The 57,671-nt window shown below is 60.9% G+C and carries 50 protein-coding genes (1 of these 50 running past the window's edge); 22 read left to right on the top strand and 28 right to left on the bottom strand.

Annotated features, from left to right (window positions below):
* Together NW851_RS05310 and NW851_RS05305 are read right to left on the bottom strand one after the other, a co-directional pair.
* Positions 1-270: the start of a caspase family protein gene (locus tag NW851_RS05310; protein ID WP_414337222.1), read on the bottom strand. The gene continues 1,827 nt to the left of window position 1, outside the view; the window shows 270 of its 2,097 coding nt (coding positions 1-270); its start codon is at positions 268-270; its stop codon lies off the left edge, out of view.
* Between the two features lie 262 nt (positions 271-532).
* Positions 533-1,411 carry a lysostaphin resistance A-like protein gene (locus tag NW851_RS05305; RefSeq protein ID WP_414335634.1) on the bottom strand — a complete coding sequence of 293 codons (879 nt, stop codon included), beginning with the start codon at positions 1,409-1,411 and terminating at the stop codon, positions 533-535.
* A 243-nt stretch (positions 1,412-1,654) separates the two neighbouring features.
* Between NW851_RS05305 and NW851_RS05300 the strand changes: the two genes are divergently transcribed.
* Positions 1,655-3,565 carry an ABC1 kinase family protein gene (locus NW851_RS05300; protein ID WP_414335636.1) on the top strand — a complete coding sequence of 637 codons (1,911 nt, stop codon included), beginning with the start codon at positions 1,655-1,657 and terminating at the stop codon, positions 3,563-3,565.
* Between the two features lie 11 nt (positions 3,566-3,576).
* Here the strand turns inward: NW851_RS05300 and NW851_RS05295 are convergent, their stop codons facing one another.
* Positions 3,577-3,960: a hypothetical protein gene (locus NW851_RS05295; RefSeq protein ID WP_414335638.1), complete on the bottom strand. Its 384-nt coding sequence runs from the start codon at positions 3,958-3,960 to the stop codon at positions 3,577-3,579.
* 364 nt (positions 3,961-4,324) lie between these two features.
* Positions 4,325-4,927, bottom strand: a complete 603-nt coding sequence (locus NW851_RS05290) for a hypothetical protein (RefSeq protein ID WP_414335640.1) — start codon at positions 4,925-4,927, stop codon at positions 4,325-4,327.
* 243 nt (positions 4,928-5,170) lie between these two features.
* Between NW851_RS05290 and NW851_RS05285 the strand changes: the two genes are divergently transcribed.
* The 4 genes from NW851_RS05285 to NW851_RS05270 all read left to right on the top strand — a co-directional run bounded on the left by NW851_RS05285 (position 5,171) and on the right by NW851_RS05270 (position 9,095).
* Entirely contained in the window at positions 5,171-5,443 is a 273-nt protein-coding gene (locus tag NW851_RS05285; RefSeq protein WP_414337221.1) for a DUF751 family protein, read from the top strand.
* Between the two features lie 11 nt (positions 5,444-5,454).
* Positions 5,455-5,625: a PCP reductase family protein gene (locus NW851_RS05280; RefSeq protein ID WP_414335643.1), complete on the top strand. Its 171-nt coding sequence runs from the start codon at positions 5,455-5,457 to the stop codon at positions 5,623-5,625.
* Positions 5,626-5,708: 83 nt separating this feature from the next.
* Positions 5,709-7,226, top strand: a complete 1,518-nt coding sequence (locus tag NW851_RS05275) for a site-2 protease family protein (RefSeq protein ID WP_414337220.1) — start codon at positions 5,709-5,711, stop codon at positions 7,224-7,226.
* Between the two features lie 45 nt (positions 7,227-7,271).
* Positions 7,272-9,095: an aspartate kinase gene (locus NW851_RS05270; RefSeq protein WP_414337219.1), complete on the top strand. Its 1,824-nt coding sequence runs from the start codon at positions 7,272-7,274 to the stop codon at positions 9,093-9,095.
* Here NW851_RS05270 and NW851_RS05265 read toward each other — a convergent pair.
* From NW851_RS05265 to NW851_RS05235, 7 genes are all read right to left on the bottom strand, one after another.
* Positions 9,092-10,150 (bottom strand): Photosystem Q(B) protein 1, encoded by a 1,059-nt coding sequence (locus NW851_RS05265; RefSeq protein WP_414337218.1) that lies wholly within the window; start codon positions 10,148-10,150, stop codon positions 9,092-9,094. The two genes, NW851_RS05270 and NW851_RS05265, sit on opposite strands and share 4 nt — an antisense overlap.
* 335 nt (positions 10,151-10,485) lie before the next feature.
* Positions 10,486-13,710: a carbamoyl-phosphate synthase large subunit gene (carB, locus tag NW851_RS05260; RefSeq protein ID WP_414337217.1), complete on the bottom strand. Its 3,225-nt coding sequence runs from the start codon at positions 13,708-13,710 to the stop codon at positions 10,486-10,488.
* A gap of 139 nt (positions 13,711-13,849) precedes the next feature.
* Positions 13,850-16,456 (bottom strand): DUF3536 domain-containing protein, encoded by a 2,607-nt coding sequence (locus tag NW851_RS05255; RefSeq protein WP_414337216.1) that lies wholly within the window; start codon positions 16,454-16,456, stop codon positions 13,850-13,852.
* A gap of 228 nt (positions 16,457-16,684) precedes the next feature.
* Positions 16,685-17,698 (bottom strand): phospho-N-acetylmuramoyl-pentapeptide-transferase, encoded by a 1,014-nt coding sequence (gene mraY, locus NW851_RS05250; protein ID WP_414337227.1) that lies wholly within the window; start codon positions 17,696-17,698, stop codon positions 16,685-16,687.
* 170 nt (positions 17,699-17,868) lie between these two features.
* A complete protein-coding gene (locus NW851_RS05245; RefSeq protein WP_414337215.1) occupies positions 17,869-20,244 on the bottom strand; it encodes a phosphoketolase in 2,376 nt (791 codons plus the stop codon).
* A gap of 371 nt (positions 20,245-20,615) precedes the next feature.
* Positions 20,616-21,713, bottom strand: a complete 1,098-nt coding sequence (locus tag NW851_RS05240; protein WP_414337214.1) for a pentapeptide repeat-containing protein — start codon at positions 21,711-21,713, stop codon at positions 20,616-20,618.
* 8 nt (positions 21,714-21,721) lie between these two features.
* Positions 21,722-22,096, bottom strand: a complete 375-nt coding sequence (locus NW851_RS05235; RefSeq protein WP_414333509.1) for a DUF1257 domain-containing protein — start codon at positions 22,094-22,096, stop codon at positions 21,722-21,724.
* A 221-nt stretch (positions 22,097-22,317) separates the two neighbouring features.
* Here NW851_RS05235 and NW851_RS05230 point away from each other — a divergent pair, with 221 nt between their 5' ends.
* The 5 genes from NW851_RS05230 (at position 22,318) to chlP (ending at position 27,677) form a co-directional block, all read left to right on the top strand.
* Complete coding sequence (locus NW851_RS05230) at positions 22,318-23,298, top strand: alpha-ketoacid dehydrogenase subunit beta (RefSeq protein WP_414333511.1); 981 nt, start codon at positions 22,318-22,320, stop codon at positions 23,296-23,298.
* Between the two features lie 103 nt (positions 23,299-23,401).
* Positions 23,402-24,772, top strand: coding sequence for a DUF3084 domain-containing protein (locus NW851_RS05225; RefSeq protein WP_414337213.1), 1,371 nt, complete (start codon positions 23,402-23,404; stop codon positions 24,770-24,772).
* A complete protein-coding gene (locus NW851_RS05220) occupies positions 24,769-25,218 on the top strand; it encodes a resolvase (RefSeq protein ID WP_414337212.1) in 450 nt (149 codons plus the stop codon). The genes NW851_RS05225 and NW851_RS05220 overlap by 4 nt, the downstream gene beginning before the upstream one ends.
* Complete coding sequence (locus NW851_RS05215; protein WP_414337211.1) at positions 25,199-26,296, top strand: extracellular solute-binding protein; 1,098 nt, start codon at positions 25,199-25,201, stop codon at positions 26,294-26,296. Before NW851_RS05220 ends, NW851_RS05215 begins: the two co-directional genes overlap by 20 nt.
* Before the next feature lie 160 nt (positions 26,297-26,456).
* Entirely contained in the window at positions 26,457-27,677 is a 1,221-nt protein-coding gene (gene chlP / locus NW851_RS05210; RefSeq protein WP_414333518.1) for a geranylgeranyl reductase, read from the top strand.
* 6 nt (positions 27,678-27,683) lie between these two features.
* On the opposite strand, the gene NW851_RS05205 is transcribed toward chlP, so the two are convergent.
* A complete protein-coding gene (locus NW851_RS05205) occupies positions 27,684-28,481 on the bottom strand; it encodes a hypothetical protein (RefSeq protein ID WP_414337210.1) in 798 nt (265 codons plus the stop codon).
* 323 nt (positions 28,482-28,804) lie between these two features.
* Here NW851_RS05205 and NW851_RS05200 point away from each other — a divergent pair, with 323 nt between their 5' ends.
* Entirely contained in the window at positions 28,805-30,175 is a 1,371-nt protein-coding gene (locus NW851_RS05200; RefSeq protein ID WP_414333522.1) for an MFS transporter, read from the top strand.
* Positions 30,176-30,195: 20 nt separating this feature from the next.
* Here NW851_RS05200 and NW851_RS05195 read toward each other — a convergent pair whose 3' ends face one another.
* The 4 genes from NW851_RS05195 to trpE form a co-directional block, all read right to left on the bottom strand.
* Complete coding sequence (locus NW851_RS05195; protein ID WP_414333524.1) at positions 30,196-30,651, bottom strand: hypothetical protein; 456 nt, start codon at positions 30,649-30,651, stop codon at positions 30,196-30,198.
* Between the two features lie 156 nt (positions 30,652-30,807).
* Positions 30,808-31,872 (bottom strand): chlorophyll synthase ChlG, encoded by a 1,065-nt coding sequence (chlG, locus tag NW851_RS05190; RefSeq protein ID WP_414337209.1) that lies wholly within the window; start codon positions 31,870-31,872, stop codon positions 30,808-30,810.
* An 83-nt stretch (positions 31,873-31,955) separates the two neighbouring features.
* Entirely contained in the window at positions 31,956-32,753 is a 798-nt protein-coding gene (locus NW851_RS05185; RefSeq protein WP_414333527.1) for a phytanoyl-CoA dioxygenase family protein, read from the bottom strand.
* Positions 32,754-32,759: 6 nt separating this feature from the next.
* Positions 32,760-34,256 carry an anthranilate synthase component I gene (gene trpE / locus NW851_RS05180; RefSeq protein ID WP_414333546.1) on the bottom strand — a complete coding sequence of 499 codons (1,497 nt, stop codon included), beginning with the start codon at positions 34,254-34,256 and terminating at the stop codon, positions 32,760-32,762.
* A 91-nt stretch (positions 34,257-34,347) separates the two neighbouring features.
* Here trpE and NW851_RS05175 point away from each other — a divergent pair, with 91 nt between their 5' ends.
* A complete protein-coding gene (locus NW851_RS05175) occupies positions 34,348-34,923 on the top strand; it encodes an NUDIX hydrolase (protein ID WP_414333529.1) in 576 nt (191 codons plus the stop codon).
* Positions 34,924-35,233: 310 nt separating this feature from the next.
* Entirely contained in the window at positions 35,234-35,899 is a 666-nt protein-coding gene (locus NW851_RS05170; protein ID WP_414333531.1) for a hypothetical protein, read from the top strand.
* Between the two features lie 165 nt (positions 35,900-36,064).
* Here the strand turns inward: NW851_RS05170 and NW851_RS05165 are convergent, their stop codons facing one another.
* On the bottom strand, positions 36,065-36,955 hold the full coding sequence (locus NW851_RS05165) for a M23 family metallopeptidase (RefSeq protein WP_414337208.1): 891 nt from the start codon (positions 36,953-36,955) through the stop codon (positions 36,065-36,067).
* 205 nt (positions 36,956-37,160) lie between these two features.
* Here NW851_RS05165 and NW851_RS05160 point away from each other — a divergent pair, with 205 nt between their 5' ends.
* A complete protein-coding gene (locus NW851_RS05160) occupies positions 37,161-38,156 on the top strand; it encodes a carotenoid biosynthesis protein (protein ID WP_414337207.1) in 996 nt (331 codons plus the stop codon).
* 156 nt (positions 38,157-38,312) lie between these two features.
* Here the strand turns inward: NW851_RS05160 and lspA are convergent, their stop codons facing one another.
* The 3 genes from lspA to cysC all read right to left on the bottom strand — a co-directional run bounded on the left by lspA (position 38,313) and on the right by cysC (position 39,888).
* On the bottom strand, positions 38,313-38,828 hold the full coding sequence (gene lspA / locus NW851_RS05155) for a signal peptidase II (RefSeq protein WP_414333548.1): 516 nt from the start codon (positions 38,826-38,828) through the stop codon (positions 38,313-38,315).
* Between the two features lie 209 nt (positions 38,829-39,037).
* Positions 39,038-39,262, bottom strand: coding sequence for a hypothetical protein (locus tag NW851_RS05150; RefSeq protein WP_414333537.1), 225 nt, complete (start codon positions 39,260-39,262; stop codon positions 39,038-39,040).
* Between the two features lie 86 nt (positions 39,263-39,348).
* Positions 39,349-39,888 carry an adenylyl-sulfate kinase gene (gene cysC, locus NW851_RS05145; protein ID WP_414333538.1) on the bottom strand — a complete coding sequence of 180 codons (540 nt, stop codon included), beginning with the start codon at positions 39,886-39,888 and terminating at the stop codon, positions 39,349-39,351.
* 103 nt (positions 39,889-39,991) lie between these two features.
* On the opposite strand from cysC, the gene NW851_RS05140 reads away from it, so the two are divergent.
* Positions 39,992-41,263, top strand: a complete 1,272-nt coding sequence (locus NW851_RS05140; RefSeq protein ID WP_414333539.1) for an aspartate aminotransferase family protein — start codon at positions 39,992-39,994, stop codon at positions 41,261-41,263.
* On the opposite strand, the gene NW851_RS05135 is transcribed toward NW851_RS05140, so the two are convergent.
* A complete protein-coding gene (locus NW851_RS05135) occupies positions 41,260-41,670 on the bottom strand; it encodes a hypothetical protein (RefSeq protein WP_414333541.1) in 411 nt (136 codons plus the stop codon). The two genes, NW851_RS05140 and NW851_RS05135, sit on opposite strands and share 4 nt — an antisense overlap.
* Before the next feature lie 166 nt (positions 41,671-41,836).
* On the opposite strand from NW851_RS05135, the gene NW851_RS05130 reads away from it, so the two are divergent.
* On the top strand, positions 41,837-42,661 hold the full coding sequence (locus NW851_RS05130) for a creatininase family protein (protein WP_414333550.1): 825 nt from the start codon (positions 41,837-41,839) through the stop codon (positions 42,659-42,661).
* Between the two features lie 135 nt (positions 42,662-42,796).
* The gene (locus NW851_RS05125) at positions 42,797-43,459 is read left to right on the top strand and encodes a Uma2 family endonuclease (RefSeq protein ID WP_414337206.1); all 663 of its coding nucleotides are present in this window, start codon (positions 42,797-42,799) and stop codon (positions 43,457-43,459) included.
* 30 nt (positions 43,460-43,489) lie between these two features.
* Here NW851_RS05125 and NW851_RS05120 read toward each other — a convergent pair whose 3' ends face one another.
* Both NW851_RS05120 and argC read right to left on the bottom strand, forming a co-directional pair.
* The gene (locus NW851_RS05120) at positions 43,490-44,899 is read right to left on the bottom strand and encodes a hypothetical protein (protein WP_414335954.1); all 1,410 of its coding nucleotides are present in this window, start codon (positions 44,897-44,899) and stop codon (positions 43,490-43,492) included.
* Positions 44,900-44,937: 38 nt separating this feature from the next.
* The gene (argC, locus tag NW851_RS05115; protein ID WP_414335956.1) at positions 44,938-46,044 is read right to left on the bottom strand and encodes an N-acetyl-gamma-glutamyl-phosphate reductase; all 1,107 of its coding nucleotides are present in this window, start codon (positions 46,042-46,044) and stop codon (positions 44,938-44,940) included.
* Between the two features lie 217 nt (positions 46,045-46,261).
* On the opposite strand from argC, the gene NW851_RS05110 reads away from it, so the two are divergent.
* Positions 46,262-46,546, top strand: a complete 285-nt coding sequence (locus NW851_RS05110) for a hypothetical protein (protein WP_414335958.1) — start codon at positions 46,262-46,264, stop codon at positions 46,544-46,546.
* A 53-nt stretch (positions 46,547-46,599) separates the two neighbouring features.
* Here NW851_RS05110 and NW851_RS05105 read toward each other — a convergent pair whose 3' ends face one another.
* Positions 46,600-47,328: a 2-phosphosulfolactate phosphatase family protein gene (locus NW851_RS05105; RefSeq protein WP_414337205.1), complete on the bottom strand. Its 729-nt coding sequence runs from the start codon at positions 47,326-47,328 to the stop codon at positions 46,600-46,602.
* Positions 47,329-47,353: 25 nt separating this feature from the next.
* Entirely contained in the window at positions 47,354-48,127 is a 774-nt protein-coding gene (locus NW851_RS05100) for an ABC transporter permease (protein ID WP_414335959.1), read from the bottom strand.
* Positions 48,128-48,189: 62 nt separating this feature from the next.
* On the opposite strand from NW851_RS05100, the gene purS reads away from it, so the two are divergent.
* Entirely contained in the window at positions 48,190-48,447 is a 258-nt protein-coding gene (gene purS / locus NW851_RS05095; RefSeq protein ID WP_414335961.1) for a phosphoribosylformylglycinamidine synthase subunit PurS, read from the top strand.
* Positions 48,448-48,934: 487 nt separating this feature from the next.
* On the opposite strand, the gene NW851_RS05090 is transcribed toward purS, so the two are convergent.
* From NW851_RS05090 to NW851_RS05080, 3 genes are all read right to left on the bottom strand, one after another.
* On the bottom strand, positions 48,935-50,533 hold the full coding sequence (locus NW851_RS05090; RefSeq protein WP_414337204.1) for a protein kinase domain-containing protein: 1,599 nt from the start codon (positions 50,531-50,533) through the stop codon (positions 48,935-48,937).
* A gap of 44 nt (positions 50,534-50,577) precedes the next feature.
* Positions 50,578-51,387: a polyphosphate kinase 2 gene (ppk2, locus tag NW851_RS05085; protein ID WP_414334955.1), complete on the bottom strand. Its 810-nt coding sequence runs from the start codon at positions 51,385-51,387 to the stop codon at positions 50,578-50,580.
* Between the two features lie 150 nt (positions 51,388-51,537).
* Positions 51,538-52,752, bottom strand: a complete 1,215-nt coding sequence (locus NW851_RS05080; protein WP_414334947.1) for an HhoA/HhoB/HtrA family serine endopeptidase — start codon at positions 52,750-52,752, stop codon at positions 51,538-51,540.
* Between the two features lie 199 nt (positions 52,753-52,951).
* On the opposite strand from NW851_RS05080, the gene NW851_RS05075 reads away from it, so the two are divergent.
* The 3 genes from NW851_RS05075 (at position 52,952) to glgP (ending at position 57,558) form a co-directional block, all read left to right on the top strand.
* On the top strand, positions 52,952-53,479 hold the full coding sequence (locus NW851_RS05075; protein ID WP_414334948.1) for a nucleoside deaminase: 528 nt from the start codon (positions 52,952-52,954) through the stop codon (positions 53,477-53,479).
* A 269-nt stretch (positions 53,480-53,748) separates the two neighbouring features.
* A complete protein-coding gene (locus NW851_RS05070) occupies positions 53,749-54,945 on the top strand; it encodes a SpoIID/LytB domain-containing protein (protein ID WP_414337203.1) in 1,197 nt (398 codons plus the stop codon).
* Between the two features lie 411 nt (positions 54,946-55,356).
* Entirely contained in the window at positions 55,357-57,558 is a 2,202-nt protein-coding gene (gene glgP, locus NW851_RS05065; protein WP_414334950.1) for an alpha-glucan family phosphorylase, read from the top strand.
* Positions 57,559-57,671 lie beyond the last annotated feature (113 nt).

Raw genomic sequence — 57,671 nt, 5'->3', positions numbered from 1 at the left:
GGCCCCATCGGTGAGGGTGAGAATCTCTGCCGGGTCAAAGCCAAAGCGATTCAGGAGCAGCTCCCGCTGCAGCTCCAAATCGGTCACACAGCCCTGTAGCGCGGATCCCTCGCCGGGGTAGCGGTTGATGCCAATCAGAACAGCCAGCTTGCGGGAGCCAGCCGCCAAAGCTTGGCCATAGCGCTCAGCTTGACCCGCCAACCAGCCAGGGGAGAGGCCAAGGCTGGCAGCAACCAGGATCAATGTTTGCAGAAAAGACCGCCTTTCCATGTTGCCCCTCTGGGTTGACCCACTGGCCCAACGGCCACCCAATCGGCGAGCGAGCCACAGCTAAACTTTGCACGGGAATCTATTGCTGCCTATTTCAGGATATCCCTATCCCCGTGGCTTTTTCGCGGGATCGAGTAACAGTTTTCGGCGTTTTTTTTGCATTCCTTATCAAAGTCTCCGCCATTCTCACAGGAGACTCCACAGCAGCGCTCACCTGTCAGGCAAGGGGGAAATCAAGGTAGAAATGCACGGAGATCCACACTCAGCAGTTCAGGAAATAGGGCAAGCGAGCCCCACGCTTTGGCCAATGAAAGCGAACGAAAGGAACCAAAATGAACCCAGACACAACCAGACAAACCAGGCCGGAGTAGAGGTGAAAAACCCCGATCGGATCGGCTTGCTCCATTCCCTCGCCTGCCCAGGATCCCAGGGCCAAGGCTAGGAGATTGTTCAAGGCATGAGCCAGGACAGGCAAGCTGAGGGAGCGAGTTTGCAGGTAGAACAGGCCCATCACCAAGCCGAATACCGTCAGCCCGATCGGGTTGGGGTGCAGCAGGCCAAAGACAATGGAGGAAGCCAGCAGCCCCCTGGAGAGACCCCACTTGAGGCCCCAGCGGTGGAGCAAAATGCCGCGAAATAGCCACTCCTCCGTTATGGGGGCCACCACCACAATCGAGAGCCAGCGTAACCCTTGATACACCTGCGGCCAGGGCATTTCCCTATCCTTTTCCCCCAGCGAGTGGAGCATTGACTCCGCCAGCTCCGGTGCAGGCAGCGACACCAGGTAGAGCATCAACAAAGTTGTGCCCGTGGAGAGCACCACCAAAGCCAACACCACCCGCAGCAGGGATCCCCAGGGAACAGCAGCCCGCCAGTTGCCCCACAGCCGCCTCATCTGCAAATGGGCCTGCTGCCCCCGTCGCCAGCTCCAAATACAGGTGATGACGAAGGTAGAGCAATAGATAAGGTAGGCCAGCAGCGGGTCGTCCGAGGGGAGATGCAACAGTTTGGCCAAAGCGATAGCTCCCAAACCTACACCCAGGTTGATCAACACGAAGGCCAACAGCAGATGCCGCGCCTTGAGGGCTGCAAACCCAGTTAAACTCGGCTCAGCAGGCGGTAGCGTGCGGGATCCAGACACAAAGGCAGCTGTTGCAATTTTCCCATTCTAGTGACAGCTCACCCCCAGGTGAGCCGCTGTCAACTCCCCTCTCCCTTTTGGGGAGGAGCCGGGGGTGAGGGAAGCGGCGCAAAGCGCTTGGGGAGTGTCTTAACCTGATTTGCAATAACCATCCATCTGATGCAGCGAGCCGGTGGCTGCCTCCAAGAGTCGCTAGGTTGAGTCAGCAAGTTAAGATGTGTTACGGGATCCGTTGGGGTTTCTATGGGCGTAACACTGTCAACACCAGCAGCGAGACAGCATAACTTGGGTTCCGCGGCGGCAGGTTCTCCGGCTTTGCCCATCCCGCCAGGGTCGGTTTCGCAGTCAAGCCTGCGCTACGACCCAGAGCAATTGGCCAGGCAATATCGGGGGCGCTGGGATCTGGTGCTGGGGCGTCTCTTTCAGTTGATCACCCCCTTTTTGGGCTTGTTGGCCTGGGTGTTTTGGGATCGCTGGCGAGGAGTGGAGCAGAAGCATCGCCCCCAACACGCGATTCGACTGCGGGAGATCCTCACGCAATTGGGGCCGACGGCCATCAAAATCGGCCAAGCCCTCTCCACCCGTCCCGATCTGGTTTCGCCCCTGTTTTTAGAGGAACTGGCCAAGCTTCAGGATGAGCTGCCCCCCTTCGAGAATGCCGTTGCTTTTGCCCTCATCGAGTCGGAGATCGGCCAACCCACAGACAAAATCTTTCGAGAAATCAGCCCCGAGCCGATTGCCGCCGCCAGCCTGGGGCAGGTTTACCAAGCCTATCTGCACACGGGCGAGAAAGTTGCCGTCAAGGTGCAGCGGCCCGATTTGATCGGGCGCATCTCCCTCGACATGTACATCATCCGCAGCCTGGCCGCCTGGGCCAAGCGCACCTTCCGCCGCATCCGCAGCGACTTGGTGGGCATTGTCGATGAATTCGCCGGGCGGCTGTACGAAGAGATGGACTACACCCAGGAAGGCCGCAACGCCGAGCGCTTCCTGGAGCTGTACCGCCACCCCTCCATCTACGCCCCCAAAATTTACTGGGAGTACACCCGCACCAAAGTGCTGACGATGGAGTGGATCGACGGCATCAAGCTGACCCAGCTCGACAAAATCACTGCCGCAGGGCTGGACGGGCGGCACCTGATCGAGATCGGGGTCAACTGCTCCCTTAAGCAGCTTTTGGAGCATGGCTTTTTCCACGCTGACCCCCACCCAGGCAACCTCTTGGCCATGTACGACGGGCGGCTGGCCTACATCGATTTCGGCATGATGAGCACCATCCAGCCCCACCAGCGCTACGGCCTGATCAAGGCCATTGTCCATTTGGTGAACCGGGATTTTGTCGCCTTGGCCCAGGACTACGTGGATCTGGAGTTTCTGGATCCCGACACAGATCTCACCCCCATCATCCCCGCTTTGGAGGCTGTCTTTGCCGAGGCCCTGGGCAGCTCCGTGGCCGAGCTGAATTTTAAAAGCATCACGGATAGGCTCTCGGGGGTGATGTACGATTTTCCCTTCCGCGTGCCCGCCTACTACGCCCTGATCATCCGCTCTTTGCTTACCCTGGAGGGGATCGCCATCGGCTTGGATCCCAACTTCAAAGTGTTGAGTGTGGCCTATCCCTATGTGGCCCAGCGCCTGCTCACCGACCCGGCCCCAGAGCTGCGCACCTCCCTGCGGGAGCTGCTGTTTAACCAAGGGCAATTTCGCTGGAACCGCCTGGAGAACCTGCTGCGCAACGCCGCCAACAGCGAAGATTTTGACCTGCAGGGATCCCTAGAAAAAGCCGTCGAGTTTATCTTTTCTGAGCGGGGGGCTTTCCTGCGGGAGCGCCTGGTGGATGTGCTGTTCTCCAGCTCAGGGAACGGCACCTCAGACGGCTTGGCTCATTTGCAGCGTCTGTGGGAACTCCTCAGCCGCAACCCGACCTTTCAGCCGCTGCAGCTTCTGCCCATCGTCGCCAAAGTGGCCGCCAAGCCGGAAGCCCAACAGCTGGGCCGGCAATTGGCCTCCCGCTGGTTGCAACGCTCGGCAGCCCGCCTCATTCGGGACCTGCTGCTGCCGGATGTAGAAAAGCCCAGTTCACCCTCTTCCCGCAACGGGATCCCTGGGCCGTCAGCCTCTGAACGTACTGCTCAACTTCCCCTCACGGCCTAGCTCGGCTGCCTTCAGGGGGCAGTATCGCCTTGAGGGTTCACAGAGGTTAGAGCCAGCGCAATCCACTCGCGAAATTCATCGCGGCGGAAAACCTGGGGGCGAGAGCGGGGGCCAAAACGCATCAGGCTGGGCATGCCGTGCTCCTTAAGCCGAGACTGTAGCCAGGTGCCCACACCGGTTTTGCCATCGTTGGGCATTTCGGTTTGGAAGTCACTGTACATCAACAACAACTGGCTGCGAGATTGGAGCACGGCATTTTCTTGGATTAACTTCGGCAGAGAGAGGGCGGTGGCTGAACCTGCCTCTTTGCTGCCTTTGGCAGCTTCACGGCGACGGTCGCGCGGGCGTGGGTTGACACTTTCACGGCTCTTACGGGTTTTGGGTTCACTAGGCATAGAATCTCCTAAACGACAGAGTGGCTTCCCAACAAGGGTCAAAGCCGGAACTCGCAGGCCAAAGGCCGAGCCCGCTGTGAAAGTGGCCCGATGGGTACAGTTCTGGAGCAATCGCTGAAAAGAGTGCCACGTGCTCTTGGGTAAGCGAAGAAGAACTGCTCTGAGCCGGCGCAAAGGGTCAGGATCCCTTCAGCGCAACAGCAGTCTGCAGCGGGTCGAGTTCCTGCCAGCACATCCAAGACTTATCGTCGTCTTTCCTGTCGGAGGCCAGTTTGGCTACCACGAATCCGCAGGGCAGGCAAGCTTGGATGCTACCCCTATATTGACTTAAAAATGGACAAGTGGACAGTCCCCAGCCAAGAACTCAGGCCTGAAGATTTTGCCGCCCGTTGCGGATCACTCGCAACGATTCCAACAACCGCAACTCCAGGTCTTGCAAAACCTGATCCACGTAACGGTGGGCTTCCCGCTGCAGGCGCTCTGATTCCTGCAGTGTCTGCCGCCGCACTTCCTCGCTCTGTTGATAGGTTTGTTGCAACAACTGCTCCGCCTGGGCTTGGGCTTGCCGCAGGATGGTCGATTCGTTGAGAAGCTGCTCGGCTCTGCGTTGGGCCATGGCTACGATTTCTTGGGCATAGCGATTGGCCTCGGCCAAAATCCGATCCCGCTGGCGCAGCAATTCTTCCGCTTCCTCTAGGGCTGTTGGCAAGTTGAGGCGGATAAAGTCCAACTGCTCCAAAATGCTTTCTTCTTCAATGAGCGTGCGAGACCAGAACAGGCGAGGGCTGCTGAGAATGGCCGCTTCCAGTTGATCCAAGGCTTCCTGGACACGCATCAACGCCAGGGTCTGATCCCCAAACGGTACGCCGGCACGATTGGAAGCATCAGAGGGCAATTCTCGCATCAGTCCAGAAGAGGGTGGCCGCGCTGAGCAAAAGGGCAAAGCAGGCAGGATAACGCCTACCATATCAGGTTCTCGGTTTCCTGAATCTACGCGGTCTCCCCTAGGCTCCAACCACTCCCTGTCAAATGGATGTTCTTTCTGATATGCGGAAATGATAGGCTTTCCCCTTGCGGAGGGGGTGAACCAAACGGCGTGGGTGGGTGGTTAACCGCTCAAAAAACCCAGTAGTCTGGCGACTGAGACCCAAGCTTCAGGCGAGGGAGTGTGTCAACGACAGCTATCTGTGGCACACTGAGGAAAAAGGAGTTGGGCTTCGAGCCGCTCATGCCACAACCGCAGCCTCCCCGCAGACTGGAAGACCAATTTGTGGAGAATGTCTCCCGTTACCCCACTTACTTCGTTACCGTTTTGCTGGGGGGGATCTGGGCTGGCCTCCAGCCTTTTGTTGGTTTGTATCGCAAAAGTCCGGCGGCGGCGGCCCTGGTTACACTGGGATCCCTGCTGTTGCTGCTGTTTGTCTATTTCACCCTGCGAGGCATGACAGGGCACACTCTCCTGCCGGCGTGGATGTTGCGTTGAGGGCATGGGGGATGGACGAAGCGATAGAGTGGACGCCAGAAGCAGAGGCGCGCCTTAAAGAAATCCCCTTCTTTGTGCGTCCGGCTGCCCGTAGGAAGATTGAACAGTTTGCCCGCGAAGCCGGGATCCAGAAGATCACGGTGGCAGTTTACGAGCAGGCCAAGCAAAAGTTTGGCTCCTGAGGGATCCCTCCTGCTGGCCATAGCAGGGAGATTGGGTTTGCCGCTAGCTTGGTAGAGGCGTTCTCCTCTGTTTTTTGCAACTCATGGCAGATTGGATCCTGTTGGCACTGGTGGGTTCTGCAACCTACCTGCTGCTGCAAAAAAGTGTGGCCCGCCTCTCCAAGGTGCCGTGGCGGATCCTGTGGCTGGTGATGATGCTGCCCCCCTTGGTTTGGGTGCTGGGGCGGCAGGTGCTTCAGTACGAAGTGCCCCCGTTGCTGATGTTGGTGCTCTTTCTCACCTCTTACTTTATCAGCATGACCTTGGTGCGGCGAGGGGGCATTCGACCCACAGACCCCCGGCCTGAGGCGCCAGAAGGGGATCCTTCTCTGGCTGCAGAATCTGAGCCGGAGGAAGAGGAAGAAGACAGCGCCGCCGATCCGGTCTCGCTGGCTCTTGCCCACACCCCCATTTCCGAAGTGCCGCGGGAAAAGCTCAACCACTGCTTCCCCTGGAACGTTTTTTATTTGCAAAACGTGGAGTACCGTCCCCAGGCGATTATCTGCCGGGGCAATTTGCGGGCGGATCCCACCGAAGCCTATGAGCGGGTACAGCGCAATGTAGAAAACACTTTTGGCAAACGCTTCTTGGTGGTGCTGCAGGAGGGGTTTGCCGGCAAGCCTTTTTTTGCCCTGGTGCCCAACCCGGCGGCGCGGCGCTCTCTGGCGGATGGTCGAGAGTTGCCTGTGCTGGCTCTGGGGCTATTGCTGTTCACCTTCTGGACCACCCTGAGTGCTGGGGCCCAGGCGGCTGGGGTCAGCCCTGACCAGCTGCTGCATCTGCCCTCGCTGATGAAGGGGCTGCCCTATGCGGTGGGGATCCTGGCCATTCTGGGATCCCATGAGTGGATGCGCTATTGGGTGGCCCGCCGCCATGGCATCAAAACCTCGCTGCCCTACTTCATCCCGGTGCCCTTTGTGTTGGGGACTTTTGGGGCGTTTATCCAGTTGAAAGAGCCGGTGCCCAACCGCAAGGTGCTGTTTGACATTGCCGTTGCCGGGCCGCTGGCAGGCAGCCTCGTTGCTTTGGCAATGTTGCTCCTGGGGCTAGTCTTTTCGACGCCTGCGGAGCCTCCGCCAGTGCCAGAGGGGCAGCCGACCCCGATTAGCTTCCATCGCATCGATCCACGCCTATCGGTGCTGCTGGCAATCCTGGCGCGTATGGTGCTGGGGGATCAATTGCAGCCGGGCCAGGTGATCGATCTGCACCCGCTGGCCTTTGCCGGCTGGCTGGGTCTGGTGGTGGTTGCCTTTAACCTGGTGCCGGTGGGCCAACTGGATGGGGGCCATCTTGTCCACGCTGTCTATGGCCAGCAGATGGGGGCCAATGTGGGGCGAGTAACTCGCTGGCTGGTGCTGCTGCTGGCCTTGACGGTGCAGCCCTGGCTGTTATTGTGGGCGCTGCTGCTGTTTGTCATCTCCAGTGCCGACGAGCCGGCCCTCAACGACGTCACTGAGCTGGATGAGGGGCGGGAGCTGCTGGGGCTGGGGATGCTGACGTTGCTGGTGTTGATCCTGCTGCCGGTGCCACCCTTTTTGCAAACTTGGTTGGGCTTGGCCTAGTTCGGGGTAGGATCCAAACCACGCCTAACCAGCTCAGCCCTAGCCATGCCAGCAGGTTTAATTGTCCAGAAGTACGGCGGCACCTCCGTCGGCTCCATCGAGCGCATCCAAGCTGTGGCCCAGCGGGTGGCCCACACGGTGGATCAGGGCCAGCGGGTGGTGGTGGTGGTCTCAGCGATGGGGGAGGAAACCGATCGCCTGGTGGAACTGGGGGAACAGATCCTCCAGGGATCCCCGACCACGCCGGCCCAATGGCGGGAGTGGGACATGCTCCTTTCCACGGGCGAGCAGGTAAGCATTGCCCTGCTGGCCCTGGCGCTGCAGCGCTTGGGCTATCCTGCCCTCTCCCTGACGGCGGCCCAGGTAGGGATTGTTACCACCCGGGATCACGGGCGGGCCCGCATCCTGCACATCCACACCGACCGCCTCTGGCAGCACTTGGAGCGGGGAGAGGTGGTGGTGGTGGCCGGCTTTCAGGGCATCACCAGCCCGGCGGAGCTGGAAATTACCACCCTGGGGCGGGGGGGATCCGACACTACGGCGGTGGCTTTGGCGGTGGCTTTGGGAGCAGAGCTGTGTGAGATCTACACCGATGTGCCGGGGATCTTCACCACCGACCCGCGCAAGGTACCCGAGGCCAGGCTGTTGCCAGAGATTACTGCTGACGAGATGCTGGAGCTGGCCAGCCTGGGAGCGCAGGTGCTCCACCCCCGCTCGGTGGAGATTGCCCGCAACTACGGCGTCAAGCTGCGGGTGCGCTCCAGCCTGGAGCCCTTGCAGGCGGGATCCGAGGGCACCCTCATTCTTTCTCCTCCTCCCCGCCCTCGCCCCGCCGATAGCAGCATTGAGCTGGGCCGGGCAGTGGATACGGTGGAGCTGGATTGGGATCAGGCCAAGGTGGTGTTGGTGGGAGTGCCGGATCGTCCGGGCATTGCCGCCCAACTGTTCCAGGAAATTGCGGCAGCCAGGATCAACGTCGATTTAATCCTGCAGTCGCTCCACCTCAGTGCAGCCGAGGGATCCCCTACCAACGACATTGCCTTTACCGTCAGCCGGGCGCAGGCAGCCCAGGCGGCAGCCGTGGCGCGGCAGGTGGGCCAGGAGCTGGGGTGTAGGGAAGTCCTCGTCGAGGAGGCGGTGGCCAAGGTCAGCATTGCCGGGGTGGGGATGATGGGTCGCCCGGGCATTGCCGCCGAGATGTTTCGAGTGCTGGCGGAAGCCGGGATCAATCTCCAGATGATCTCCATGTCGGAGATCAAGGTAAGCTGTGTGGTGGCTGCCGAGCGGGCTGGGGAGGCCGCCCTGGCGCTGGGGGAGGCGTTTCAGGTGATTCCCCATTTGCATCGGGTCACGGCAGCCCTTGGCCGGGATCCCCTCCCCAGCGACCACCCGGTGCGGGGCGTTGCCTTGGATCTGAAGCAGTCGCGGCTGGGCATCCGCAAGGTGCCGGATCGTCCGGGGACGGCTGCCCATCTGTTCGGACGCCTGGCCGAGGCCGGGATTATCGTGGACACCATCATCCAAAGCCAGCGGGGCTACCACAACGGCATCCCCAGTAACGACATCGCCTTTACGGTGCCTCAGGATCAGGCCAGGGCGGCTGAGGCCGTGTGTCGGCAGGTGGCCGAGGAACTGCAGGCGGCGGGGGTCGAAGCCGACCACGACATCGCTAAGGTGAGCATCGTCGGTGCCGGGATGGAAATTTATCCCGGCGTGGCGGCGCACTTTTTTGCTGCCTTGGCCGACGCCGGGATCAACATCGAGATGATCGCCACCTCGGAGATCAAGGTAAGCTGCGTGGTGCGACAGGAGCAGGGAATCCACGCTCTGCAAGCTGCCCACCGCGCCTTTGAACTCGACCGAGCCTAGTCGGCTTTGGCTGCCAACAGCAGGGGGAAGTGGTGGGCGTTGGGGGCGTGCATGGCCTGGATCCCCAGGTTGGCGCGGTTGACCAGGTCGGCGTAGGTGGGGATGAACCGGCCCTGGCCGTCCAGGATGGACTGGTTGAAGTTAAAGCCGTTGAGGTTAAAGGCCATCATCCCAATGCCAATGGCTGCCGCCCAAATCCCTACGGTCGGCAGGGCCGCCATCCAGAAGTGAACGGAGCGGCTGTTGCGCCAGCCAAGGCCGGGGATCCCCAGCCGCCCCAAGAAGGTGTAGTGGCCGGCCAGGAAGTTGTAGGTGACTTCTTCTTGGCCGAAGCGGTAGCCGGCATTGGCCGACTCCTCTTCCGAAGTCTCCCGAATCAGGCTAGACATCACTAGGGAGCCGTGTAGAGACGCCAGCAGGGCGCCGCCAAACACCCCGGCTACCCCCAGCCAACTGGTGGGGTGCATCAAGATGTTGTGTTCCGCCTGGAAGGCCAGCATGAAGTGGAAGGTGCCGGCAATCCCCAGCGGCAGCCCTTCCGAGAAGCTGCCCTGGCCAATGGGGTAGACCAAGAGCACCGCTGTAGCGGCGGCCGCCGGCGCAGAAAAGGCCACCGCAATCCAGGGGCGCATGCCCAGCCGGTAGCTCAACTCCCACTGCCGGCCAAGGTAGCACCACACCCCAGTGAGAAAGTGGAGCACGATGAGCTGGTAGGGGCCGCCGTTGTAGAGCCACTCATCCAAAGAGGCGGCTTCCCAGATGGGGTAAAAGTGCAGGGCAATGGCGGCTGAGGTGGGCACCACCGCTGCAGAAATGAGGTTGTTGCCCCCCAACAAAGAGCCAATCACCGGCTCGCGGATCCCGTCCATATCCACCGGCGGCGCGGCAATGAAGGCAATTACAAAACAAAAGGCTGCCGCCAACAACGTTGGGATCATCAATACGCCAAACCAGCCAATGTAAAGCCGGTTTTCGGTGCTGGTGATCCACTGACAAAAACTTTCCCAACTCCACAGCCGCCTCGCAGCAGCGGAGCGACGAATGACCGTACTCATAGGCCAACTCCTAGAAAATTTCAGCAAAGCCCCCTCTCTCTTGGGTTTGCCGAACCGACGTCAGGAGAGCGCTCGACAAGGCCTGGCCTGAGGGAGCTTTCTTCCAAACTAGACAGTTTTCGGGATGCCGACAGGGATCTCTAACGTGTGCAGCCAGAATGTGAAACAAGTTGATGTATCGATACAAATAGGCAAATCAGTGTTGCAATTTTGATGCCTTGGTCTCGGCTTTTCCTGGGCAGCCAAGGCCACTTTCTCTAGCCGAGAACTTCAGAATTTCTTAAGGTGAAGGTTTTAAGAATTTCTTCAGAAAGGTAACCCAAGAAGACTGAGATCTATCGTCCAATTTCGGCGTGAAACTCCTGCAGGGACTTCACCTGCAGGGATCCCGACTGCAGGGCCCGGATGGCAGCCGCGGTGGCTTTGGCCCCGGCCAGGGTAGTAACCAAAGGGATCTTGTAGGCCAGGGCAGTGCGCCGGATCTTCCGCCCATCCTGTTGGGCCTCGCTGCCGGAAGGGGTATTGACGATAAGCTGAATCTGGTGATTTTTGATGGCGTCGATGACGTGGGGCCGGCCCTCGTGCAGCTTGAGCACCTTCTCGACAGGGATCCCGTGTTGGGCCAGAACTTTTTGCGTGCCGGCAGTGGCCAGCAGACGAAAGCCCAGCTTGACAAACTCTTGGGCCACCGGGATCACGGCCTGCTTGTCGCGATCGTTAACGCTGATGAACACCGTGCCCCCTAGGGGCAGGTTTTGGCCAGCAGCCAGTTGCGCCTTGGCAAAGGCACGGCCAAAGTCGGTGTCAATCCCCATCACCTCACCGGTAGAGCGCATCTCCGGCCCCAGCAGCGTGTCGGTACCAGGAAACTTGTGAAACGGCAGCACCGCCTCCTTGACAGCCACGTAGGGTGGGATCACCTCCTGGGTAAAGCCCAGCTCCGCCAGGGTTTTGCCGCTCATCACCTGGGCGGCATAATCGGCCAGGGGATGGCCAATGGCCTTGCTGACGAACGGCACGGTGCGGGAAGCGCGCGGGTTGGCCTCCAGGACGTAGACCTGCTCCTTCTGGACGGCGTATTGCACGTTAATAAGCCCCACCACCTTGAGAGCTTGGGCCAGCTTCACCGTCCAGTCGCGAATCACCTGCAGCACCTCGGGGCTGAGGGTGCGGCTGGGCAAGACGCAGGCGGAATCCCCCGAGTGGATCCCGGCCTGCTCGATGTGCTCTAGGATCCCGCCAATGGTTACAGCCCCGGTGCGGTCGGCAATGGCATCTACGTCCACCTCCACCGCGTCCTCCAAAAACTGATCCACCAGCACGGGACGGTCGGGATCCACCGCCACCGCCAGTTGCATGTAGCGCTGCAGGTCTTGATCCGAATAGACAATCTCCATGGCCCGTCCCCCCAGCACATAGCTGGGCCGCACCACCACCGGGTAGCCGATGCGGCGGGCAATTTCCAGGCTTTCTTCCACGCTGCGGGCAATGCCGTTGGCCGGTTGGCGAATATCCAGCTCCCGCAAGATGTGCTCGAAGCGCCCGCGATCCTCGGCTATGTCGATGGAGTCGGGGGAAGTGCCCCAGATGGGCGCCTGGGCTGCTGCCAGCCCCTGGGCCAGTTTCAGGGGGGTTTGGCCGCCAAACTGCACGATCAGGCCCACCGGCTGCTCAGCTTCGACCAGGTTCATCACCTCTTCGTGAGTGAGCGGCTCAAAGTAGAGGCGATCGGCGGTGTCGTAGTCGGTGGAAACCGTCTCGGGGTTGGAGTTGACCATGATGGTCTCATATCCGAGGCGGCTGAGGGCAAAGGCAGCATGGCAGCAGCAGTAGTCGAACTCGATCCCTTGGCCGATGCGGTTGGGGCCGCCCCCCAGGATCATCACCTTCGGCTTGGCGGTGGGGAAGGTCTCGGATTCGCTCTCGTAGGTGGAGTACTGGTAGGGGGTGGTCGCCTCGAACTCGGCAGCGCAGGTGTCCACCGTCTTGTAGGTGGGGATCACCCCCAGTTGCTTACGGCGATCCCGCACCTGGGCTTCGCTGGAGCCGGTCAGGTGGGCGATCTGCCGGTCGCTGAAGCCCATTTGCTTAAGGTGCCGCAGATCCTCAGCACTCAGGGATCCCAGTTCTCGCCCCTTGAGGGCTTGTTCCACTTCCACCAGCTCCTGCAGCTTGTCGATGAACCAGGGATCAATATGGGTGAGCTGGGCAATTTCCTGGGCCGAAAAACCCATGAGCAGGGCGGTGCGAATGGTCAAGAGGCGAAAGGGGTTGGGGGTGCGCAGGTTGGCCCGCACTTCCTCCGGCTTGGGGAAGACTTCTGGCCGGTCGCTGCCAAAGCCGGGGCGGTCGATCTCCAAAGAGCGCAGCGCCTTCTGGATGGACTCCTGGAAGGTGCGGCCAATGGCCATCGCCTCCCCCACCGACTTCATCTGGGTGGTCAAGACCGGCTCTGAACCGGGGAACTTCTCAAAGGCAAAGCGAGGGATCTTGGTGACCACGTAGTCGAGGGTGGGCTCGAAGCTGGCCGGAGTTTTGCGGGTGATGTCGTTGGGGAGCTCCGGCAGCGTGTAGCCCACAGCCAGCTTGGCGGCAATCTTGGCGATGGGGAAGCCGGTGGCCTTGCTGGCCAAAGCAGAAGAGCGGGAAACCCGCGGGTTCATCTCGATCACCCGCACTTCACCGTTGGCGGGGTTGACGGCAAACTGCACGTTGGATCCCCCCGTTTCCACCCCGATCTCGCGCATGATGGCGATGGCATAGTCCCGCAGCCGCTGGTACTCCTTGTCGGTAAGGGTCTGGGCCGGGGCCACGGTGATGGAGTCGCCGGTGTGTACCCCCATGGGGTCGATGTTTTCAATCGAGCAGATGATCACCACGTTGTCCGCCAGATCCCGCATCACCTCCAGCTCAAACTCCTTCCAGCCAATCACCGACTCTTCCACCAGGATCTGGGAGACCGGGCTGGCCTCGAGGCCGGCGGCGCAGATCTCTTCAAATTCTTCTTGGTTGTAGGCCACGCCGCCGCCCGTGCCCCCTAGGGTATAGGCGGGGCGGATGATGAGGGGATAGCCGATCTCGTGGGCGATTTGCTTGGCTTCGGCCAGGCTGCGGGCCAACCCTGAGCGGGGCACGGCCAGGCCAAGCCGCTGCATTGCCTGCTTAAACAGCTCCCGATCCTCCGCCTTTTCGATGGCCTCCCGCTTGGCCCCGATTAGCTCCACGCCGTAGCGATCTAGGATCCCGCGCCGGGCCAGTTCCACGGCCACATTTAAGGCCGTTTGTCCCCCCATGGTGGGGAGCAGGGCATCGGGGCGCTCCCGCTCGATGATCTGGGCCACGAAGTCCGCCGTCACCGGCTCGATGTAGACGCGATCCGCCATACTGGGATCCGTCATGATGGTGGCCGGGTTGGAGTTGACCAGGATCACCTCGTAGCCCTCCTCTCGCAAGGCTTTGCAGGCTTGGGTGCCCGAGTAGTCGAACTCGCAGGCTTGGCCAATGACGATCGGCCCCGCTCCAATGAGCAAGATCTTGTGAATGTCGGTACGGCGCGGCATGGGATCCCAGGGGTGGCAGAGTCAGCCTTCTATTGTAGGAGGTCACCTGCAGGTCAAGTTGCTCGTCGGGATCCCTCTTTTTTGGGATTGGCCCGGCTGGCTGCGCTCGCCAACAAAACAGGCAAGGCCGCTGTGCAACTCACTTGGCTCTGAACTCTTGGGGTTGTAGGTGCCGCAGCCAAGCGTTGACGTTGACCCGAATCCGTTGCCCAACCTGTAAGAGGCGGTGCAGATTTTCGGCGGAAATGTCGCGGCACTCTTCTGGGGGCCAAGCCGGGCAGCGGGGGCCGACCTGACGTTCCAGGGTCGCCAGGTAGAGCTCTTGGAGACGATCCAGATTAATGGGCAGGCGCAGATCCGCGGCCAATTGCAACCACTCTTCCAGGTTGTGGAGCTGTTCGCCAACAGTCTCCAGCTCAAAAGCGTGGGCAAGCTGCCACATCCCCCGCTGCAAGAGCCGCTCCAGAACACGGGCTGCTTCTTCCCGCCGCAACTGACACCCCAACTGCTCCGCCTCACGGGCGATCGCCCGCAACTCCATCAGGTGATCCCGCTTGCCCTCTTCTATTTCCATCGCCCGCAAACTGTTCAACAGGCGCTGGTTGAGGGTAATCTGAGCTGCGGCCAACAATTCTTCCGGGATCGGCAGGCCATCGGCACGAAAAGCCATCAGGATCCCGTAATTGTCGAGGTAGGTTTGGCGATAGAGTTGGGCCAGGCGGTCTAGGGTATCTTGGGTAAGCCAGCGCATCATCTGCTGCCGGTCTTCGTCGTTCAGGGCGTTGAGGTCAAAGGTTTCCGGCCCAAACAGATCTTGCAGAGCCAGGATCATCTCCACCCGACTGGGGGATCCGGCCAGCAAGCGGGTTTTCAACTGTTCATAGCTGCGCCGCCCGGCAAACGGCCTAACGCCACATTGAAAGTCCCAGCCGCCGATGTGGAGCATGGCGTAGATCAGATCGTGCTCTTCGCGGGTGCTGGGAAAGGTAAGCTTCACCCGCCCGATGGCCAGTGTGGATCCCCCTATCGTCAGGCGCTCCTGATCCACTGGATCCAACCCATACCCTTGGGAGCGGGGGATGCCGTTAAAGAGAGACAGCATGGCGTGCTGGGCCACCAGCCGCTGTGGGCTGACCAGGGTGGGACGCACCAAGGCGCAGTAGACCCCCTTGCCGTCTTTGTAGAGGTCGAGGTTGCTGGGAGCCTTGCTCAGGCGGTTGAGGAACTCCTCTTCTAGGCTCACATCCGTCACGGCTGCCGCCAACTGGATAGCCCGTGCCGCATAGCGCAGGATCTGCACCCCTTCAGGACGGGATAGCTCCTCAAAAAACCAGCCACAACTGGTAAACATCAACTGGCTGTAGCGCTGCATCTCCAACAGGCGCAGCACCTGCACCTGATCTTCAGCCCTGAGGCGGTGGCTCTGATGCTCCCGCAAAAACGAATCGCAGCGCTCCCGATCCAAGATCACCTCAATGTAGTGATCCCGCGCCAGCCAGGGATCCCGCAGGTAGGCTCTGGCTTCCGTCTCGTAGATCTCGGCAAGCTGATCCCGCAGCCAGTTGAGGGCCTCCCGCAACGGTTGCCGCCAGCGTTGGTGCCACCCACCCACCGCTCCACAGCCACAGTCGCGCGACCAACGTCCTACCCCGTGGGCGCAGCTCCAGGCGGTGACCGGTTTCAGTTGCACCTCCCAAGTGGGGGGATGTTGGCTGAGAAAATGGCTGTAGTTGCCCACCTGCCAGCCCCGGCGAGGAAATTCCTCGCAAAAGGCATAGGCCAGCGTGCGCTCCACTCCGCGCTTGTGGTGGCCAAAAGTCTCGCCATCGGTGGCACAGTTGACCAGATAGGCTTCCCCCTCGGTGTCCGGCCGCAGAGCGGAACGGATCCGCTCCGCCAGCGACTGGGTGCTGTAAACGATATCCCCAAAGCCCAAGTCACGGGAAATGGGGCCGTCGAAAAAGAAAATATCCAAGTACCCCTCTCGGTCGGGGGTAAAGCAGCGGTAGGGCCGCCGGGGATCGATCTGGTTCTGGCTGACATCCATCCATTCCGTTTGCCCCAAAGGGCGAACGCGCTGCGCCTGGCTGGGGGCCAAAATGACGAAGCGGATCCCACAGTCGACCAAGGCTGTAACCGTCGCCGCGTCGATGGCGGTTTCCGCCAGCCACATACCTTGAGGATGGCGCCCAAAACGGTGTTGGAAATCGGCAATCCCCCAGCGAATCTGGGTGTACTTGTCGCGCTCGTTGGCCAGCGGCAGGATGACGTGGTTGTAGACTTGGGCGATGGCATTGCCATGCCCCTCCAGCCGCTCGGCGCTGAGACGGTCGCCGGCCAAAATGCGCTGGTAAACCTCAACGTCGTGCTCCTCCAGCCAAGAGAGGAGGGTGGGGCCGAAGTTAAAGCTCAGGAATTCATAGTTATTGACAATGCGCACCACCCGTCCCTGGTCATCCAGAACGCGGGCAAAGGCATTGGGCCGATAACACTCCGCCAGAATGCGCTCGTTCCAGTCGTGAAAGGGGCTGGCGCTGGGCTGACGCTGAATGCGGTTAAGCCAGGGATCCTCCCGCGGCGGCTGATAGAAATGGCCGTGTAACACCACGTAGGGAGCAGTTGCCCTTGGCCGCGCCGAGGCCCGATCGCCAGCCCCCGCCGAGAAGGGAGCTATCTGGGTCGGCGAGTCTCCATAGCCTGACTGTGCCGCTGGCCTGTCGGAATTCTTGGAGCCACTCGGCATCATAAGATCACACTCCTTAAGCTCCCCCCAACTTGGGTTACAGGGGGACGAGCTGTTAACTTAAATTCATATTCATACGTTACAGCGATCCCCGATCTGCGGCGGTGAATGTAAAAGATTCAGTTAGAAATTTGACAGGCAACAAACATCGGTCAGTAATCTTTGCGTTTTTCTCACAACAGAAGGGATCGCGGCTGGATCCCTTCCCTGAGCAGACCCAAGCTCGCCAACTTACATTGCCCAGTGCCACCAGCCCAGACCCACCAGCACCGCCGTGATGCCGTAGAGGCATCCCACCACCTGCACCTCTGACCAGCCGCCCAGCTCCAGATGGTGGTGCAAGGGCGACATGCGCAGCAGCCGTTTGCCTTGTCCGGTTTTGCGTTTGGTGTACTGGAAGTAGCCCACCTGCAGGATCACCGACAGGGCTTCTGCCACCAGCACTGCGCCCATCCAGGCCAGGGCCCAGAGCTGATCCCCCAACAGCGCCAGCCCTGCCAGAGCGCCCCCCAAGCCCAGGGAGCCGGTATCGCCCATAAATAGCCGCGCCCGGTGGTGGTTGTGCACCAGAAAGCCCAGACAGGCGCCGCTGAGAGCAAAGGCCAGCCCTGCCAACTCCGAATCCGCTGCTGTCAACCCAAGCCCCGCCAGGACAAGGGCCACCACCCCTGCCGCCAAGCCGTCCATGCCGTCGGCAAGGTTGACAGCGTTGTTGGTTCCCACCAACACAAACAAAGCCAGCGGCCAGAACAGCCAGCCCAGGGAGAGGGTGCCTATTCCCGGCAGGGTTAGAACGGTAGGGATCCCTTGCCAGGCCAGGTAGCCGCAAAAAACCAGCCCGATCCCCACCTGGAGCAAAAGCTTCGCTTTGGGGGACAACCCCTTGTTGGAGCGCTGCCGGATAACCAGCCAATCGTCCAGCCAGCCGACCAAGCCATAGGCCAGAGTCAGCAGCGCCACCGCCAGCCACTGGGGATCCCAGCCGCTCCAGCTCCCGGCCACCAGCAGCCCCACAGGCAAAAAGCTGATCCCACCCATCGTCGGCGTGCCTGCTTTCTTATGGTGGGACGGGGGCCCCTCTTGGCGGATGACCTGCCCTGCCTTCCAGCGCCGCAAGGCAGGGAGGAGCAGGGATCCCAGCATAGCCGATCCCAGTACGCTCAATCCAAAGGGGACGATCACCTGGGGCCGGATCCCGATCACCAGGGCCGAGAGGGCCAAGCCCAGAGTCAGGGAGAGCGCCATCCCACCCCAGTCCGCCTCTTCCAGATCGGGAAGCGTATCCGCATCCGTCCTTTCTGAACCCCTCACACCTTCAACCTCCAACACGCCACAACCGCTCAAAAAACTCCGGCAGGGGAGCCCAAGAAAACTCTATCCTGCCGGAAGCTCAGAGGTGAAGGGCCGGTGGGCGCCTAGTAGGGCCACTTCCAGTTGCGCACCTCCGGCAGATCCTCCCCATGTTCGCGGATGTACTGCTTGTGCTCGACGAGCTTATCCTGAATGATCTGCTTGATGTGGGCCCGTTCGTATTTGAAGCGCTCCACCCGGTCTAACACGTCATCCGCCAAGCTGAAGCGATCCACCTCGTTGAGGACGCACATGTCGAAGGGGGTGGTGGTGGTGCCTTCCTCCTTGTAGCCGCGCACGTGCAGGTTGTGGTGGTTGGGACGGCGGTAGGTGAGGCGGTGGATCAGCCAGGGGTAGCCGTGGAAGGCAAACACGATGGGCTTATCGGGCGTGAAGATACTGACGTAATCCACATCGCTGAGGCCGTGGGGGTGTTCGCTGGGCGGCTGCAACTTCATCAGGTTCACCACGTTCACCACCCGGATCTTGATGTCCGGCAGGTGCTGCCGCAAAAAGTCCGCCGCCGCTAGGGTTTCCATCGTCGGCACATCGCCGCAGCAGGCCATCACCACATCCGGCTCGGAGCCCTGGTCGTTGCTGGCCCACTCCCAGATCCCCAGGCCCTGGGTGCAGTGCTTGATGGCGGCATCCATGTCCAGATACTGCAGGGCCGGCTGTTTCCCTGCCACGATCACGTTGACGTAGTGGCGGCTGCGCAGGCAGTGGTCGGCCACCGAGAGCAGGGTGTTGGCATCCGGGGGCAGATAGACGCGGATGATTTCGGCTTTTTTGTTGACCACGTGATCCAAAAAGCCGGGATCCTGGTGGCTGAAGCCGTTGTGATCCTGCCGCCACACGTGGGAGGTGAGCAGGTAGTTGAGGGAGGGGATGGGCCGCCGCCAAGGGATGTGCCGGGTGGTTTTCAGCCACTTGGCGTGCTGGTTGAACATGGAGTCCACCAGGTGGATGAAGGCTTCGTAGCAGGAGAAGAAGCCGTGGCGGCCTGTCAACAGGTAGCCCTCCAGCCAGCCCTGACAGACGTGCTCGCTCAAGATCTCCATCACCCGTCCATTGGGGGAGAGGTGCTCGTCGTAGTCGTAGATAGGCGCCACCCAGGTGCGGTCGCTGGCCTCAAACACGGCGTTTAGGCGGTTGGATGCAGTTTCGTCGGGGCCAAAGAGGCGGAAGTTGTGGGGGTTGAGCTTCATCACATCTCGCAAAAACTGTCCCAGCACCTTGGTGGCCTCGGCCTCCGTGGTGCCAGGGCGCGGGACGTCTACGGCGTAGCGGCGGAAGTCCGGCATTTTCAGCTCCCGCGTCAGCAGGCCGCCGTTGGCGTGGGGCAGGGCACCCATGCGTTTTTCCCCTTTGGGGGCCAGCTCTTGCAGCTCGGGCCGCAAACGGCCGTTTTCGTCGAAGAGCTCTTCTGGCTTGTAGCTGCGCATCCACTCTTCCAGGAGCTTGAGGTGCTCCGGGTTCTTGGCCAGATCCGCCAGTGGCACCTGGTGGGAGCGCCAGAAATCCTCTACTTTTTTGCCGTCCACCTCTTTGGGGCCCGTCCAGCCTTTGGGGGTGCGCAGGATGATCATCGGCCACTGCGGACGGGTAGGATCCCCTTTGCTGCGGGCGTGGTGCTGGATTTCTTGAATCTCGTGGATCACCGTGTCCAAAGTGGCGGCCATCAACTGGTGCATCTGGGCTGGCTCAGAGCCCTCGACAAAGTAGGGTTTGTAGCCATAGCCCACAAACAGGCTTTGCAGCTCTTCACGGCTGAGGCGGGCCAAAACAGTGGGATTGGCGATCTTGTAGCCGTTGAGGTGCAGAATCGGCAGCACCGCCCCGTCGTGGATGGGGTTGAGGAACTTGTTGGAGTGCCAAGAGGCAGCCAGAGGGCCGGTCTCGGCTTCTCCATCCCCGACTACACAGGCCACCAACAGATCGGGGTTGTCGAAGGCCGCTCCAAAGGCGTGGGCCAGGGCATAGCCCAGCTCTCCCCCCTCATGGATGGAGCCGGGGGTTTCCGGGGCCACGTGGCTGGGCACGCCGCCGGGGAAGGAGAACTGCTTGAAGAGCTTGCGCATGCCCTCGGCGTCTTGGCTGATGTTGGGGTACACCTCGCTGTAGGTGCCCTCCAGGTACGTGTTGGCCACCAGAGCGGGGCCGCCGTGGCCGGGGCCGGTGATGTAGAGGATGTTGAGGTTTTCCCGCTTGATGATGCGGTTGAGATGCACGTAAATAAAATTCAGCCCCGGCGTGGTGCCCCAGTGCCCCAGCAGGCGCGGCTTCACATGCTCCAGCTTGAGGGGTTCCCGCAGCAGCGGGTTGTCCATCAGGTAAATCTGCCCCACCGACAGGTAGTTGGCGGCCCGCCAGTAGGCGTCCATTTTGCGCAGTTCGTCGTCGGTCAGCGGTTTTGTCGAGAGCTGTTCTGCCAAAACCATAGCCGTACCCCCCAGGTATCTCTACTCCCATGGTGAGCCAGGTTGGGGCGTAGGCTTGGGGATCTTGGGATTCCTTTGGATTTGGGAGATGGGGTGAGGGTTGACAAGGGCGGGCCTAGGTAGAGCTGCAGCATTTTGCCCATGACCATTAGATACTCTCCCTGAGGGGCACCCCTCACCCCCAACCCCTCTCCCTGAGGGACACCCCTCACCCCCAACCCCTCTCCCTGAGGGAGAGGGGAGTTAGGGATCGATGTGGCAAACCTATTGTTGAATAAGGCCATGGAGATTACCCAGCAGCGAGGAAGCGTTGAGCAAAAGTTGGCATCATCCGGCGTTGGGTTAGTCTTGCTCAAGCGGCAGGTATCTTGTTACCACCACCAGGGCTTGAGGGGGGTGCCGTCGGGGAAGATCAGGCCGGCAATCCGGGATCCGCTGTGCTTGAGGCCCTCGATCTGGGCGCCTTCCAGGTTGGCCTGGGCGAGGTTGGCGCGGCTGACATCGGCCCGGCGTAGGTTGGCCCCCTGGAACTGGGCCTGGCGCAGCTCGGCGCCGCTGAGATCGGCTCCTTCCAGGTCGGCATTTTGCAAGTTGGCCCCCCGCAGATCCGCCCGCTGCAGGTTGGCCCCCCGCAAGTCTGCTCCCTCTAGGTTGGATCCGCGCAGATCCACGCGGCTGAGGTCGGCCCCCCGCAGCCGGATCTGGCGCAGCACCAGCCCCCTCAAGTCGGCCTTGCTCAGGTCTTGGCCACAGAGATCCTGCCCCTCTCCTCCCCAGTTCTGCAACTGCCAAATGTGGCGCAGCCGCTCCTCCAGGTGGGTCTCTTGGGAAAGCCGGGATCCCCGCAGGCTGGTGCCGCTGACTTTGGCCCCTCTCAAGTCGGCTCCCTCCAGATCGGCCCCCTGTAAGTCGGCTCCGCTCAGCTTGGCCCCTTGCAAATTGGCCTGGCGCAGATCCGCTTGCTGCAGTTGGGCGCCGTTGAAGTTGCAAAAGCGCAGGTTGGCCTTTCTCAAGTTAGCTTCGTAGAAGTTAGCACCCCCCAGCCGCGCCTCTTGCAGATCCACTCCCTCCAAGTCGGCGTAGGTGAAGTCCCGCTCGCCGCGCCGATAGGCCACGATCACCCCTTGCGCTCCCCCCACCGGGCGAAAGGGGCTGTAGGCGCGACAGGCCCGCTCCGCCTCCGGCTGCCCTAGCTGCGACAACAAGCGCCAAGCCGCCAGGCGCACCGCCCAAGAGCTGTTGCCGGCCAGGGCCGCAATCAGCTCGGCCAGGCCCGCCGATCCGTACTCCAGCAACTGGGGCAACGTAGCCAGGCGCACCGCTTCGTCGCTGTGGGCAAGGCGCCGCCGCGCCCCCTCGATGCCTCCCAACACCAAAGCCTGGGCCGGGGCGGTCGCCGTTTGACCCCCCAACACCAGATCCCAAAGTCGTGGCCGGGTGCCACCGGAGAGCTGGGAGTTGCCGATCATGGGCCCGGCTATACCCAACGTCCCACCACGACGCGGATGGTGCCATCCTCCAACACTTCTTCGGCCTCAATGGCATAGCCCTGTTCCCGGGCCGAGCGCAGCAAGCTTTTGTGGGCGTAGCGCTGCAAAATCGGCTCCAAGAAGGTCTGGGGATCGATACCTGCTCCCCACAGATCGGTCACCAGCTCGTAGTGATCCCCGTTGCGGCGAAAGCCGATGTCGAAGCCATTTTGCTGACGGATCACCAAGTCGGCGCGGGTGCGATTCCACAGGTAGCCGCGCAAGCTGGCATCCCGCTGCACGGCGTAGCCCAGTTCCTTTAGGGTCTCTTCCAAGAGCTCGGCGTCCTTGATTTGCACTTGCAGAGTGGTGAAGTGAGACATGGCGGTTACAATCCTTTGCGGGATGGAGACGGGATCCTCCACTATAAAGTGCCCTTGCGGTTGTGGAAAAAATGTGAAAAAGCATCACGTGGATCCCTAACTCCTCCCCTGGACAAAGGAGTCGCGGAAGTGTCTCAATCGGGTTTGCAATGAGCCTATCTGTGGGCGGATCCCTGCCGGCAAAATGGTTTAATGGGAGTTTAGCCCTTCACTTGACCCCTATGGCTGAGACCTTTCTTTACAACGCCTTGCGTGCCGCCCTCGACGAAGAAATGGCCCGCGATTCCAATGTATTCGTGCTGGGAGAGGATGTCGGCCATTACGGCGGCTCCTACAAAGTCACCAAAGACCTGTATCGCAAGTATGGGGAGATGCGCCTGCTGGATACCCCCATTTGCGAGAACAGCTTCACCGGCCTGGCCATCGGGGCAGCCATGACCGGCTTGCGCCCGGTGGTGGAAGGGATGAACATGGGTTTTTTGCTCCTGGCCTTCAACCAAATCGCCAACAACGCCGGCATGCTGCGCTACACTTCCGGCGGCAACTTTAAGATCCCACTGGTCATCCGCGGGCCGGGCGGGGTGGGCCGCCAGTTGGGAGCCGAGCACTCGCAGCGGCTGGAGGCTTACTTTCAAGCGGTGCCCGGCCTCAAGATCGTGGCCTGTTCAACCCCTTACAATGCCAAGGGTTTGCTCAAGTCGGCCATCCGCGACGACAACCCCGTTCTCTTTTTCGAGCATGTGCTCCTGTACAACTTAAAAGAAGATCTGCCGGAGGAAGAGTATCTTTTGCCTCTGGATAAAGCCGAAATTGTCCGATCCGGGTCGGACGTTACCCTGCTCACCTACTCGCGCATGCGCCACCACGTGCTCAAGGCTGTGGATACTTTGGTGTTACAGGAGATCGATCCCGAGGTGATCGATTTGATTTCCCTCAAACCTCTGGATATGGAGACCATTGCTGCTTCGGTGCGCAAAACCCACCGGGTGGTCATCGTTGAAGAAGACATGAAAACAGGCGGCATTGGGGCGGAGCTGACCGCCCGCATCATGGAAGAATTGTTTGACGAGCTGGACGCGCCGGTGGTGCGGTTGGCCTCCCAGGACATTCCCACCCCCTACAACGGCACGCTGGAGGCAGCCACGATCGTGCAGCCGGCAGATATTGTGGCGGCGGTGGAGCGGCTCCTCTACGCTGATTAGAGCCCCTGGCATCAGACGTCGAAATCCTACTCCCAGCTCCGCAATCACCTGCAAAGTTCTCAGGGCAACCTTGCTAAGATTTCCATGGCAGGGATCCCAGGCTATGCAAGGCGTACTGCTGATCCTCTACATGTTGTTTGTCAGTGGCCTGATTGCCGTGGTTGGGGATCGGGTTGGCTATCGGATTGGCAAAAAGCGCCTCACCTGGTTTAACCTGCGCCCCCGCCACACGGCCGTTTTGGTAGCCGTGATTACCGGGGTGAGCATCTCGGCGCTGACCTTGGGCACACTGCTGCTCCTCAACCGCTCCCTGTCGGAGGCCCTGTTCAGCTACACCAACCAAATTGCCCAGGCGGAGCAGGAGCTGCGGGCCCTCAACCGCCAAAAGGCCCTGCTGGAAGCCGAAAATGCCGCTCTCAGGGTTGAGCGAGACCGCCTCAAGCTGGATCTCGACCAGTTTCGCAGCCAGCAATCGGCAGCCCAGACCCGCCTGAGCGAAGTCCGGGATCAACTGACCTTGGCGCTGCAGGAGCGGCAAGAGGCAGAAGCCAAGCTGGCGGCAGCCAATGAGCAACTGGCCCAGGTGCAGCCCAGCCTGGCTCGAGCCCAGGCCGAGTTGGAGGCGGTGAAGGCAGAGGTGGAGTCGGCCCGGCAGGTCATTGCCACGCTGCAGTCGCAAAAACAAGCCCTGCAACTGGATCGGGATCAGTTAGAGCGCTCGTTGGATACGGCCCAGGCAGCTCTGGCCCAACTGGAGAGCCAAAAAAAACAGCTTGAGCAGGAGATCGAGCAGCTCAACCAGTTGGCGGTGCGGTTGCGGCGGGGAGAGTTGGCCATCCTGGCCGGAGAAGTCTTGGCGACGGGGGTTGTCGAGTCGCCGGAAGGGGCCAAACCGGAGGTGATCCGGCAACAGTTTGAGCGACTGTTGGCTCAGGCCGAGCGACGGGCCCTCGTCCTCGGATCCCAGCCCATGCCCCCTCTGGAAAACGCGATCTTGATCCGCCGCGAGGATGCCGATCAAGCCTTGGAAAAGCTACAAGAACCCGGTAGCTGGGCGGTGCGCATTCTCTCGCTCTCCAATCGGCTCAAGGGCGAGCCTGTGCCTGTGCTGGTACAGATCTACCCCAACCAGCGGATTTTCGCCAAGGGATCCGTGCTGGCCCAGGGGGTGATCCAGCCGGGTTTGAGCGAAAATCAAATCCAGCAGCAACTGCTGCGACTGCTGAACCAGGCCAATCAGCGCTCGCAAGAGGAGGGGCTCCTCTCCGATCCCATCACCGGCACCGTTGGGGAATTCTCGCAGGTGAAGTTTTTGGAAGTGGTGCAGCGCCTCCGTCAAAGCACCACCCCTATGGATGTAAAGCTGGTTGCCGACACAGACATTTACACGGCGGGGCCGTTGCGGGTGAGTTTTCTGATGGCCGACCAACCCAGCTCTTCTGGAGTTTCACAAGCGGGGCCCCCTGAGGGATGATGGACTCACTCCGTCCGGTAAGGCTGGAAGAGGGGCGGGTGCTGATCGGTTTTGACCCGGGGCGGGACAAATGTGGCCTTGCCGTTGTGCAAGTCCAGCCGGTGTGGCAGGTCTTGCATCGGGAAGTGGTCTTGGCAGGGGAGGCGCCGGCCAGGTTGCAGAGCCTCTGGCAGCAGTTTGGAGCGGAGCGGGTGATCCTGGGCAACCAGACGACGGCCCAGGCCTGGAAACACCAACTGGAATCACTCATCCCCCCGCCGCAGATCGTCCTGGTGGACGAGCGCCACAGCTCGGAAGAGGCCCGGCGGCGCTACTGGGATTTTTACCCGCCGCGAGGATGGGAGCGACTGTTGCCCAAGGGGATGCGGATGCCGGCCAAGGCGTACGATGATCTGGTGGCTCTGATTCTGGTGGAGCGCTATTGTCGTGAGACTGAGCCGACGTGAGCTGCTGCAGGGGATCCTGCTGGGGCTGATGGTGACAGGGTGTGGTGGGCACCTGCCTCTGATTGTGGCGCTCAAGCAAGGGATCCCCGCCAGCCTGGTGAACGAGTTTCGCCGCCGCACTCAGGCTCGCTTTCGGCTGCAACTGGTGGATGAGCGGGCCCAACTGCTGGCCTATCTGCGGCAGAGCGTCCAGCCGCCTGGTTCGGCCTGGCGGGTTCGGCGGCCGGTGGCAGCTCTAAGCCTGTTGGGGGCCGACGCTTTGGATCGGGCCGTGGCTGCCGGATGGCTGGATCCCTTGCCGCCTGAGCTTTTGGGGGAACGATGGTCCAATTTGGATCCCCGCTGGCAAGCCGCTGCGCGCCGGGAAGGACAGATCTGGGGTGTGCCTTGGCGCTGGGGGGTAACGGCCATCGCCTACCGCCGCGATCGGGTGGGCAAGCCGATTCGGGACTGGGAAGATCTGTGGCGGCCTGAGCTGACCGGCAAGATCACCCTGCCGGATCACCCGCGGGAGGTGATCGGGCTTGTCCTCAAAAAGATGGGCCGCTCCTACAACGATCCCCTCGACCCTGAGGATGTCGAACTCCGGCAAGAGCTGGGATCCCTGCACCGCCAGGTTTTGGCCTATACTTCCGCCGACTACCTGCCCATCTTGCGCCTGGCCGATAGCTGGGTGGCCGTGGGCTGGTCGCAGGATCTCTATGCCACCCAAGCCAACTACCCGGAGCTGGAAGTGGTGATCCCGGCGTCTGGCTCCGCCATCTGGTGGGATGTCTGGGTGCGACCTCACCTCAAAAACCCTGCCGACCCAGAATCAACCCAGACAGATGCTGGATCCCTGCTGGCCAACTGGATTGACTTTGTCTTGAATCCTGAGTTTGCCCCTCGCCTGGTGAATCTGAGCGGGATCGCTTCGGTTGTGCCGCTGGATTTGGCGCAACTGGCCCCCCGCCTGCAATGCCGAGCCGACTTTCAAATCTCCACTTGGCAACGCGCAGAGATCTGGCGCCCCTTGAGCTCAGCCGAGGCCGAGTCCTATCTTAATCTCTGGGATCAAATGCGACGGGGCCTTCTGTAGAGCCACGGCCCGTGGCAGGCTTTGGCATCTATCGGGTGGACAGTTGAGAAGTCTTGTGCCGGCCCGCAATACTTTGTCAAGGTTTGCAACGCTGCTGAGGAGCTGTGGTAGGATGCCTGCTGTCTGATGAGCCAGTCGCATTTGCATCGAGGAGAGCGCCTTGAGCCTGAGAGTTGCTGTTGTGGGAGGTGGCCCAGCCGGAGCCTCTGCCGCCGAAGTTTTGGCCCAAGCCGGAATTGAAACCTTTTTGTTGGAGCGGAAGCTGGACAACGCCAAGCCCTGCGGGGGGGCCATTCCCCTCTGTATGGTCTCCGAATTCAACCTCCCTGAGGAGATCATTGACCGCAAAGTGCGCAAGATGAAGATGATCTCCCCTTCCAACTATGAGGTGGATATCGTCCTCGACAACGAAAACGAATACATCGGCATGTGCCGCCGCGAGATCTTGGATGCCTTCTTGCGCAACCGTGCCCATCAAAAAGGGGCGGAGCTGATCAACGGCAAAGTGATGCATCTGGAAATTCCCCAAAATAACCGGGATCCCTACATCCTCCACTACAACGATTTCTCCGACGGCTCGAGGCAAGGGAGACCGCGTTCTTTGGCGGTGGATGTGGTGATCGGGGCGGATGGGTTCCACTCCAAGGTGGCGGAAGCCATTGGTGCTGGCGACTACAACTATGCCCTGGCCTTTCAGGAGCGGATTCGGCTCCCGGACGACAAAATGGCCTACTACGAAGAGCGGGCAGAGATGTACGTGGGGGACGATGTTTCTCCAGACTTCTATGCCTGGGTCTTCCCCAAGTCCAACCATGTAGCCGTAGGCACCGGCACCATGAAGGCCAACCAGGCCAACATCCAAAAGTTGCAAGCTGGGATCCGTGCCCGCGCTGCCGAGCGGATTCGGGGGGGGCAGGTGATTAAGGTAGAGGCCCATCCGATCCCGGAGCATCCGCGTCCGCGCCGCGTGGTGGGCCGTGCGGCTTTGGTGGGGGATGCGGCAGGCTATGTAACCAAATCCAGCGGCGAAGGGATCTATTTTGCCGCCAAGTCGGGCCGCATGTGTGCCGAGACCATCGTCGAGACCTCCAACGGCGGGAAGCGCGTCCCCAGCGAGGAGGAGCTCAAGCTGTATCTCAAGCGCTGGGATCGCCAATACGGCCTGACCTACAAGGTTTTGGATATTCTACAACGGGTGTTCTACCGTTCCAACGCCACTCGCGAAGCCTTTGTGGAGATGTGCGCCGACCGGGATGTGCAGCGGCTAACCTTTGACAGCTACCTCTACAAGACGGTGGTGCCCATGAACCCTTGGGTGCAGTTCAAGATCACGGTCAAAACCCTGGGCAGCCTGATCCGCGGCAACGCTTTAGCTCCCTGAGGATCCCTACTGCCACTGGAAGGTGACGGTAACGCGATCCCAATTGGCTTCCGTTTTCAGCACACTGGCAGAGGCCCGTTGTCCGGCGGGCACATCGCTGGGCTCAAACGCGGCCACCCGCGTATCGATGACTGCTTCTCCCTGATAGAAGGTGAAACGAGCGCGGGCGTTGAGAACGGTGCGGGTGCTGCGGTTGATCGCCTCCACGCTCAGGCGGCTGCCGGCCCCTACCCGTTCTTCTCGAATGGATCCCACGATCACGAAATCTCCCGGGTTGGGCGCAGATGTGGCGGCGGTCGGCGTTGGGCTGGCCATCGGTGGGGCCGTCTCGTTCTGCTTGAGGAGCTCCAAAACGCGGGCCAACTCTTGCTGGAAAAAAACAAAGGCTTCCCGCGATTGGTTGGCTACCTGGGCCAAAATCAGCCGATCCGACTCCTCTACCGGAATTTCCAGCAGGGGGGCCGGCCCTTTGAGGGTGACTCGAATGCTGGCGACCTCTTGGTTGATGAACTTATCCAGGTAGGGAAAGATGTTGAGAATGCAGTCTTGAAACGATCCCATCGGCATAATGCGATTGTTCGTCAGCACCAAGTCGGCCCGCTCACAGCTAGCCCGATCCTCCATATCGATCTCCAGGGGCACGCGGAAGGATCCCAGGCTGGTGTTGGTGATGGTGACGCCAATGCCGTACACCTCCTGTCGCCAGCCGTGGATGATCTCCAGGCTGGGACTGGTCACTTCCTCGGTGAAGTACTCTCCCGCCCAGACAGGGGATCCCCCCAGAGATAGGGTCAATAGCAACACAGGGAAATAGCAGGTCAGTCTCCGGTTCACCTCAACCTTCCTCCACGCACAGCTTGTGAATTCTGGGGCAAGGCATCGATTTGCTTCCCTGAGATGGAAATAGCCTAGCCTCAGAGCTACCGCCCAACCAAGAGACGCACCTTTTGCACTGGACACTCTCTCCGCCCCGACCTCTTGCACCAGCAGCCAATGGTCATCTCCGCAGGTATCCAAAGTATCCATTTTTACCTCAAAGCACCCCCTCAGCGGGTCTGGAGAGGCCATTTTTTGCAGGGATCCCCAAAGATCGCCACCTACTCCGTACACTGGGATCCTGGGGGGGCATGATGACCGGACAACGACTCAGCCTGTGGACGAAGCTGGCCTATGGGGTGGGGGATCTGGGCACGGGCATAACGGCCAATATCCTCATCTTTTTCCTGCTGCCCTTTCTCACCAATACCGTCGGCATGGCGGCGGGCCTGGCCGGCAGCATCTACGCCATCACCCGCTTTTGGGATGCCCTCAACGATCCCCTCATCGGCATCCTCAGCGACCGCACCCGCAGCCGTTGGGGTCGTCGCCGCCCCTGGCTGCTGTTTTCGGCTCTTCCCTTTGCCCTGACCTTTGCGGCGCAGTGGTGGATCCCTTTTCCCGGTCGAACTGGGCTTTTGTTTGCCTATTACCTGGCGGTGTCGCTGCTGTTTAACACCTTCTACTCTGCCGCCAACATTCCCTATGCCTCTCTGACAGCGGAGCTGACCCAAGACTACGACGAGCGCACCCAGCTCAACCAGTTCCGCTTTGTCTTCTCGGTGGGAGGCAGCATGGTTGCGGTAGTCAGCTTTCCGCTTTTGGTTAACCTGCTGCCGGATCGGGCTGCCGGCCATCTGCTGGCGGGAGCTTGTTTTGGGGGGATCTCGGCTCTGCCCCTGCTGCTCTGCTTTTGGGGGGTGCGAGAACGGTATCAATCCTGGCGGGATCCGCTGCCCCTACTGCAGCAACTGCGGGTGGCCTTCAGCAACCGCCCCTATCTATTTGTCAGCGGCATCTACCTGTGTTCTTGGCTGGCGTTTCAGTTTACGGCCACGATCATTCCCTATTTCATCGTTTTCTGGATGCAGTTGCCGGAGGTGTGGATCTCGCTAGTGGTGTTGGCGGTTCAGAGCGTTGCGGTGCTGACCCTGTTTGCCTGGACGCGACTGAGCGCCCACCTGGGCAAGCGCGCCATGTACCTGATTGGGGCGGGGTTTTGGCTGATCTCCCAAGCCGGCCTGTTTTTCCTACAGCCCGGCCAGGAGCGGCTCATGATTGCCCTGGCGCTGTTGGCGGGGGTGGGGGTTTCGGCCACGGCCTATCTCGGCCCCTGGTCGATGTTGCCGGATGTCATCGACCTGGATGAGCTGCAAACTGGGGAGCGGCGGGAAGGGATCTTTTGTGCCTTGATGGTGTTCCTGCAAAAGGTAGGCCTAGGACTGGGGCTGTTTTTCCTAGGGCAAGTTCTGGAGTGGTCTGGCTTTATCCCTTCGGTGGCCGGGGGGCCGCCGCCCACCCAGCCGGAATCGGCCCTGTTGGCCATCCGCCTTGCCATTGGCCCCTTGCCGGCGGTGGTTTTAATCGGCGGCATCCTGCTGGTGTGGCTCTACCCCATCACCCGGCAGCGCCACCGGCAGATCCTGCAGGAACTAGAAGCAAGACGGGCGGGATCCGCCTAGACAAGAGCCGCTTCCCCTCTTTAGTTGAGGATGATGCGCAGGCCGCTGCCGGAAGGCTGCACCGGCTCGGAGTTGGGCAGAATCCGCAGGCCGCTGCCGCTGGGCCGGATCCCGGTGTTGTCGGTATTGACGAAGAAGGTGTTGGAGCGGCCATCCCGCTCGTAGACCACCACGTCGTTGGAATTGAACTGGGAGCGGCAGATGATGGGGGAGTTGTCGGCAGCAGTGGCGGCGCTGCAGCGGTAGCCAGGGGCAGAGACCACTTGGCCCTCGGCATCGATGGAAAAAGGAACTCCCCCGGGCGGGAACGGAGCCAAGAGCGGCTGGTCGGGGTTGAGGATAACCGAGCCACCGGTGCTGGGTTCGACAACGATCCCGCGGCCATCAATGACGATCCGCTGAGCTTGTACAGGAGCGACAGCCCCCAAGAGCAAAGCCAGGCTTAGCCCCAGTGGGCGGGGAAAAAACAGTTTCATCGGACATCTCCTTTGGCCCAGGGCCATTCCACTCTTTGGGATCCATCGGCTACCTTGGAGGGATCCCTAACTTGATCTTGGCCCAGGTAGGGAGGATAACCCAGGGCGGAAGTCGTCACCTCGCTTGCCAGGATGGGCACTTGGCCTTCGGCTCGACTACCACAGCCCGGAACGCCCCAGCGCCAGACCCACCACCAACATCCCCAACACCAGAAAAGGCTGAGCGCTGGCCTGGTATTTCACGTCGTTGTTGAGGGGATCCCGCAGCAGGTACATGTCTTGGAAGGTGATCTGGGGGATAATGAGCAGCACCAAAATCGCCGCATAGAGTTTTAGGCCGGCTCCCAGCAAAAACGAGGCCATGCCGAACTGAAATAGATCAATCATCAGCGCCGCGATCCAGGCCGCCCCCACAGCGCCAAACATCACCGGCAAAGAGGCGAGTCCAAATTGTCTATCTCCCTCGATGCTTTTGAAATCGTTGACCACGGCAATCCCCAAGCCGGCCAAGCTGTAGATTAGAGTTAGGATGCAGACTGTCCAGTTGAGCTGGCCAAACAGGGCGTGGCCTGTCCACCAGGGCAAAGCAATGTAGCTGGCGCCCAGGGCGTAGTTGCCCAGCCAGCCATTGCGCTTTAGTTTCAGGGGCGGCGCCGAGTAGATGTAGGCAATTAGGGCTCCCGCCAGGGCAATGCAGGTGATCACCGGGAAGTCGTGGCCGGTGTACCAGTCCAGGGCATAGGCCAACCCCAGCCCCAAGATCAGCAGCACCCAGATCTGGATAACCACCCGCCGGAGGGAGATGGCCCCGGAAGGGATGGGGCGGTAAGGCTCGTTGATGGCGTCAATCTCGCGGTCGTAGTACTCGTTCAGGGTCTGGGTGTAGCCGGTCATCAGGGGGCCGGCCAGGATCATGCCCACCAGGATGAGGGCCACGTTCTCCCAAGTCCAGGTGAAATGGCCAGAAGAGGCCGCCCCCGGAATCAGGCCCCACACCAGCGGGATCCAGGTGACGGGCTTCATCAGTTGCAGGTGGACTTGCCAAACGGAGCGAGACTCCACCTCTGCCCCTTTCATGCCCAAAAGTTGACGGACACGCCGGCTGGCGGATCCTTGGTCGGTTTCAGGAGCCGGCGCGGTTTCTGCGCTGGGATCGGCAGCAGGGGCCATTGCGTCTGCCGCTGGCGCCAAAGATGGCTCTTGAGAGGTGCTTTCGCTCATAGTGGGGTGCGCAATCAAACTTCAACAACGGGGATACCCACCCCCATTCTGAGGCATCTTCCCTCGTTCCTCAAAACTTTCCTCTAGACAATCTGCGCTGCCACGAATAGGGATTGGTGCTGGGCCGGGATCCGCTCTTTCTCGGCTGCCGGGATCACCAAGGGGGGCTGCCGGGTGTAGTTGACGGGATCCCGGAACCAAGGTCGGCTGTAGGTGTTGTAAAGGAGGGGCCGGGGAGCGGTAGAACGATTGGCCCGGCCTAGGTGGATCAAGCGGTAATCGAACAGCAGGCAGGATCCCTTGGCCAGCGGCGGATCGACAAAGGGCATCTGCCGGGCCAGCTCGGTGTAGTGGGCCTCGAAAACGGCATGGCTGCCGGGCCAGAGACGGGTTATGCCGTTCTCTTCGTTGACATCCACCAGCGGAATGAGAAGATTGAGGGCATAGCAGGGGATGATGGCATCCAGAATTGCGTCGCCGAAGAGGTGGGAGAGATCCCGGTGAACCTGTTGGTCGGCGGATCCCGGCAGAGAAACTACCACCCCCAGACCGCTCAGGATCAGGCTTGATCCCAAGATTCGCTGCAAAATAGGCAGGACTAAGGGGTGGGCATAGAGCAGGGGATCGTTGAAGGGCCCCTCCAGGCGCACCGTCACCATCACTCGTCGATTGCCCACCAACAGGGCGTCGGTGTGGTTCTCGTGGGTGCAGTAGCGGCTGTAGGTGGCCAGAAAGCTGCTGTGCAGCTTGTCGATGAGCGCCGTGGGGAAGATCTCCGGCAGCACCAGGTAGCCCTCGGTGGAAAACAGGTGAAACGCCTGCTCTACGGTCTCCGGATCCGGCTGCTGTCCTGTATGGCTAAAGCGCACCTGGGCTAACACGAACCTTTACCCCTTTTGCAGACTGGCCACTGCCATCAGCATGCCCCGCGCCTTGTTCAAACATTCTTGATATTCCCGCTCTGGATCCGAGTCGGCCACGATGCCCGCCCCGGCTTGGACGCTCACCTGGCCCCGTTGAACCAGCAGGGTGCGGATGGTGATGGCGGTGTTCAGTTGGCCGGAGAAGTCATAGTAGCCGTAGGCACCGGCGTAGGGGCCGCGGCGGCACCCTTCCAGCTCGTGGATAATCTGCATGGCGCGAATTTTGGGGGCGCCGGTAACGGTGCCGGCAGGAAAGGTGGCCCGCAGCAGATCCCAGGCGCTGTAGCGGGGATCCAACTGCCCTACCACGTTGCTGACGATGTGCATCACGTGGCTGTAGCGCTCAATCTGCATCAGGTCGTCCACCTGCACGGATCCCAGGCGGCAGACCCTTCCCAGGTCGTTGCGGGCCAAGTCCACCAGCATGACGTGCTCCGCCCGCTCCTTGGGATCCGCCAAGAGCTCTTGCTCCAACTGGCGGTCTTCGGCGGGGGTAGTGCCGCGGGGGCGGGTGCCGGCGATGGGACGCACGGTGGCGATGCGCTCTTCCCCCACCCGGCTGAGCTTGACCATCACCTCTGGGCTGGAGCCAATCAGGCAGAGATCCCCAAACTGCAAAAATGCCATGTAGGGGGAGGGGTTAATCAGCCGCAGGGAGCGGTAGAGGCGAAAGGGATCCCCGTCAAAGCGGCTGGTCAAGCGCTGCGAGAGCACCACCTGAAAGATCTCGCCGGCGCGGATGTAGGCTTTGGCCTGCTCCACCGCCTGGCAGTAGGCGGCGCGGCTGAGGGTGCTGGGGGGAATGGCATCGGGCAGGTGGGGCTTCCAGTCGAGGCTGAGGTGGGATAGCGACAGGGGAGCGCTGAGCTGTTGCAGCAGCGTTTCCACCCGCTGGCAAGCTTGGGCGTAGGCCTGCTCCGCCGGCTGCTGGCGCGTGTCGGCAAAGGCCACCACCCAGATCTTGCGCTTCACCTGGTCGAAGATCAGGATGCTGTCCACCTGCATTAGGATGGCGTCGGGCGGATCCCCTGGCTGCGGGGGATGGATGGGTACCTTGGGCTCAATCCAGCGAATCAGCTCATAGCCCCAGTAGCCGAACAGCCCGCCAATGCTGCTGGGCAACTCTGGCAGGTGCACCGGCTCATAGGGCTGCAGGCAGCGGGCCAAAATGGCAAAGGGATCCCCGTGGTGCTGCTCTCGATGCCCGTCGCGGTGGATTTGCAAGGCCTGATCCCCGCGCACCTCTAGCACCCACAGGGGATCGCAGCCGAGGAAGCTGTAGCGGGCCACCTGCTCCCCTCCCTCCACCGATTCCAACAAAAAGTTGTAGGGCCGCCCGGCGCAGACCCGGTACCAGGCAGAGACAGGCGTTTCCAAGTCCGCCACCCATTCCTGGTACACCGGGATGAAATTGCCCTGTTGGCTGAGGGCGAGAAACTCCTTCAGGGAAGGGAAGATCATGGCCTGCACTTCCTGCGGTTTGCCTCTCGACTTTACCCTAAGGCGGGCAACCATTAAGCTGAGGGGGGCTTTTCTCTCGGGAACCTTGGCCATGCATACCCCATCGCAGATCCTTCGCGAGCGCCTGCGCTTCCACGGCCACAAGTACACTTTTGTCAGCCAGCGTTTGCGCTTTCCCAACGGCACAGAAGGGGAGCGGGAGTACCTCATCCACCCCGGCGGCGTTGTGGCCGTGCCGGTGACTGCCGAAGGCAAGTTTGTCTGCATTCGCCAGTATCGCTTTGCCGTCGCCGCCTACCTTTACGAATTTCCTGCCGGCACCGTCGAGCCGGGAGAACATCCGGATGAAACCATTCGCCGCGAGCTGGAAGAAGAAACCGGCCTGCGCGCCCACCGCTGGGATCCCCTCGGCCAATTTTATCTGTGCCCCGGCTATTCCAGCGAGATCATGTACGCCTACCTGGCGCGGGATCTGGAAGTGCTGGATGCTCCACCGGCCAAGGACGAGGATGAAGACATCGCCGTCGTGGAGTTTTCGCCTGCTGAACTAACGGAAATGGCCCGTTTTGGCCTGGACTTTGATAGCAAATCTATCGCCTGCTTTTGGCGGGCCCAATTGTTTTTGGCGGCAGAAAAGGGGGCTATTCCAAGTGGCAACCAGACATGAGTGGCAAACTCTGGCCATTGCAATTGCCGGTGAACCTTTGCCTTGCCTAGCTTCCCTCCCTCAGAGCGAGAGTTAGGGATCGATCCAGCGAGCCGTTCCATTTGATAATGACTACGACTTTTTTGTACAGCTTTTTCTAGCGTTATCTACGGCAGCCAGTATAGATCAATCTCTTGCATCAGTCGCCCCTGACCATCAAGGTGGGCGCGACGTTGAATTGAACATCAGAGGGATCCCTTATCCCGGTTACTTTGTTAACTGGAGAAGCCTTGGAGTCTCCTAGAATTTTAGGGTCGAGGGGTGAGGAAATATGCGGAAGCTGTTGTATTCCTATGGTCGCATAGCCTGGGGAGTGGCCTTGGTTGTCACCCTACCAACTGCCGTTGGTTCTGCCCATTCCCAGCCTATGCTTCCGCTTTTGCCGGCTGTTTCTGAGGGGGGCAGCGCGCGCGAAGGAGTTGTTGCCCTATTTCGTCAATCCATCTGGTGGGACTTCATCCGTGGCAATCGTGGCGAAAACCTGCGCCTGTTTGCGGCCAGCCTCACCGCTTCCGATCGTCAGGATGTAGTGGCCGTGTTTGAAATCCAGCGGCAGCCGACAGTGGAGCCGGTGGTGCGGGTTCTCAGCTTTGGACATCAGGGAGGATACGATTTTCGCCTGCTCCACACGGCTGAGCCGATCCCAGGGCGGTTGGTGGAAGCTCACCTGCGCACCGACATCACCCCCAGCACCCAGCCCAAGTTGGTGCTGCTCACCGAGCGAGGGGGCATCAGCCTGCTGCGGTCTGTCTTGGTCTTGGAACACCGGCTAGAGGGGTTTGTGCCGTTGCTAAGCGTAACAGACTTAAGCAATGCCAGCCTGCGGGTCAGCCCCCAAGGGATCCTGGTCATCTCCAGCGTGCCGGGATCCAACCGCGACTCGCGCGCCACCCTCTACCAGTGGGAAGGAGATGGCTTTGTCCGCCGCGATCTGTAGCATCCCAAGTTTTTCGATTGGCGACAAGGCATAGGCCGCTGGGATTCGTTCCCAATTGCTGCGAAGCAGTCCCCTGCAACTCCCCTCTCCCACTGGGAGAGGGGTCGGGGGTGAGGGGAGACTCCCATTGAAAGAGGGATCGGGGGTGAGGGAAACGTCTCCAGCCTATTGAGGGTGACCAGAGAGCTGCTGAGCCTGCCAGCAGACGCCCAGGCTGGGCGCTTGGCCCACCTGCCAGAGAAACAGGCTTTCAGCTCCCAGGGGATCCAGGCTCCAGGGATCCAGGTCAGACCCAAACCACCCGTAGGGATCGACAGGGGCAGGTTGGCCAGAGTTGGTTTGATCAAGGCGGCGCACCTCAAAATGGAGATGGGGCCCACTGGCACAGCCGCTGTCGCCCGAGAGGCCGATTACGTCCCCTGCCGCCACTCTCTGTCCCTCCTGCACCCGGATTTGGCTGAGGTGGGCGTAGAGGGTTTCCAAGCCGCCTGGCTCGTGCAGAATGCGCACCCGCAACCCCCTGACCGGGCGGCCCAAGCCAGGACACAAAAACTGCGGCTCTTGACGCGCCAAGGTGACCCGTCCTGAAGCGGCGGCCAAGATCGGCGTACCCACCGGCATGGCCCAGTCGTAGCCGGCGTGGCCATCGCTTTTGCCGCAGGGGTGCAGCGGGCCAGGGAGCCAAACTTGGCCTTGCCCACTGACAAACCGTCCGTTGCCATCTTCCTCCCCCAGGGGCATATCGTGGTCGAAAAGGTTGGTGACGGGAAATTCGCCGACAAAGGGCTTGTGCAAGAACGGCCACTGGGGCAGCGGCGCATCCCCATCGGCAGAGCGATGGCTCTCCAGCGCCAGCCGATAGTTTTCCAGCTCCTGACGCTGAGCCGGATCCTGCGACTGCCGATACAAGAGATCCACCAGGCGCAGGGCCTGAGACCAGTCCCGGCGCTCCACAGCCCGGGCCAACTGGGCGTACACCCCCACCAGGGATCCCTGCCACCGAGGTAGGGGCAGGCCCTGGGCAAAGACAGAGGGGATGTTTACGAATTGATACAATAGACAGCAAAATATCAGCAGTGTCACCGTTAGCAGCAGTGACACCTCTGTCCAGGGAGCCATCCCAAGTAGGCCGGCCCGCAAGCAAGCGGGTTCGTTCTTGGAGTTGGGCTTTCTTCCCAGGCCACCCGCTTTTCTCCTCAGCCGTTGTAGGAGCGGTAGAGAGGCAGAGCGGCTTTGCTTAACCACTCTCCTGGAGTTTCTCATGCGTTGGTTCTCGTCCTCTGGTGTTCTCGTCAGTCCGTCTTTGCAGCTTTCTGTTTGGCGAAGTGTTCTGCCTCTGTCCGGCTCAATTTGGCGGCGGCTGGAAGCTTTGGCGCTGGGTTTGCACATTCTGTCTTTGCTCTTCGGGTTGGCAGGGTTGCTTTGGGTTGTACCCCATCCTGAGTGGGTGGCCAGTTTGCCCCCCGTTGGCATTCAAGCCTTCTCCTGGAGCATGGGCAATGGCGGCGTTGCCTACATGGTGTTCGGGGCGCTGGCGGCGGCTTTGATGGGATCCCGACTGTTGGGAGTGCGGCGCCTGTTGATGTTTTTGATCCCGGCGGTGGGCATCTCCCTGGCCAGCGAGCTGTTGGGCACCAGTACAGGGATCCCCTTTGGCGACTACGGCTACCTCAGTGGGCTGGGCTACAAGATTGCCGGGCTGGTTCCCTTCACGATCCCTTTGTCTTGGTTTTACGTGGGGCTGTCCTCTTACCTGTTGGCGCGGGTGGCGCTGCAAGCGGGTCGCCACTGGCTGATCCACTGCGAGGCCATCCTGTTGGGGGCGCTGCTGCTCACCGCTTGGGACTTCGTGCTGGATCCGGCCATGACCCGCGGCTTGATCCCCTTTTGGACGTGGTTTCAGCCGGGGCCTTTTTTCGGCATGCCGTTGCAAAACTTCGGCGGTTGGATGCTGACCGGGGCCGCCTTTATGACCGTAGCCAACCTCCTCTGGGGGAAAGATCAGCCTGTGTTGAACCGCCGCCAGTTGTTGGGGCCGCTGGTGCTTTATGTAGCCAATTTTGCTTTTGCCCTGCTGATGAGCCTGGGATCCGGCATTTTCGCGCCAGCGGGGCTAGGCCTGTTGCTGGGCTTGGGGCCAGCCTTAGGGTTGTGGTGGAACGCCCCGCCTGCACCCTCCCATCCCGAAGCGGTTGAAGGAGAGGCAGCTCGAACCTGGCAGGCGCTGGAGGATCCTGGCTGGGCGGGGGTGAAATAGCTGCCTGGCGTAGTTATGAGGGAGCAACAGTGCCCTGTAGCCCTTTCGGTGCTCACCCCTCTTGCTGGCCCATATCTGCCTGGACGAATGGGGGGATCCTTCGGGGCCACCCAAAATGGAGCCCAAGTCGCGGCAGCGGTGGAGTAGTTTGTTAACTTAACTGCTGCCGCCGTGGCCAGACTTTTTTTCTGGATGAGGCGAAGTGGAAGCCGGTTCCGTTTCCTTTGATTTGTCCTGTAGCAAGCCGATCAGCAAGCAGGCCACCCCAAGGTTGATGGCCACATCCGCCACGTTAAACACCGGAAAGCGGATCCAAACCAGATTAAAAAAATCCACCACGTAGCCGTTGAGAAAGCGGTCGATGCCGTTCCCTACCGCTCCTGCCCAGACCAGACCGTAGCCCGCCTGTTCCCAACGGCCCAGGCTGCCGCCGCGAATCGCCAGCAGCGCCAGCGCCACCGCTACCCCCAACGAGACCCACTTGAGAAACTCTGCCGAATCGGCAAACAGGCTCCAGGCGGCGCCGGTATTTTCCACATAGGTGAGGTGAAACACCCCCGGCCACAGCTCGATTTCCGGCCCCGGCAGCAGCCGCTCCACCGCCCAACGCTTGGTCGCCTGATCCAGGATCACGCCCAGGATCCCGGCCAGCCAAAAGCCCGTGTTTTTCATGCCCTTTTGCTTCACCACGTCCACTGGCAATAGCGCTCAGAGGAGCACTTTTCCCATCCTGACATTCTCTCTCCCGCCTGTGGTGTGGGTGACAAACCGCAGGGGCAAGGCTTGGGGGTTCATCTGGCTGGAGAGCTTAATCAAGAAAAACGCCCGGCTGGCTGAGCCGGACGGGGATCCCACAGTCCAGATAAAGAGAGCCAGAGCGGCTACCGACCCTGTTGCTCCAGGGATCGGCGCAACTCACTGGCCATCTGCAGAAACTCTTGCGGATTGCCCGCCTTGCCGTAGGAGGAGCGATCTTCAACCTTTTTGCCACTGCCTTGGCGGGTGCGGGTGTTGAGCAAAGAGCTGGCCATTTCCATGAACTTGGCAGGGTTTCCTTCGCTGCTGCCCCGCATCACAGAGGTTCGTCCGGCACGAGTCACTGCCATAGCTACCTTGATTCTCAGAAACGAAATGCTTGTTCATATCTTCCCACAAGGGATCCCAAACCCGCCAGGCCCAGCGCTCTATTAAGCTAGGAGAATTGTTGGAGATAGCCGTGAATTCTCAGGCTTTGCATCACCAATTCGATACATTCAGAGATGCTTTGCTCGGCGGTTTTGCACACCACCTCTGGACATTCCGGCGGCTCGTAGGGATCGTCGATGCCGGTAAAATGCTGGATGAGACCTGCCCGCGCTTTGCGATAGAGGCCCTTGACATCCCGACGTTCGCATACCTCTAGGGGGGCATCCACAAAGACTTCGATGAAGTTGCCGATCTGCCGCCGCACCTCCTGCCGGGTGGCCCGATAAGGGGAAATGGCCGACACCAGCACGATCACCCCGTGGCGGGTCAGCATCTCTGCCACAAAGCCGATGCGGCGAACGTTCTCATCCCGATCTTCTTTGCTGAAGCCGAGCCCTTTGGTCAGGTGTTGCCGCACCAGGTCTGCATCGAGCACTTCCACCGCCAGCCCCAGAGCCTGCAACTGCTGGGCCACACCGCAGCTCAGGGTGGTTTTGCCCGCGCCGCTGAGCCCCGTAAACCAGACTGTTACCCCCCGCCGCCCCATGGGTGTGGATCCCGTCTCCTTAGAGCTTCGTCAGAATAGCATCCTCAGAGCAGAGTGATACACTCGAATCACTGTCCATTCTCTCTCTGTCTTGCCGCCGGCCATGTCACCGCTGAGCTCTTCTCTCGTCGATACCCCCTCGCAATCCGCGACCACTGCCGAGCTGTTCGAGCAGCATGTGATGTCCACCTACGCTCGCTATCCTCTGACCTTGGTGCGGGGGGAAGGCTGCCGGGTTTGGGATGAAGAGGGGCGGGAGTACCTGGATTTTGTGGCCGGCATTGCCACCTGCACGTTGGGCCATGCCCACCCCGCTTGGATCCAGGCGCTGACGCAGCAGGCGCAACAGTTGCACCATGTTTCCAACCTCTACTACAACCAGCCGCAGGCGCAACTGGCCCAATGGCTGACCCAGCACTCCTGTGCCGATAAGGTGTTTTTTTGCAACTCGGGGGCAGAGGCCAATGAAGGCGCCATCAAGCTGGCCCGCAAGTACGCCCATACGGTGCGCGGGATCCAGGATCCGGTGATCCTCACCGCCCAGGCCAGCTTTCATGGACGCACCCTGGCCACCATTACCGCCACCGGCCAGCCGAAATACCAAAAAGACTTTGCCCCTCTGGTGCCCGGCTTCGATTACGTTCCCTACAACGATCTCGAGGGTACGGCGGTGGTGTTGGAGCGCTGGGGCGAGCGGGTGTGTGCCGTGCTGCTGGAGCCGCTGCAGGGGGAGGGGGGGGTTGTCCCAGGAGATCCCGCCTACTTCCAGTGGCTGCGCCGGGTCTGCAGCGAGCGGGGCATCCTGCTGATGTTGGATGAGGTGCAGGTGGGCATGGGGCGCAGCGGCAGGCTCTGGGGCTACTGCAACTTGGGAGTGGAGCCGGATGTGTTCACCTTGGCCAAGGGTCTCGCCGGTGGGATCCCGATTGGCGCCCTCTTGGCCAAAGAGTTTTGCGCCGTGTTTCAGCCAGGGGATCACGCCAGCACCTTTGGCGGCAATCCCTTGGCCTGTGCAGTGGGCCTGGCGGTTTGCCACACCCTGATGGCCGAAAGCCTGGTTTGGAATGCCCAGCAGGCAGGAGCCTATCTGCGCCAGGGGCTGTCTCGCCTGGCAAGGCAGTTTCCGCAGCTTGTTCAAGAGGTGCGCGGCTGGGGCCTGATCCAGGGTTTGGTGGTGCGCATCCCGGCGGCTGAGGTGGTCAGGGCGGCCCTGGAGCAGGGGCTACTGCTGGTGCCGGCGGGATCCCAGGTGGTGCGCTTTGTGCCCCCCTTGATCGTCACGCCAAAGGAGATTGACGAGGCGCTGGCGCGGCTGGAATCGGCTCTGCAGAGCTTAGCCGTTGGCGATGGCGGGACAGAGTCCTGGCAAGCTTAGCCCTGGTAGAGCTGTTGCAAAAACGCCTGCAGCCGCTGGCGGGCCTCATGGGGCAAGGGATCCCTGGCCTGCTCGAGCAGGGGCAGTACCTCCTCGGCGTAGGCCGGGACAAAGCCGGCAGCCGGCCAGAGCAAGTCCGAGGTAGATCGCAGGTTCCACACTTGGGATCCCTGCTCGAGCAACAGGGGCCGCACCCAGAGCAGCGCCGGGGATCCCGCCTCAAGATTGTGGAGAGAAACCTGAATCAGCTCCACGTAGAGGGTGGCTTGCGGCCCCGGCAAAGCTAGAAGGCGGCGGGGTGAGGTGGGGGCACTCCCTACTTCCGTCCCAGCAGGCAGAGGACGTCCTCTAAGGGGGGGCTCCTCACCAGAGCCACATTGAGCAGGCAGACAGGGCCACAGGGTCATGGAACGGCTGGCTTCCGCTTAGGAACGATCGAGACAAACTACACCTGATCTTAAGAGACGCCTTCTCAGGTTCTGCGAGGGGATCCCGTCGGAAGCAGAGATTGCCCAAGGTGCTAGTCTTGCAGGCAAGGCTCCTCGAAATTCCTTGCAACCGGATCCCGCCATGATGCACACCTTTATCCCACCCCACCGCTTTTTCCCCTACCTGACCTGGACGGAGATCCAGGCCATGCCCGACAAAGAGAATGTGGTGATCATCCAGCCCGTAGCCTCGATCGAGCAACACGGGCCCCACCTGCCCCTAGTGGTGGATGCCTGCATCGGCACCGCAATCATCGGGCGGGCCATGGAAAAACTAGAGCCGGGGATCCCGGCCTATGTCCTGCCCACCCAGTGCTACGGCAAAGCCAACGAGCACTGGCATTTTCCGGGCACCATCACCCTCTCGGCGCAAACCCTGATGGCGGTGCTGACCGAAGTGGCCGAAAGCATTTACCGGGCCGGGTTTCGCAAGCTGGTGTTCCTCAACTCCCACGGCGGCCAGCCCGAAGTGCTGCAGATTGTGGCCCGCGACCTGCACCAGAAGCACGAAGACTTCCTCCTTTTCCCCATCTCCGTCTGGCGCGTTCCCCACCAAGGCCAGGAGCTGATGACCCCGAAAGAACGGGAACTGGGCATCCATGCCGGCGACGGCGAGACCAGCATGCTGATGTACCTGTTGCCCGAGACAGTACGAACTGACCGCTTGGTCTGCGAGTACCCTCAGGATCTGCCGGAAGACAGCCTGATTAGCCTGGAAGGGCGGATCTCTTTTGCCTGGACAACTCGCGACCTCAGCAAGAGCGGCGTCCTGGGGGATGCCACCGCCGCCACGCCGGAAAAAGGCAAACTTTTGGTGGAGTCCATGGCCGATGGCTGGGTGCGGCTGATCCGGGATCTGTACAAGTTCCAGCAGCCCCAGGCTTGGCGCAAAGACCCGCTGCCAAGGTAGGGATCCCGGCAGATGTCTTTACCTTCTGAGGCTTCTGGCCAACCCTAGCCTGCTTCTCAGGAGCGGAAGCAGCGACTTCGCCAGGACGGGTGATAGGCTTGAGGGGAAGTTCCCCTACCCTGTGAGGGGAGAGCAATGGTTCTTGCCTCAAAGCCAGCCACCCCTCCCATCCTCGAGCGGCACGACGCCACTTGGCAGGACTACCTGACCATTGGCAACCATCCCACCCTGGACTGGCAGAAGATTTCTTTTTACCAGGGCTGGTTGTGGGTCAACATGGGCAAAGAAGGGCCAGAGCACGCCTCCGTCAGCGATTTGATGACGGCCATTTTTTTCGCTTGGGCCTTTCTACACCCGGATGTGCCCCTGCAGTCCTACGGTCGCTGTCTGATTGAGTACCCAGAAACCCACGCCTGTGCCCCCGACCTGGTGCTCTACAAAGGGGAGAACATCCCCAGGTACCAAGCTGGCGAGCCGCGGCGGATTGATTTGCGTTTCCAAAGACCCCCTGACCTGGTGGGCGAAATTGCCGACACTACCCTCAGCCTTGACCTGGACGAGCAGAAGCAGCTTTATGCCAGCCTGGGCATTCCTGAGTACTGGGTCATCGATGTCAAAGGGCGGCGCGTCTTTGCCTTTGCCCTGGCCGAGGACAGGCGCTATCGGGCCACTGCCCAGTCGCAGGTGCTGGCGGGCCTGCCGATAGCCCTGCTTGAGCAGGCTCTGGAACGCCTGGCCAGCGAGACCAACACTGCTGCGGCCAACTGGCTCCTGCAACAGCTCCAACGCCAGGCTTGAGGCCACCGCTGATAAAGATTTTAGGAGAGGTCAGTCTTCTGATTCTTCTATCTTGGGATCCAAGCTCTTGGCGGTAAGGCGCAGGGCCTCTGCCTGATCCATCACTCGTGGAGCTTGTGCTGCCGTCTCAACGCCCTGGCGATAGCTCTCCCACAGAGGCATTTCCGGGTAGGTCTGCTGCAGTTCCTCAATCCGATCCAAAAGGGCCGCCAGCCAGCCGGCTGTGCCCCAGGTGAGCAAAAACTGGAAGGGGTTCCAGAGGTTGAGCTGCCGCCCCAACTCATTTAAGCTCTCGTTGCGGATGGGCGGATCGAAGATGTTGGCCACCGTCATCAACTGTCGTGCCAGCAGGGGTCGAAGGGCTTTCTCGGCAGCCTCCACCACGGCAGGGATGGCGGCCTGGATCCGGTCGGGGTCGGGAATATTCCGCGCCTGGGGCAAGGCTTGCAGCACCAACTCCAGCCGCCGCCCTGCCTCTGCTGATTCCAAGGCCGATTCCAGGGTGGTGCCCACACTGAGAAACACTTCTCCCGTCAGCAGCCGCACTGCATCGATGACCAGGTGATACAGGGGGGGGATCACGAGCTTAATCCACTCGCTCTGGAAAAACTCCCGCAGCCGCCGGGCCGCATAGTCCCCCACCTGGGTGGTCTGGATCCCCACTTGGGTGAGATTGAGGTACCAGTCGGGGGGGGATCCCTTGGGATCCAGCCAACGGCGCAGGGTTTGCCATTCTTCTTGCGTGAGAGCGGTGCGTCCCTGTTTCAAACCGGTTCGCCGCAGCTTGCCCTCGGCATTCAAGAGCCTGCGCAGCTCCGGTGTGCCCAACAAGGACAAAGCACCTGCCGAACCCACACTGCCAATCTCGATGGCAATCAAGGTGACTAACAAGGCGGCTGAGGCTGTCACCTGGATCTGGCCGGTTTTGTCCATCACAAGAGGCAGGCGGCTGTTGCCATAGGCACGGGCACTCATCGCCTCCAGAGCAGAGCGTTGCTCAGAGCTCAGCACCCAGGAATCGGTTTCCGCCGGCTCCTGCAGGCCGTGATACAACAGGCTGGCCACCCAGGCTCGATCGGCAGCCCGCCCCAAAGAGCCAATGACCACCTCCCATTGGCAGGGGTTAAGCAAGGGCAGGAGGGCTTGCAGCTCTTGCCGGATGGGCTCTGGAGAAGTTGCACTTCTTGCCCTGTCCAGAGCTGCCTGCAGCCGATCCCGCGCCTCTCGGCACAGCCCGCCCCACTCCAGTTGCAGGCGGGCCAGGGTTTGTTGCACCGTTTCTTCGGAGCGCCGGGGCAGATCCTGCCAGCCCGCCTCCAGTTGCCGCCACAGCTCCTCCCAGTTCAGGCCCTCAGCAGCGCCATTGACGGGATCCGCAGCAGTGCTGGGCGAGGCATTGTGGGGCTCGGAAGCGGAAGAAGGATCCAGGGGCTCAGACATGGACAGAAGTGGCCTCAAGGGGATTACCGGCATTATAGCTAGGGGTAGAAGGCCAGCCGCGGTAAACCCAACGTTTCCGGCCATCCCATCATCAAGTTGAGACACTGCACTGCCTGCCCGGCTTGCCCCTTCATCAGGTTGTCGATGACCGACAGGACGATAACCCGGTTGGTGCGGGTGTCCACCTCCAGCCCAATCAGGCAGGTGTTGGTGCCGGAGACCCATTTGGTTTGCGGGTAAACCCCCCGCGGCAGCACCCTCACCCAGGGGGATTGGCGATAAAAAGCATTGTAGATAGTGAGCAAGTCTTCCCCCACAAAGCCGGGATCCCGCAGGTTGGCGTACAACGTAACGTGGATGCCCCGCACCATGGGCACCAGGTGGGGCGTAAATTGCACAGTGATGGGCGTGTGGGTCAGGTCGGCACAGCCCTGCTCGATCTCGGGCGTATGCCGGTGTTGGGCCACGCCATAGGCCGCCAGCGAGCCGTCCACCTCGGCAAACAGGGATCCCACCTTGGGGGTGCGACCTGCCCCCGAAACGCCGGACTTGGCGTCGAAAATGAGGCTGTCCAGCTCCACCAACCCCTGCCGCAGCAGCGGGGCCACTGCCAGCAACGAGGCGGTGGGATAGCAGCCGGGACAGCCCACCAGTTGGGCTTGGGCAATCGCCTCGCGATACAGCTCTGGCAGCCCATAGACCGCCTGCTCATTGGCTTGGCGATAGGCAGGGCTGGGCCAGTTGGGATCCGTCTGCCCCAGGCGGTACCACGATTGGTAGGTGGCCAGGTTGCGGAAGCGGTAGTCTGCCGAGAGATCTAGAACTTTGCAGCCTTTGGCCAGCAAAGGCGGGGCCAGGTCCGCCGCCAGCCCATTGGGCAAAGACAAAAACACCACCTGGCTGCTGGCGGCAATGCGATCCACCTCTACCGGCTGCACGGTCAGATCCACCACCTGGGCCAACTGGGGATAGAGATCCCCATAGCGCTTGCCGGCACTGTCCTGGCCGGCCAAGTAGGTAAGCTGCACGCCGGGATGCTCGCTCAGCAGCCGCACCAATTGCACTCCTCCATACCCGGAAGCCCCGACAATGGCGACGCGGACGGGATCGACGGGTGGGAAGGAGCGGGGCGCCATATTGGCCATGGGGAGCTGCCTGTGCAGGAGAAGTTACATGATGGCTTGCCTTAAGTTCTATCGCATTTTTCCGCCGCATTTGCCCCTGCATCTTGTTCATCCGCACGGGTATTGCCCAGCAACCCAGTGGGATTTGTTATGCTGGGCTCACCGGAGCTGCTTCGGCCTTGGCAGCGGCTTCTATCTTTCTTTGTGTCTGTCTGGGTAGCTTCATCATCTTCGGTCTATGCACTATGAGCGATTGATCAACATTGTTCTGCGAGCCTACGGCCAAAGCAGCCGCCATGGTCTGGATCAAGAAACCCTGACCCTCTACTCCGAAGGCCCCTACACCCTCTACAAGCTCACCTCCCATTTCGACCGCCGCTCCATTTTTGTCTTGGCCCAGAATCAGCGGGATATGTTTGTTTCCGGCGATGCATTTCACAACAAGCTGATCCCGGGGGAATGGCAGGCGTGGCTACACCAGAAAGCGTTGAGCATTGCTCCCGATACAGCAAAAGCGGGCTAGTCGGAGACGAGCCCGCATCCAGCCTGTCGAGATCCGGCCAAGAGCTGTAGGGACTACCTGTTGTTGGCCAAAACCCCTGGTTGAACCTGTCGGGGCACCACCGAGAGCCGATCCAGCTCAGCACAATAGGCCAGATCCCTGTCGTTTTCCGGCCCAAGCCCCAACAGCCGCTGCCCGTGGCTAGAGCGCCGCAACAGACCCAGGAGATCCTCCTGCCAAGTTTGGTAGAGAGCTAGGGCGGCCACCGCTTCGTCGTTGCCCAACTGCTCCAACGAGCAGCCCAAGCGATGCAAAATCGCCCCGGCACAGGCGGTGTCTTCCAACGAAAAGGCCCCTTCCCAGCCGGATCCCACCAGCCACACTTCGGCAAAAGCTCCTTGTCTGAGAAATTCCACCACCGCTCCCAAGTTCACCAGGGCCGCCGTGATCACCACCGGGATCCCTTCTAGGCGCTGCAGGCTGCGCGTGCCGTTGGTGGTGCTCAGGAAGATGCGCTTGTCTTGCACGCGGTCGGGGGTGTAGTCGAGGGGGGAATTGCCCAGATCGAACCCTGCCACTGCTTTGCCCCCCCGTTCCCCCGCCAAAAGCCGCTTGCAAGCCGGCCAGTTTTGGCTTGCCTCCTGGAGCTGTTGCAAGTGAGCAAACACCTGTACCGCCTCTGCCCCTGCTGCCAGCGCTGTGGCAATGGTGGTGGTGGCCCGCAGCACATCGATGGCCACCGCGCACTCTGGGATCCCGGATAGAGGCACCTGTTCGGGCGTGTAGAAGTGGGAAAAGCGCATGGGAAAAGGGTGAGGAGCGAAAACGTTAAAACTCACGCCGGGCAAACACCAACACCGCCAGAATGAGCAGCAAAAGGGTGTAAACCAAGCCGTAAAGTGCATCTACGAGAAGTTCTGCCGGAGGGGGAACTTGGCCGTAAACGGCAGCGTCTCTCAGGTTGAGGCGCTCCAGATCCGGCAACACCCAGTAGATCATCTCGAACACTTTGCCCAACCCGCCATCTTCCACCAACTTGCTCAATTGCAACAGAGCACGGCTGGCATGGCCCATCAGGAACAGGGCAATGGTGTAGAGCGTAGCCAAAATTGAAGAGGTAAAAACCCCGAATAGCAGGGCGGCGGCGACAATCAGCGCCAGCTCCAAGAAAGTAAAGGCCGCCGCCCAGGAAACGGCCAAAAGGGGAATCGGAGCCTGCACCACCAGCAAACTCAGCAGAAAAACGGCCGTCATCAGCAGCACCAGCACCGACAGCAGAGCCGACAGGCCCAGATGCTTGCCGACAATGAACTCTGCCCGGCTCATGGGTTTGGCAATCAGCACATAGACGGTGCGCTTTTCGATCTCTTTATTCACCAGCCCTGTGCCAACGAAAATGGCCACGATCAGCCCAAAGAAGTGAATGGCCGCCAACCCCAAGTCGGCAATAATCTTGTTGTGGGCTTGGTTAGCCACCTGCGGGATCAAAACAATGGCTCCCAGCATGGCCACCGCAAATACCATCACCAGGTAGAGAATCCGATCCCGAATCGTTTCTCGGAAAACGTTGTGGGCAATGGCCACCACGCGCGTCGCATCCATGTCTGCACCCAAAGCCGTGACGATCCGACTGATACACTGGTAACAGATCCAGCTCCCATTTTATGCAGTTCCAGGCCCAGATCCAGATTCACCTGCGCCCCTCTGTGCTCGATCCTGCCGGGGCCGCCGTCCAGTCCAGCCTACATCAGTTGGGGCACACCCAGGTGCGGCAGGTGCGTATCGGCAAGCACATCCAACTGCAGCTAGAGGCTCCCGACGCCGAAACTGCCCGACGCCAGGTGGGCGAGCTGTGCGACCAACTGCTGGCCAACCCGGTGATCGAGACCTATCAAATCCAAGTGGATCCCATCGAGGGTTAATTTGCGGGGTTCGCATGATTGGGGGTTGATCGAGCTTTCGCGCCACTGTAGAGCCAGCAGGGTGTATCGACAAAGACAGTTTGGCAAGGCGATTGGGGAAGCCTAGGTTTAAGGGCTGGGCAAAGGCAAGCTTTTCACTACAAAACCGCAATTCAGTTACTCGAAAAATCCGACATAATTGGCTTTGAAAGTTTGAATATGAAAGGTTTGGCTAGGACTGGGATGGCAAAATCTATCCTAGATAGGGGCAATTTCTGTCTATTGTCGCCCACAAAAAAATAGCGGTGAATGCAAACGGCACCACCCAAAATTCCTCCAATTGCGGCACTCCCGTATCTAAGACGATTGCAGGCCGAGGGCATTGACTGTCGTCCTGTTTTCGGGAGTCGTTGCGTTTCAAACCCGATTAAGACGCTCCCCAGGCGCTTTGCGCCGCTGACGCGACCCCCCTAGCCTTTCTTCTTCTTTTTGGGAGAGGGGAGTTTTTTTATAGACAGGCTTTTAGCTTTTTCAGCACCGCTCGATCCAGTACCAACAGGGCTGAGTGCAGGCCACCTGAGTAGCCCCAGAGAAAGCCCACCGGCAGGTGACCTTTTGGTGCTTCCAGGTTGGTCTTGAGCTCCCCATACCCCAACCAGCGGCCCTGCACCCGCCAGCCGACTCTTTCTCCCATGCACGCTTCGCGGGGCAACGCCAAGAAGGAGCCCGATCTGATCCCGCCTCCCGCCTCGGGATCGCACTCCTGCCAGAGCTGCTTCTGGACGGTGAAGCCGAAGCGCCCATGGCTGGCCTGCATCCACAGTTGGTCGATCAGCCGCAACAGCGGGCAGGGGAAAGCCTGAACATCCTTGGGATCGAAAAAGCCCACCTGGGATCGCCCGCCCAGCTTTAACATCAGGGCCGTCGTCCAGCGATCCGCTTCCCCCCACCGCCCGGCCCGCAGCCGATCCCACAGCCCTTGTAGGGCGGGAGCCGCTTCTCCCACCCAGTCTGGCCAGGGGAGAGTAGCGGGCAGGGATCCCTCCCAGCTCCCTTGCCTTTCTGGACAGATCTCAAAAGGAACCAGGGATCCGGATGCCCCCTCTTTTTTCTTTATCGTGGCAGGGGTGGGGGGCGCCACTATTTGCTCCAGCTCTTCTGCTGAGTGCTGGGCCAGGAGCTGTTCCAGCTCATCTTGAGGTTGCCGGGCTAGAAGCTGCTCTAGTTCCTGCAGATCCTGGGTGCGAAGGGCCGGCTCAAAGGCAACCGGCTGCTTCTTCTCTTCTGGAGAGACCGCTGCCGGCAACAGGGCCAGCCACTCGGACATGGTTTGCGGGCGCTCTTCGGGGTGGAGAGCCATCCCTTTGAGGATGGCGGCCTCTACAATCTCGGGAATGCTGGGGTTGAGGCTGCGGGGGGTATCCAACTGGCGGCCTGTGGCCCGCACCGGCGCACACAGGGGCACCATTCCTGTCAGCAGGGTGTAGAGGGTCGCTGCCAAGGCGTAGACATCGGTGAAGGCTCCGCGGCGGCGTAGGCTGTCGTATTGTTCCAGAGGGGCGTAGCCATCGGTGCCGTAGGAGGTGTGGCGCTGGATCAGACCTTGGGCGTAGGCCCGCGCCAGCCCAAAGTCGATCAACACCGCTTGCCCAGATCCCTCCCGCACCAGGATGTTGGCCGGCTTCACGTCTCGATGCAGAATCCCCTGTTCGTGCAGGGCCATGAGGGCGGATCCCACCTCCCGCGTCAGGCGCAGGGCTTCCGGCAGGGGCAGCGGCCCCTTTTGCCGCAAAAGCTGGTGCAGAGTCTGGCCACGGATGTACTCCATCACAATGCACCAGGAATCCTGCTCCCAGATCACCTCTTCCACCTTCACCACATGGGGGTGGCGGCAACGGGCCAGTTGCAGCGCCTCGTTCATGAAGTTTTGCTGGAAGCGGGGATAATCGGGATCCTCGCGGATGCTGTCGTTTAAGACCTTGATAACCACATAGTCAGCACGGACGCTATCCCAGGCGCGGTAGGTGATGCCAAAGCCCCCTTCCCCCAAAATGGCCTCGATGCGGTAGCGCCCCCCCTGCAATTCTTCGCCAACTGCCCAAGCCATACGCGATCTCGCTCCCCGCCTCTAGGGCTATTCTGTCACGGGGATCAGTAAATAGACGGCACATAGAACTGCTCGTTGCGGGGCGGCCGCCGATAGAGCTCTCCTGGCGGGCGCGGCGGCAGCTCTATCGCCTCAGGGATTAAGTCTTCGTAGGGGATCTTGCTGAGAATGTGGTGAATGCAGTTGAGACGGGCCCGCCGCTTGTCGTCGGCCTCCACTGTGAACCAGGGGGCCTCGGGAATGTTGGTGTGGGCTAACATCGCGTCCTTGGCTTTGGAATACTCGACCCAGCGGTTGCGGGACTCCAGATCGATGGGGCTGAGTTTCCAGCGTTTGAGCGGATCCTTCACCCGTTTTTGGAAGCGGCGCTCCTGTTCTGCGTCGCTCACGGAAAACCAGTACTTCAAAAGGATAATGCCGGAGCGCACCAGCATGCGCTCAAATTCGGGACAGGAGCGCATGAATTCCTGATACTCTTCCTCGGTGCAAAAGCCCATCACTCGCTCGACTCCGGCCCGGTTGTACCAACTGCGATCGAAGATAACGATCTCGCCGGCAGCGGGGAGATGGGCCACGTAGCGCTGAAAATACCATTGGGTGCGCTCTCGGTCTGAGGGCACCCCCAGGGCAACCACCCGGCAGCCGCGGGGATTGAGGGGTTGGGTCAGGGTCGTGATCATGCCCCCCTTGCCGGCAGCATCGCGCCCCTCAAAGATGATCACCACCTTTAGGCCCTGGTGCTTTACCCAGTACTGCAGCTTCACCAGCTCCACCTTGAGCGGGAACAAGGCTCGCTCGTAATCTTTGCGGGAGAGTTTGGGGCGCTCAGGGGCAGGTTTCGAGATCCCGCCGATTTTGAGCCATTTCTTCTTTTTGCCCTTAACGTTCGGCTTCACCTCAGAGAGAGGGGTTTCAGAGGAAAGGTGGGGTTCGGGGATCACAAAACAGCTCCAAAACTGGACTGACCAGGGGGTTGGTCGGGGCCAGGATCCCAGCCTACCTGCTCAAGAGCCCACCGGCAGCACCCCCGTCTTCACCTGGAAGGTGCGCGCCTGGCCGTCGCGGATGACCCGCAGCGTCAGCGTCTTGCCTACTCCGGCAGCTTCCACCAACTGCTGTACCTGCTCGGCATCGCGGATGGCCTGGCCGTCGATCTCAGTGATAACATCCCCCTCTTGCAAGCCAATTTGCTCAGCCGGGGAGCCGGGAATTACCTGCCCGATCAACACCCCCTCTTGCACCGTCAGCGGGGTGGGGCGGGCCGGGTCACGGTTGAGGCGGGCCACCAAATCGGGACTGAGGGTAATCATGCGAATGCCCAAGAAGGCATGCTCCACCCGGCCATTGCGGATGAGTTGCTCGGCAATTTCCATGGCGCGGTTGATGGGGATGGAAAAGCCGACGCTCTGGGCCCGCTGGAAAATGGCCGTATTCACCCCAATGACGCGACCTTCCGCATCCAGCAGCGGGCCGCCCGAGTTGCCGGGATTGATGGCCGCATCCGTTTGCAGGAACGTCACCCGCTTGTTGGTGGCCCCAATCTGCCCGGAGGAACGCCCGACGGCGCTGATGATCCCTGCCGTTACGGTGTTGTCCAGGCCCAGCGGGTTGCCGATGGCGATGGCCCAATCCCCCGGCCGTACCTGGTCGGAGTTGCCCAAGGTAACCGTGGGCAGATTTTCGCCCTCGATCTGGATCACGGCGATGTCGGTCACCGGATCGGAGCCTTTGACCTCCCCTTCAAAGGTGCGTCCATCCAGCAGATGAACCCTAACCCGCTCGCTGCCTTCTACCACGTGGGCGTTGGTGAGGATGAGGCCGTTGGCATCGATGATGAATCCGGATCCGGTGCCTTCCTGCTGAAACTCCTGCGGCAGTTGCGGGATTTGTCCCCCAAAGAAGCGACGGAACAGGGGCTGGTTAAACAGCTCGGGATCGATGGGGCTGGCTACGGTGCGGGTGGCATCGATGCGCACCACCGCCGGGCCGACCTTTTGGGCAACAGCGGCAATGAAATTGGAAGGCCGCACGGCATCGGCGGGAGAGGCAGACTCAGGCAGAAGGGATCCCACCCCCCCGCCGGCCCGCTGCGACCAAGTGGCAAGGGGAGTTTGCTGCAGCCATGCTTGCCCCGCTCGAGACGACAGCCAGACTCCACCGGCAACGCCGCCGCCGAACAAAGCCATCGCCAGAAGTGTTTGCCGTAGAATCCGCGCCATGATCCCTCCCAAAGCTAAGCCGTATTGCCGAGAAAACAAATGCGAAGATGGAAAGAACCTGCGCCAAATCTGCCAACTGACGCCAGCCCAGTCCAACTTTACGTCTATTCTACCCACCCTCACCCATTCCTCTAGATTGGTAAGGGCTTTGCGCTTAACTTAGCAAATCTGGCGGGCAACGGCAGTGCTCAAACGCCCAATGACGATCGGCAATTCGAGCAAGCTCCCCTCTTTGTTGCCCCAGGGGCGGGATCCGTGGCAGCGCCACCGCGCCTGGATGCAGTTGGCCCTGCGAGAAGCCGAGCGGGCAGGAGAAGCTGGGGAGGTGCCGGTGGCAGCTCTGGTGGTGGGGCCGGGGGAAGAGTTGTTGGCCCTGAGCGGCAACCGGCGGGAACGGGATCGGGATCCCACCGCCCATGCGGAGATTTTGGCCCTACGGCAGGCGGGGCAGCGCCTGGGCGACTGGCAGTTGCAGGGCTGTCGGCTATATGTCACCCTCGAGCCCTGCCCCATGTGTGCGGGGGCGATCAGCCAAGCGCGGTTGGCCCAGGTGATTTACGGCGCCGACGATCCCAAGGCCGGAGCGCTGCGCAGCGTGCTCAATGTGCCTGCTTCTGCCGCCAGCTTCCATTGCCCAGAGGTCATCGGCGGGGTTTGCGAGGCCGAGTGTCGTCGCTTGTTGCAGCAGTGGTTTTGCCGCCGGCGGGGGATCCCCCTGGCAACCTAATGGGGAACTTGGGCGACAAAAAGGTCGGCTTGAAGTCGTGCATCCGCGAGAGGTTTTTGATACTGTCATATCGGCTAAGGCCTCCGGCCCGCTAACGCGAGCGGCTGGCCGGGATCCCATAGGACAGGCAGCGGCTTGAGTTTCGGGTGAGTTTTGAGATCTGCCTTCTCAGGCCTTGCTTTGTAGATTTTCTGGTGGATCCCTTCCTCGCCCATCGGTGGGCAGGGGATCCGCTGCTCATAGGTGGTCTCTACCTAGAGGAGTGACGTGTGAGTGTAGCCCTCTTTTCCTCTCCGGTTGTGTCTCCGCTGCCCTCGGCTTGGCTTAGGGGGATCGGCCTTCTGGTCTGGGCCTGGCTCTGTTTGGCCTTCCCGGTGCAGGCGCGGGTGCTGCTGCGGGTGGGGATTGCCGTCAACAAGCCGCAGGTCAGGCTTGGCAGCTCTGCCCCGGCCCGCCTGTTGAACGCCCAGGGACAGCCACTGGCCGAAGTTCCGGCCATGCAGCCGCTGCAGGCCAGCCGGATAGGCTCGGCGGTCGGTTTGGCCGGCCAACAGGGAGAACGCCTTTACCTACAGCCCACTACCCCCGATGGGTTGGTGTTCATCGACCAGAACTGGTACCGCGGCTGGGTGGAGCTGATCCCCGGCGAGAGTGGGGTGATCGCCATCAACCAAGTTGGCTTGGAAGACTACGTTTCCAGCGTGGTGGGCAGCGAGATGGGACATCGTTTTCCCATGGAGGCCCTCAAAGCCCAAGCGGTGGCCTCCCGCACCTACGCCCTCTACCACCGCAGTCGTCGCTCCCAGCAGCCTTTTGACTTGGGAAATGGCGTCGATTGGCAGGTCTACAAAGGGGTGGCCGCCGAATCCAACCGCACCCAAGCGGCAGCCCGCGAAACCGCCGGACAGGTGCTTATCCACCAGGGGCAGTTGATCAATGCCGTTTTCCACTCCTCCGGGGGCGGGCACACGGATGATGCAGGGAATGTCTGGTTAGAATCGCGGCCCTACTTGCAGGGGGTGCCCGATTTCGATCACCACTCGCCGGTGTTTAGCTGGACGGCTACCATTCCCGCCCAGCAGCTCCAGCAGTTGGCCGGCGGGATCGGGGCCATCCGTTCCATCGAGATCCTGCGCAGCTCCCCCTGGGGACGGGCCATCACCCTGCGCCTGCTGGGATCCCAAGGCAGCAAAGACGTCAGCGGCAGCGAATTTCGGCGGGCCCTGGGGTTGCGCAGCACGATGATCGCCATCAGCCCCCGCGGGGAGACGGCCACTACAGCCAGCCTGACCCCTGTTGCAGCAGCCTCACCGGCTTTCTTCGAGATCCAGGGGCGCGGCTACGGGCACGGGGTAGGCATGAGCCAGTGGGGAGCTGCCGCCCTGGCCAGCCAAAACTACTCCTACCAACAGATCCTCAGCCACTACTACCGCAACACCCGCCTGGCCGTGGTGGAAGGACGCTAGGGCTCAACTTCGGGAAAAAACCCACAAAATAACCGATTGGTAGCAAAAGTAGCTGTAGTTTTTAAGAGTTTGGGGGTAGCAACATTTTGATCGCTCTGGAGAAGTTTCCTGAGAGTTCGTTGGGGTTCTGCAGATCTTGTTAACTCTGATGCCGCACCCTCTCTTGAGTGTGGCGGAATCGAAACCTGGTCTGCTGGTGGTCGCTGTTTTTGAGGGCTCCACGCCACTGTGGCAAGATCGAGGAAAGCTCCGCAAAAGCTGAGTTGCGTCTCCTGAAGATTTTGTAGAAATCTTGAATTCTCTTCTGCGGATCCTCAGGATCGGCTTAATAATAATTGAGATACGTTTACCGGGATCGACCTCTACCTCTTCTTTTTCGAGCCCATAACTTTAACCTCAGGTATCTGCCCTATGTCCATTGCCACCTTAGCCCCCGCTTTTCCTGAACGTTGCCCGGCGCTGCCGCAGGCGCTTACCCCTTTGTGCGAGATCGCCCGCAACTACTGGTGGACTTGGAACCCCGATCATCTCACCATTTTCCGGGAAATGGATCCTGCCCTGTGGGAAAAAACCTCTCACAACCCGGTGCGCATGCTGGAGGAGGTTTCCTACTTGCGCCTGGCGGCCTTGGCTACTGACGTCAACTACCTCAACACGTTGAACCGGATGGTGCAGTCCTATCGGCAGTACATGGCGGCTGAGGATACCTGGGCCAAGCGCACCATGAAAACCTACGACTGGCAGCGCCCCATCGCCTATTTCTGCGCTGAGTATGGCCTACACGAGTCTTTGCCCACCTACTCTGGGGGCTTGGGTATGTTGGCCGCCGATCACCTCAAGTCGGCCTCCGATTTGGGAGTGCCCCTGGTGGCCATTGGATTGCTCTACCGTCAGGGCTATTTCCAGCAGCGCCTGGACACCAGTGGCTGGCAGGGGGAGCTTTATGAAGACTCCGAGTTTGAGTCTTTGCCGCTGACCTTGGTGCGTCAGCCGGATGGCAGCCCTCTGTTGGTGGAAGTGGCGATGCGGCAGCGGCTGGTGAAGGCGCGCGCCTGGCGGGCGGACGTGGGCCGGGTGCCTCTCTTGCTGCTGGACACCGACCTGGAGGAGAACGATCCCATCGACCGCTGGATTACCGCCCATCTCTACGGGGGCAGCACCGACACGCGCATTGCCCAAGAGTGTATCCTCGGCATCGGGGGGGTGCGTCTGCTGCGCCAGTTGGGCCTGGATCCCATGGTCTATCACATGAATGAGGGGCATGCCGCCTTCTTGACCTTGGAGCTGCTGCGGGAAGAGGTGGCGCGGGGCACGCCTTTTGAGGCGGCGGAGGCCAAGGTGCGGGAAAAATGTGTCTTTACCACCCACACACCGGTGCCGGCTGGCCACGATGCTTTCAGCCCCAACGAGATGGATGCGTTCTTTGCTTCCTTCTGGCCACAACTGGGCCTGACGCGGGAGCAATTTTTGGCTTTGGGAGCTCGTCGCAGCGGGGATCCCTGGGAGCCCTTCAACATGACGGTGCTGGCTTTGCGCTACGCGCGGGCGGCCAATGGGGTAAGCAAGCTGCACGGACGGGTTTCTCGCGAGATGTGGCATGTGCTCTACCCCGAGCGGTCGGTGGATGAGGTGCCCATCAGCTCTATTACCAATGGGGTGCACGCCCGCACCTGGGTTTCCCCCCTCTTCTGGAACCTCTACGATCAGTACTTGGGCCCCGACTGGCCGGAGCGGGTGTCGGATCCGGAACTGTGGGCCAAGGTGGAAGAAATTCCCGATGAGGAGCTGTGGCGGCGCAAGGAAGCCCTGCGGGAGCGGTTGGTGTCTTTTACCCGCCACCGGGTGTTGCGGGCGCGGCGCAACCGCGGCGAAAGCAATGAGCGCATCCAGGCGGTCAACCAGTTGTTGGATCCCAAGATCCTGACGATTGGGTTTGCCCGCCGCTTCAGCACTTACAAGCGAGGAGATTTGATCCTGCGCGATCTGGAGCGAGTGACCCGCATCTTCACCAATAAAGAGTATCCTGTGCAGATTATCTTTGCCGGCAAGGCCCATCCGCGGGACGAGGGGGGCAAGCGCCTGATCCAACGGGTGGTGGAATGGTCCAATCGCCCTGAGGTGGCCAACCGGGTCGCCTTCATTGAAAATTACGATGCCTATGTCGGTCGCAACTTGGTGCAGGGGGTAGATGTGTGGCTGAACAACCCGCGACGCCCTCTGGAAGCTTCTGGCACCTCAGGGCAAAAGGTGGGCTTCAGCGGGGGGTTGAATCTGTCGGTGTTGGACGGCTGGTGGCCGGAGGGTTACAACGGCCGCAATGGCTGGGCCATCGGCCAAGAAATCGAAGGCTTGGATCCCGCTGCCCAAGACGATTTGGACGCCAACTCTCTCTACGATTTGTTGGAGTATGAGGTGATCCCCATGTTCTATGAGCGGGACGAGCAAGGGATCCCGCGCCGCTGGATTGCCCGCATGAAGGAGGCGATCCGCACCCTCAACCCGGTTTTCAACACCGACCGCATGGTGGCCGAGTACGTGTTGAAAATCTACGAGCCTCAGCCCCTGGAAGCAGAGGTGAGCCGGACTTTGTCAGGTTCGGCTGTGGTCGGCTAGGATCCCCCGGCCCCTCTCCCAGAGGGAGAGCCCTCACCCCCGGCCCCTCTCCCAGAGGGAGAGCCCTCACCCCCGGCCCCTCTCCCAGAGGGAGAGCCCTCACCCCCGGCCCC

This window comes from Synechococcus sp. H55.7, assembly GCF_047462395.1.
Classification (GTDB): domain Bacteria; phylum Cyanobacteriota; class Cyanobacteriia; order Thermostichales; family Thermostichaceae; genus Thermostichus.
The sequence above is the reverse complement of the archived record's forward strand: the minus strand, read 5'-3'. Positions and strand labels throughout refer to the sequence as shown.

Bases quoted from the DNA above. Each gene is read 5' to 3' on its own strand.
- NW851_RS05300 (WP_414335636.1), top strand. From the start codon at position 1,655: ATGGGCGTAACACTGTCAACACCAGCAGCGAGACAGCATAACTTGGGT.
- NW851_RS05295 (WP_414335638.1), bottom strand. From the start codon at position 3,960: ATGCCTAGTGAACCCAAAACCCGTAAGAGCCGTGAAAGTGTCAACCCA.
- NW851_RS05290 (WP_414335640.1), bottom strand. From the start codon at position 4,927: ATGGTAGGCGTTATCCTGCCTGCTTTGCCCTTTTGCTCAGCGCGGCCA.
- NW851_RS05280 (WP_414335643.1), top strand. From the start codon at position 5,455: ATGGACGAAGCGATAGAGTGGACGCCAGAAGCAGAGGCGCGCCTTAAA.
- NW851_RS05275 (WP_414337220.1), top strand. From the start codon at position 5,709: ATGGCAGATTGGATCCTGTTGGCACTGGTGGGTTCTGCAACCTACCTG.
- NW851_RS05270 (WP_414337219.1), top strand. From the start codon at position 7,272: ATGCCAGCAGGTTTAATTGTCCAGAAGTACGGCGGCACCTCCGTCGGC.
- NW851_RS05265 (WP_414337218.1), bottom strand. From the start codon at position 10,150: ATGAGTACGGTCATTCGTCGCTCCGCTGCTGCGAGGCGGCTGTGGAGT.
- carB (WP_414337217.1), bottom strand. From the start codon at position 13,710: ATGCCGCGCCGTACCGACATTCACAAGATCTTGCTCATTGGAGCGGGG.
- NW851_RS05255 (WP_414337216.1), bottom strand. From the start codon at position 16,456: ATGATGCCGAGTGGCTCCAAGAATTCCGACAGGCCAGCGGCACAGTCA.
- mraY (WP_414337227.1), bottom strand. From the start codon at position 17,698: ATGGCGCTCTCCCTGACTCTGGGCTTGGCCCTCTCGGCCCTGGTGATC.
- NW851_RS05245 (WP_414337215.1), bottom strand. From the start codon at position 20,244: ATGGTTTTGGCAGAACAGCTCTCGACAAAACCGCTGACCGACGACGAA.
- NW851_RS05240 (WP_414337214.1), bottom strand. From the start codon at position 21,713: ATGATCGGCAACTCCCAGCTCTCCGGTGGCACCCGGCCACGACTTTGG.
- NW851_RS05235 (WP_414333509.1), bottom strand. From the start codon at position 22,096: ATGTCTCACTTCACCACTCTGCAAGTGCAAATCAAGGACGCCGAGCTC.
- NW851_RS05230 (WP_414333511.1), top strand. From the start codon at position 22,318: ATGGCTGAGACCTTTCTTTACAACGCCTTGCGTGCCGCCCTCGACGAA.
- NW851_RS05225 (WP_414337213.1), top strand. From the start codon at position 23,402: ATGCAAGGCGTACTGCTGATCCTCTACATGTTGTTTGTCAGTGGCCTG.
- NW851_RS05220 (WP_414337212.1), top strand. From the start codon at position 24,769: ATGATGGACTCACTCCGTCCGGTAAGGCTGGAAGAGGGGCGGGTGCTG.
- NW851_RS05200 (WP_414333522.1), top strand. From the start codon at position 28,805: ATGATGACCGGACAACGACTCAGCCTGTGGACGAAGCTGGCCTATGGG.
- NW851_RS05195 (WP_414333524.1), bottom strand. From the start codon at position 30,651: ATGAAACTGTTTTTTCCCCGCCCACTGGGGCTAAGCCTGGCTTTGCTC.
- chlG (WP_414337209.1), bottom strand. From the start codon at position 31,872: ATGAGCGAAAGCACCTCTCAAGAGCCATCTTTGGCGCCAGCGGCAGAC.
- trpE (WP_414333546.1), bottom strand. From the start codon at position 34,256: ATGATCTTCCCTTCCCTGAAGGAGTTTCTCGCCCTCAGCCAACAGGGC.
- NW851_RS05175 (WP_414333529.1), top strand. From the start codon at position 34,348: ATGCATACCCCATCGCAGATCCTTCGCGAGCGCCTGCGCTTCCACGGC.
- NW851_RS05170 (WP_414333531.1), top strand. From the start codon at position 35,234: ATGCGGAAGCTGTTGTATTCCTATGGTCGCATAGCCTGGGGAGTGGCC.
- NW851_RS05160 (WP_414337207.1), top strand. From the start codon at position 37,161: ATGCGTTGGTTCTCGTCCTCTGGTGTTCTCGTCAGTCCGTCTTTGCAG.
- lspA (WP_414333548.1), bottom strand. From the start codon at position 38,828: ATGAAAAACACGGGCTTTTGGCTGGCCGGGATCCTGGGCGTGATCCTG.
- NW851_RS05150 (WP_414333537.1), bottom strand. From the start codon at position 39,262: ATGGCAGTGACTCGTGCCGGACGAACCTCTGTGATGCGGGGCAGCAGC.
- cysC (WP_414333538.1), bottom strand. From the start codon at position 39,888: ATGGGGCGGCGGGGGGTAACAGTCTGGTTTACGGGGCTCAGCGGCGCG.
- NW851_RS05140 (WP_414333539.1), top strand. From the start codon at position 39,992: ATGTCACCGCTGAGCTCTTCTCTCGTCGATACCCCCTCGCAATCCGCG.
- NW851_RS05135 (WP_414333541.1), bottom strand. From the start codon at position 41,670: ATGACCCTGTGGCCCTGTCTGCCTGCTCAATGTGGCTCTGGTGAGGAG.
- NW851_RS05130 (WP_414333550.1), top strand. From the start codon at position 41,837: ATGCACACCTTTATCCCACCCCACCGCTTTTTCCCCTACCTGACCTGG.
- NW851_RS05125 (WP_414337206.1), top strand. From the start codon at position 42,797: ATGGTTCTTGCCTCAAAGCCAGCCACCCCTCCCATCCTCGAGCGGCAC.
- NW851_RS05120 (WP_414335954.1), bottom strand. From the start codon at position 44,899: ATGTCTGAGCCCCTGGATCCTTCTTCCGCTTCCGAGCCCCACAATGCC.
- argC (WP_414335956.1), bottom strand. From the start codon at position 46,044: ATGGCCAATATGGCGCCCCGCTCCTTCCCACCCGTCGATCCCGTCCGC.
- NW851_RS05110 (WP_414335958.1), top strand. From the start codon at position 46,262: ATGCACTATGAGCGATTGATCAACATTGTTCTGCGAGCCTACGGCCAA.
- NW851_RS05105 (WP_414337205.1), bottom strand. From the start codon at position 47,328: ATGCGCTTTTCCCACTTCTACACGCCCGAACAGGTGCCTCTATCCGGG.
- NW851_RS05100 (WP_414335959.1), bottom strand. From the start codon at position 48,127: ATGGATGCGACGCGCGTGGTGGCCATTGCCCACAACGTTTTCCGAGAA.
- purS (WP_414335961.1), top strand. From the start codon at position 48,190: ATGCAGTTCCAGGCCCAGATCCAGATTCACCTGCGCCCCTCTGTGCTC.
- NW851_RS05090 (WP_414337204.1), bottom strand. From the start codon at position 50,533: ATGGCTTGGGCAGTTGGCGAAGAATTGCAGGGGGGGCGCTACCGCATC.
- NW851_RS05080 (WP_414334947.1), bottom strand. From the start codon at position 52,752: ATGGCGCGGATTCTACGGCAAACACTTCTGGCGATGGCTTTGTTCGGC.
- NW851_RS05075 (WP_414334948.1), top strand. From the start codon at position 52,952: ATGACGATCGGCAATTCGAGCAAGCTCCCCTCTTTGTTGCCCCAGGGG.
- glgP (WP_414334950.1), top strand. From the start codon at position 55,357: ATGTCCATTGCCACCTTAGCCCCCGCTTTTCCTGAACGTTGCCCGGCG.